The sequence below is a fragment of the Niveispirillum irakense DSM 11586 genome (genome assembly GCF_000429645.1).
Lineage (GTDB): Bacteria > Pseudomonadota > Alphaproteobacteria > Azospirillales > Azospirillaceae > Niveispirillum > Niveispirillum irakense.
The window spans coordinates 509,125-565,010 of record NZ_AUCG01000016.1 but is presented as its reverse complement, the minus strand read 5'-3'; the positions used below and the strand labels follow the sequence as shown (position 1 = coordinate 565,010).

The 55,886-nt window shown below is 64.4% G+C and carries 56 protein-coding genes (2 of these 56 only partly in view); 30 read left to right on the top strand and 26 right to left on the bottom strand.

Annotation, left to right across the window (positions count from 1 at the left end):
- From G473_RS25375 to G473_RS0106130, 6 genes are all read right to left on the bottom strand, one after another.
- A protein-coding gene (locus G473_RS25375) for a YcbK family protein (RefSeq protein WP_051329936.1) crosses the window boundary here: on the bottom strand, positions 1-417 show its 5' portion. The gene continues 168 nt to the left of window position 1, outside the view; the window shows 417 of its 585 coding nt (coding positions 1-417); its start codon is at positions 415-417; the stop codon falls past the left edge of the window.
- Positions 418-499: 82 nt separating this feature from the next.
- Entirely contained in the window at positions 500-1,174 is a 675-nt protein-coding gene (locus G473_RS0106150) for a response regulator transcription factor (RefSeq protein ID WP_029012382.1), read from the bottom strand.
- Positions 1,175-1,206: 32 nt separating this feature from the next.
- A complete protein-coding gene (locus G473_RS0106145; RefSeq protein ID WP_029012381.1) occupies positions 1,207-2,079 on the bottom strand; it encodes a hypothetical protein in 873 nt (290 codons plus the stop codon).
- A complete protein-coding gene (locus tag G473_RS25370) occupies positions 2,076-3,167 on the bottom strand; it encodes a glycosyltransferase family 4 protein (RefSeq protein WP_035705460.1) in 1,092 nt (363 codons plus the stop codon). The genes G473_RS0106145 and G473_RS25370 overlap by 4 nt, the downstream gene beginning before the upstream one ends.
- A complete protein-coding gene (locus G473_RS0106135) occupies positions 3,164-3,577 on the bottom strand; it encodes a 6-pyruvoyl trahydropterin synthase family protein (RefSeq protein WP_029012380.1) in 414 nt (137 codons plus the stop codon). The genes G473_RS25370 and G473_RS0106135 overlap by 4 nt, the downstream gene beginning before the upstream one ends.
- A 31-nt stretch (positions 3,578-3,608) precedes the next feature.
- Complete coding sequence (locus tag G473_RS0106130) at positions 3,609-4,604, bottom strand: zinc-dependent alcohol dehydrogenase (protein WP_029012379.1); 996 nt, start codon at positions 4,602-4,604, stop codon at positions 3,609-3,611.
- Between the two features lie 198 nt (positions 4,605-4,802).
- On the opposite strand from G473_RS0106130, the gene G473_RS25365 reads away from it, so the two are divergent.
- From G473_RS25365 to G473_RS29055, 3 genes are all read left to right on the top strand, one after another.
- The gene (locus G473_RS25365) at positions 4,803-5,561 is read left to right on the top strand and encodes a CDP-alcohol phosphatidyltransferase family protein (RefSeq protein ID WP_161630949.1); all 759 of its coding nucleotides are present in this window, start codon (positions 4,803-4,805) and stop codon (positions 5,559-5,561) included.
- A gap of 1 nt (position 5,562) precedes the next feature.
- A complete protein-coding gene (ribA, locus tag G473_RS0106120) occupies positions 5,563-6,717 on the top strand; it encodes a GTP cyclohydrolase II (protein ID WP_084437720.1) in 1,155 nt (384 codons plus the stop codon).
- 166 nt (positions 6,718-6,883) lie between these two features.
- Positions 6,884-8,074 (top strand): hypothetical protein, encoded by a 1,191-nt coding sequence (locus G473_RS29055; protein ID WP_029012377.1) that lies wholly within the window; start codon positions 6,884-6,886, stop codon positions 8,072-8,074.
- A 237-nt stretch (positions 8,075-8,311) separates the two neighbouring features.
- On the opposite strand, the gene G473_RS25355 is transcribed toward G473_RS29055, so the two are convergent.
- The gene (locus G473_RS25355; protein WP_051329934.1) at positions 8,312-8,998 is read right to left on the bottom strand and encodes a sugar transferase; all 687 of its coding nucleotides are present in this window, start codon (positions 8,996-8,998) and stop codon (positions 8,312-8,314) included.
- A 757-nt stretch (positions 8,999-9,755) separates the two neighbouring features.
- Entirely contained in the window at positions 9,756-10,373 is a 618-nt protein-coding gene (locus tag G473_RS0106105; RefSeq protein WP_029012376.1) for an outer membrane protein, read from the bottom strand.
- 392 nt (positions 10,374-10,765) lie between these two features.
- Here G473_RS0106105 and G473_RS0106100 point away from each other — a divergent pair, with 392 nt between their 5' ends.
- Positions 10,766-12,844, top strand: coding sequence for a S9 family peptidase (locus G473_RS0106100; RefSeq protein WP_051329933.1), 2,079 nt, complete (start codon positions 10,766-10,768; stop codon positions 12,842-12,844).
- Between the two features lie 56 nt (positions 12,845-12,900).
- On the opposite strand, the gene G473_RS0106095 is transcribed toward G473_RS0106100, so the two are convergent.
- Complete coding sequence (locus G473_RS0106095) at positions 12,901-13,281, bottom strand: helix-turn-helix domain-containing protein (RefSeq protein WP_029012374.1); 381 nt, start codon at positions 13,279-13,281, stop codon at positions 12,901-12,903.
- Positions 13,282-13,456: 175 nt separating this feature from the next.
- On the bottom strand, positions 13,457-13,753 hold the full coding sequence (locus G473_RS0106090; protein ID WP_029012373.1) for a type II toxin-antitoxin system HigB family toxin: 297 nt from the start codon (positions 13,751-13,753) through the stop codon (positions 13,457-13,459).
- 97 nt (positions 13,754-13,850) lie between these two features.
- Here G473_RS0106090 and G473_RS0106085 point away from each other — a divergent pair, with 97 nt between their 5' ends.
- The 4 genes from G473_RS0106085 (at position 13,851) to G473_RS0106075 (ending at position 15,357) form a co-directional block, all read left to right on the top strand.
- On the top strand, positions 13,851-14,237 hold the full coding sequence (locus tag G473_RS0106085; RefSeq protein ID WP_154667274.1) for a hypothetical protein: 387 nt from the start codon (positions 13,851-13,853) through the stop codon (positions 14,235-14,237).
- A gap of 125 nt (positions 14,238-14,362) precedes the next feature.
- Positions 14,363-14,605, top strand: a complete 243-nt coding sequence (locus tag G473_RS0106080) for a hypothetical protein (protein WP_029012371.1) — start codon at positions 14,363-14,365, stop codon at positions 14,603-14,605.
- 39 nt (positions 14,606-14,644) lie between these two features.
- Positions 14,645-14,815 (top strand): hypothetical protein, encoded by a 171-nt coding sequence (locus tag G473_RS30215; protein WP_154667273.1) that lies wholly within the window; start codon positions 14,645-14,647, stop codon positions 14,813-14,815.
- A 149-nt stretch (positions 14,816-14,964) separates the two neighbouring features.
- Positions 14,965-15,357 carry a MarR family winged helix-turn-helix transcriptional regulator gene (locus tag G473_RS0106075; RefSeq protein ID WP_035705453.1) on the top strand — a complete coding sequence of 131 codons (393 nt, stop codon included), beginning with the start codon at positions 14,965-14,967 and terminating at the stop codon, positions 15,355-15,357.
- A gap of 73 nt (positions 15,358-15,430) precedes the next feature.
- Here G473_RS0106075 and G473_RS0106070 read toward each other — a convergent pair whose 3' ends face one another.
- Genes G473_RS0106070 through G473_RS25350 form a run of 3 tightly spaced genes read right to left on the bottom strand, consistent with a single transcriptional unit; the run spans position 15,431 to position 18,746 of the window.
- Positions 15,431-16,063 carry a TetR/AcrR family transcriptional regulator gene (locus tag G473_RS0106070; protein ID WP_035705450.1) on the bottom strand — a complete coding sequence of 211 codons (633 nt, stop codon included), beginning with the start codon at positions 16,061-16,063 and terminating at the stop codon, positions 15,431-15,433.
- A gap of 1 nt (position 16,064) precedes the next feature.
- A complete protein-coding gene (locus tag G473_RS0106065; RefSeq protein ID WP_051329932.1) occupies positions 16,065-17,654 on the bottom strand; it encodes a DHA2 family efflux MFS transporter permease subunit in 1,590 nt (529 codons plus the stop codon).
- Between the two features lie 3 nt (positions 17,655-17,657).
- Entirely contained in the window at positions 17,658-18,746 is a 1,089-nt protein-coding gene (locus G473_RS25350; protein ID WP_051329931.1) for an HlyD family secretion protein, read from the bottom strand.
- Positions 18,747-18,979: 233 nt separating this feature from the next.
- Between G473_RS25350 and G473_RS0106055 the strand changes: the two genes are divergently transcribed.
- Positions 18,980-19,432, top strand: coding sequence for a flagellar basal body-associated FliL family protein (locus tag G473_RS0106055; protein ID WP_029012367.1), 453 nt, complete (start codon positions 18,980-18,982; stop codon positions 19,430-19,432).
- A gap of 68 nt (positions 19,433-19,500) precedes the next feature.
- Here G473_RS0106055 and ispG read toward each other — a convergent pair whose 3' ends face one another.
- Both ispG and G473_RS25345 read right to left on the bottom strand, forming a co-directional pair.
- The gene (gene ispG, locus G473_RS0106050) at positions 19,501-20,634 is read right to left on the bottom strand and encodes a flavodoxin-dependent (E)-4-hydroxy-3-methylbut-2-enyl-diphosphate synthase (protein ID WP_029012366.1); all 1,134 of its coding nucleotides are present in this window, start codon (positions 20,632-20,634) and stop codon (positions 19,501-19,503) included.
- A gap of 141 nt (positions 20,635-20,775) precedes the next feature.
- Positions 20,776-21,963 (bottom strand): helix-turn-helix domain-containing protein, encoded by a 1,188-nt coding sequence (locus G473_RS25345; RefSeq protein ID WP_084437657.1) that lies wholly within the window; start codon positions 21,961-21,963, stop codon positions 20,776-20,778.
- A 315-nt stretch (positions 21,964-22,278) separates the two neighbouring features.
- Between G473_RS25345 and G473_RS25340 the strand changes: the two genes are divergently transcribed.
- From G473_RS25340 to G473_RS0106030, 3 genes are all read left to right on the top strand, one after another.
- A complete protein-coding gene (locus G473_RS25340) occupies positions 22,279-22,587 on the top strand; it encodes a hypothetical protein (RefSeq protein ID WP_154667272.1) in 309 nt (102 codons plus the stop codon).
- A 179-nt stretch (positions 22,588-22,766) separates the two neighbouring features.
- Positions 22,767-23,069, top strand: coding sequence for a flagellar motor switch protein FliN (gene fliN / locus G473_RS29045; RefSeq protein ID WP_161630948.1), 303 nt, complete (start codon positions 22,767-22,769; stop codon positions 23,067-23,069).
- 132 nt (positions 23,070-23,201) lie between these two features.
- Positions 23,202-24,935, top strand: coding sequence for an ABC transporter permease (locus G473_RS0106030; protein ID WP_051329927.1), 1,734 nt, complete (start codon positions 23,202-23,204; stop codon positions 24,933-24,935).
- A gap of 265 nt (positions 24,936-25,200) precedes the next feature.
- Here the strand turns inward: G473_RS0106030 and G473_RS0106020 are convergent, their stop codons facing one another.
- The 3 genes from G473_RS0106020 to G473_RS0106010 form a co-directional block, all read right to left on the bottom strand.
- Positions 25,201-25,638, bottom strand: coding sequence for a flagellar basal body rod protein FlgC (locus G473_RS0106020; RefSeq protein WP_029012364.1), 438 nt, complete (start codon positions 25,636-25,638; stop codon positions 25,201-25,203).
- A gap of 186 nt (positions 25,639-25,824) precedes the next feature.
- Positions 25,825-26,523: a TorF family putative porin gene (locus G473_RS25330; RefSeq protein WP_051329926.1), complete on the bottom strand. Its 699-nt coding sequence runs from the start codon at positions 26,521-26,523 to the stop codon at positions 25,825-25,827.
- A 279-nt stretch (positions 26,524-26,802) separates the two neighbouring features.
- Positions 26,803-27,930 carry a type III PLP-dependent enzyme gene (locus G473_RS0106010; RefSeq protein WP_029012363.1) on the bottom strand — a complete coding sequence of 376 codons (1,128 nt, stop codon included), beginning with the start codon at positions 27,928-27,930 and terminating at the stop codon, positions 26,803-26,805.
- Positions 27,931-28,746: 816 nt separating this feature from the next.
- Here G473_RS0106010 and ccmA point away from each other — a divergent pair.
- The 4 genes from ccmA (at position 28,747) to G473_RS29035 (ending at position 32,530) form a co-directional block, all read left to right on the top strand.
- Positions 28,747-29,499, top strand: a complete 753-nt coding sequence (gene ccmA / locus G473_RS0106005) for a heme ABC exporter ATP-binding protein CcmA (RefSeq protein ID WP_342665647.1) — start codon at positions 28,747-28,749, stop codon at positions 29,497-29,499.
- Positions 29,496-30,161, top strand: a complete 666-nt coding sequence (gene ccmB, locus G473_RS0106000; RefSeq protein ID WP_029012361.1) for a heme exporter protein CcmB — start codon at positions 29,496-29,498, stop codon at positions 30,159-30,161. Before ccmA ends, ccmB begins: the two co-directional genes overlap by 4 nt.
- Before the next feature lie 253 nt (positions 30,162-30,414).
- Entirely contained in the window at positions 30,415-31,851 is a 1,437-nt protein-coding gene (locus G473_RS29040) for a peptidoglycan DD-metalloendopeptidase family protein (RefSeq protein ID WP_051329925.1), read from the top strand.
- On the top strand, positions 31,835-32,530 hold the full coding sequence (locus tag G473_RS29035) for a bactofilin family protein (protein WP_051329924.1): 696 nt from the start codon (positions 31,835-31,837) through the stop codon (positions 32,528-32,530). Before G473_RS29040 ends, G473_RS29035 begins: the two co-directional genes overlap by 17 nt.
- 57 nt (positions 32,531-32,587) lie before the next feature.
- On the opposite strand, the gene G473_RS0105985 is transcribed toward G473_RS29035, so the two are convergent.
- From G473_RS0105985 to G473_RS0105970, 4 genes are all read right to left on the bottom strand, one after another.
- Positions 32,588-33,205, bottom strand: coding sequence for a periplasmic heavy metal sensor (locus G473_RS0105985; RefSeq protein WP_029012360.1), 618 nt, complete (start codon positions 33,203-33,205; stop codon positions 32,588-32,590).
- Positions 33,202-33,705, bottom strand: coding sequence for a hypothetical protein (locus G473_RS25310; protein ID WP_035705446.1), 504 nt, complete (start codon positions 33,703-33,705; stop codon positions 33,202-33,204). Before G473_RS25310 ends, G473_RS0105985 begins: the two co-directional genes overlap by 4 nt.
- A 26-nt stretch (positions 33,706-33,731) precedes the next feature.
- Complete coding sequence (locus G473_RS0105975) at positions 33,732-34,325, bottom strand: RNA polymerase sigma factor (protein ID WP_245579998.1); 594 nt, start codon at positions 34,323-34,325, stop codon at positions 33,732-33,734.
- A gap of 484 nt (positions 34,326-34,809) precedes the next feature.
- Positions 34,810-36,207: an NAD(P)H-dependent flavin oxidoreductase gene (locus G473_RS0105970; protein ID WP_029012358.1), complete on the bottom strand. Its 1,398-nt coding sequence runs from the start codon at positions 36,205-36,207 to the stop codon at positions 34,810-34,812.
- Positions 36,208-36,380: 173 nt separating this feature from the next.
- Here G473_RS0105970 and G473_RS0105965 point away from each other — a divergent pair, with 173 nt between their 5' ends.
- Together G473_RS0105965 and purB are read left to right on the top strand one after the other, a co-directional pair.
- Positions 36,381-36,818: a VOC family protein gene (locus tag G473_RS0105965; RefSeq protein WP_035705443.1), complete on the top strand. Its 438-nt coding sequence runs from the start codon at positions 36,381-36,383 to the stop codon at positions 36,816-36,818.
- A 114-nt stretch (positions 36,819-36,932) separates the two neighbouring features.
- Positions 36,933-38,228 (top strand): adenylosuccinate lyase, encoded by a 1,296-nt coding sequence (gene purB / locus G473_RS0105960; protein ID WP_029012356.1) that lies wholly within the window; start codon positions 36,933-36,935, stop codon positions 38,226-38,228.
- A gap of 169 nt (positions 38,229-38,397) precedes the next feature.
- Here the strand turns inward: purB and G473_RS25305 are convergent, their stop codons facing one another.
- Entirely contained in the window at positions 38,398-38,982 is a 585-nt protein-coding gene (locus G473_RS25305) for a TlpA family protein disulfide reductase (RefSeq protein WP_051329922.1), read from the bottom strand.
- 105 nt (positions 38,983-39,087) lie between these two features.
- On the opposite strand from G473_RS25305, the gene argH reads away from it, so the two are divergent.
- The 5 genes from argH (at position 39,088) to G473_RS0105930 (ending at position 45,339) form a co-directional block, all read left to right on the top strand.
- Positions 39,088-40,506, top strand: coding sequence for an argininosuccinate lyase (argH, locus tag G473_RS0105950; RefSeq protein WP_029012355.1), 1,419 nt, complete (start codon positions 39,088-39,090; stop codon positions 40,504-40,506).
- A gap of 189 nt (positions 40,507-40,695) precedes the next feature.
- Complete coding sequence (locus G473_RS25300) at positions 40,696-40,878, top strand: hypothetical protein (RefSeq protein ID WP_035705441.1); 183 nt, start codon at positions 40,696-40,698, stop codon at positions 40,876-40,878.
- Positions 40,875-42,164: a diaminopimelate decarboxylase gene (gene lysA / locus G473_RS0105940; RefSeq protein WP_029012354.1), complete on the top strand. Its 1,290-nt coding sequence runs from the start codon at positions 40,875-40,877 to the stop codon at positions 42,162-42,164. Before G473_RS25300 ends, lysA begins: the two co-directional genes overlap by 4 nt.
- 54 nt (positions 42,165-42,218) lie before the next feature.
- Complete coding sequence (locus G473_RS25295; protein ID WP_084437654.1) at positions 42,219-44,894, top strand: TIGR02302 family protein; 2,676 nt, start codon at positions 42,219-42,221, stop codon at positions 44,892-44,894.
- Between the two features lie 37 nt (positions 44,895-44,931).
- On the top strand, positions 44,932-45,339 hold the full coding sequence (locus G473_RS0105930; protein ID WP_029012353.1) for a VOC family protein: 408 nt from the start codon (positions 44,932-44,934) through the stop codon (positions 45,337-45,339).
- Positions 45,340-45,354: 15 nt separating this feature from the next.
- Here the strand turns inward: G473_RS0105930 and G473_RS0105925 are convergent, their stop codons facing one another.
- Complete coding sequence (locus G473_RS0105925) at positions 45,355-46,569, bottom strand: glycosyltransferase family 4 protein (protein ID WP_029012352.1); 1,215 nt, start codon at positions 46,567-46,569, stop codon at positions 45,355-45,357.
- A gap of 128 nt (positions 46,570-46,697) precedes the next feature.
- Between G473_RS0105925 and G473_RS0105920 the strand changes: the two genes are divergently transcribed.
- From G473_RS0105920 to G473_RS0105905, 4 genes are all read left to right on the top strand, one after another.
- Positions 46,698-47,333 (top strand): alpha/beta hydrolase, encoded by a 636-nt coding sequence (locus G473_RS0105920; protein WP_245579997.1) that lies wholly within the window; start codon positions 46,698-46,700, stop codon positions 47,331-47,333.
- 90 nt (positions 47,334-47,423) lie between these two features.
- A complete protein-coding gene (locus G473_RS29030; protein ID WP_051329921.1) occupies positions 47,424-49,121 on the top strand; it encodes a sensor histidine kinase in 1,698 nt (565 codons plus the stop codon).
- Positions 49,122-49,223: 102 nt separating this feature from the next.
- Positions 49,224-49,466, top strand: a complete 243-nt coding sequence (locus G473_RS0105910; RefSeq protein WP_154667271.1) for a hypothetical protein — start codon at positions 49,224-49,226, stop codon at positions 49,464-49,466.
- A gap of 23 nt (positions 49,467-49,489) precedes the next feature.
- Positions 49,490-50,902, top strand: a complete 1,413-nt coding sequence (locus tag G473_RS0105905; protein WP_029012349.1) for a DegQ family serine endoprotease — start codon at positions 49,490-49,492, stop codon at positions 50,900-50,902.
- 80 nt (positions 50,903-50,982) lie between these two features.
- Here G473_RS0105905 and G473_RS0105900 read toward each other — a convergent pair whose 3' ends face one another.
- The gene (locus G473_RS0105900) at positions 50,983-52,059 is read right to left on the bottom strand and encodes a Fe(3+) ABC transporter substrate-binding protein (protein ID WP_245579996.1); all 1,077 of its coding nucleotides are present in this window, start codon (positions 52,057-52,059) and stop codon (positions 50,983-50,985) included.
- A 222-nt stretch (positions 52,060-52,281) separates the two neighbouring features.
- Here G473_RS0105900 and G473_RS29025 point away from each other — a divergent pair, with 222 nt between their 5' ends.
- The 3 genes from G473_RS29025 (at position 52,282) to G473_RS0105885 (ending at position 55,392) form a co-directional block, all read left to right on the top strand.
- Entirely contained in the window at positions 52,282-53,556 is a 1,275-nt protein-coding gene (locus G473_RS29025; protein WP_161630947.1) for a DUF898 family protein, read from the top strand.
- Between the two features lie 3 nt (positions 53,557-53,559).
- The gene (locus G473_RS0105890; protein WP_029012347.1) at positions 53,560-54,687 is read left to right on the top strand and encodes a M48 family metallopeptidase; all 1,128 of its coding nucleotides are present in this window, start codon (positions 53,560-53,562) and stop codon (positions 54,685-54,687) included.
- A 108-nt stretch (positions 54,688-54,795) separates the two neighbouring features.
- A complete protein-coding gene (locus G473_RS0105885; RefSeq protein WP_029012346.1) occupies positions 54,796-55,392 on the top strand; it encodes a hypothetical protein in 597 nt (198 codons plus the stop codon).
- Positions 55,393-55,410: 18 nt separating this feature from the next.
- Here the strand turns inward: G473_RS0105885 and G473_RS25280 are convergent, their stop codons facing one another.
- On the bottom strand, positions 55,411-55,886 hold the 3' portion of the coding sequence (locus G473_RS25280; protein ID WP_210163228.1) for a RibD family protein. It continues 196 nt past the right edge of the window; only the last 476 of its 672 coding nucleotides appear in the window; its start codon lies beyond the right edge, outside the window; its stop codon occupies positions 55,411-55,413.

Sequence of the window (55,886 nt, the reverse complement as noted above, 5' to 3'; positions counted from 1 at the left end):
TTCCCGCGCCGCATTGCTGTTGACCTTGACCAGATCGGCATTGGTGCCGGCGGACCGGAAGCCATCCGTCACCTCCACCACCGTCGTGGGGGGCAGGCCGGTGCGCAGCAGCAGATCGAACATGAAATCCATCAGCAGCGGGTCGATCCTGCCCACCTCGCCGGTGCGCCGGTCGCGCAGCAGGTGGTTGATCTTGGCCATGGCGTCCTTGTCGTAACCGCCATTGTGGAAATAGATCACGTCCACCAGCTCCTTGCTGCGCGGGTGGGACAGCACGATGCGGCGGATGTCCGGCAGGGGCGGAAGCGGCGGCATCTCCTCTTCCACCGGGGCTTTCGGCGGGCGGGTGGAACAGGCGGTCAACAGGGCGGGGGCAGCCAGCAGCAGGCCGGCAAAGGTACGGCGTGACAGGGACAAGGGGTGGGCTCCGGCGGGCAGCGGGCGCGAAAGTCGGGTGACGGGTACAGGGTGACAAAAAAGGGGCTGTCGGGACAACCCGTCAAACAACCAGCCGATAGCCTCCAGGTTCCGTCACCAGCAGGCTGGCCTGTGCGGGGTCGGGTTCAATCTTGCGGCGCAGGCGGTAAATATGGGTTTCCAGCGTATGGGTGGTGATGCCGTCCGCATAGCCCCAGACGGCATCCAGCAGCGCATCGCGCGGCACGCATTGCCCGCCGGCACCGTGCAGATGGCGCAGGATCTGGGTTTCCTTTTCCGTCAGGCGGATTTTTTGTGTCCCGGCCAGAAGCTGCTTGGCACCGGGATGGAAGCGGTAGGGCCCTAGATCCAGCCCCTGGTCTGTTGCCGCCTGCCCCTGACGCAGATGATCACGCAGCCGTGCCAGCAGCATCGCCAGCCGGAACGGCTTGGCGATATGGCCGGTTGCGCCACTTTCCGCCAGGGCGGGGGCGGGGCCGCCGGGGGCGGTCAGCAGGATGATGGGGCAGGTGATGCCCTGAGCCCGCAGATGCCGGCACAGGTGCCCGCCATCGCCATCCGGCAGATCGCTATTCAGCAGCATGGCATCGAACGGGCCCTGGTGCAGCCCCTTCTCCAGCCCTTCGGCCATGGAGGCGGCTTCTGTCACCTGCATGCCAGCGGCTGTAAGCTGCTCGGCGATCAGCGGGCGCAGGGCCGCATCATCATCGACCAGAAGGATATGCTTTGCGGTCATGGTGCCATGGCACTCCCCAACCTGCCCCCGCTTCAGCCCTGGCGCCAGGCCAGAAGATCGACATGGCCCACCATCAACCCGCTGTCTTGGCGTCCCGCAAGCGCCCGCCGGCGCTGTCCCCAGGCGGCGATCTGTGCCGCTGCCGCTGGTTCCTGCTCCCGCGCCGCCTGTTCATACCCGTCCAGCAGGGCCAGATAGGCGCCGGGATGTTCCGGGCCGATCTGCCAGTCTGATGAAGCCGTTTCCACCTTATAACCGTTCCGCGCCAGAATGTCCGGCATCGCGGTGGCAATCGCCGGCCCCAGCGCAGGGCCAAGCCCCTTATCGCGCGTCATATGGGCATGGAAAAGGCCAAGCACGAAATCATCATCCGGATCGGGCAGGCTGAAGGCCACCCTGCCATCGACATTCAGGCTGGCATAAAGGGGCGGATGGCCGGCTGCCGTAAGCGCAGTGGCAAAAGCGGCCATCCAGTCGGCGGATACAAGGTCGAACAGGGCCTTGGCCGTGATGCCGTCGCAGCGGGACAGATCCAGCCCCTCCAGCCCTGCCGCCAGATCAAGGGTGCGCAGGGTGACGCCGATTTCCAGGCCAGGCGCCTGGATATGGCAGGCGCCGGTTTCCCATGTCGTGCCCCAGCCCTGTTCCCCGGCCCAGCCCGCCAGTTCCGCCGGTGCCACCGCCAGCAGGCGGGGATCATGGTCCACAAGCGTCCAATCCTGACGCGGCTGGCCCAGGTCGCGGCAGAGCAGGCGGACATGGCTGCCCGTGCCGGCGCCCAGATCCATCAGTTTCGGCGCCGGTGGCAGCAGCCGGGCGAACTGCCGGGCCAGGGGCCTGTCCAATGCCGCCGCATCCAGCGGTTCCCGCAGGCGCAGCCAGCCGGCGTCAAATCCCTCGCTCATGCGATGCGCTCGATCTCGGGCAGGGGGGAGACACTGGCGGCCAGCGCGGACCGGATGATGCCGACCGTATCGTCCCAGCTTGGCAGACTGGCCCCTGCCGTTCGTGCCGCTTGCTCCGCGGCCTTGCGGGCGGCGGGGTCGGTCAGCAGCGGTTCCAATGCGGCGGCCAGTGCCACCGGATCGCCGGGCGGGACCAGGGCACCGGCGGCGGGCGGCACGAACTCGCCCAAAGCACCGGCATCGCTGGTCACCACCGGCAGGCCGCGCGCCAGGGCATCGGCCGCCACCATCCCATAGCCTTCATGCAGGGAGGGCAGCACGAACAGGTCTGCCCCCTGCCATTCCGTCTCCAGCGCCGGGCCGGACAATTCCCCCGTCAGGCGCACGCGGTCAGCCAACCCGGCCTCTGCTATGGCGGTGCGCAATGCGGCGGCATGGCCGGGATGGCGATCATCACTGCCGACCAGCACCAGGGACCAGGGCAGGTGGTGCAGCCGGGCCAGGGCTTCCACCAGCACCAGATGGCCCTTGCGCGGGGTCAATGTCGCCACGGTCAGCAGCACGGGGGCGGTTCCGCCGCTGCCCGGGGCGGGGGCCTGGCGGTCGGTGCCGGGATTGGCGATGGTGATGCGACCGGCGGGCACATCCAGATCCATCACCCCGGCCCGGGTGGCGCGGCTGGGCACGATCACCCGGCGCACCTGGGCCAGACTGTCCCGTTCCAGCCGGCGCAGGATGGTCGCCTGTTCCGCCGTCAATCCATGTTCAAGATGCAGCGGGTGATGGACCAGCGCCACCTGCCGCAACCGGTAGCGCTCCACCCACAGGGCATGGCCGGCAGCCGGTAAAGCCAGCCCGTCGACCAGAACCACATCGCCATCGGGAATGGTGGCCAGCACCGCATCGGCGGCCAGCCGCGCCTCTTCTTCCACGAAAGGATGGGGGCCCGGCACCTCATGCACCGTGACCTTTTCCCCCCGCGCCAGCAGCCCGTCGCGCAGGCGGCGCAGATAGCCATAGCCGCCGGTCAACTGGTCGATGCTGCCGGGGGAGATGATATGGACAGGCCGGTTGATGCGCCGGTTCATGCCGTCCCTCCGGTCAGCGGGGCGTCATAGCTGGCCCAGGCAGTGTGCGATTCGTGCAGCGACACTTTCAGCGATGCCAATGCTGCGCCATCGGCCCCCAGGGCGCCGCCGGCAATGGCTTTATCCAGCCGGCGATGGATCTCGCCGGCCAGGAATTCGGTGGTGGTGTTGCGGCCGGCCAGTTCCGGGACTTCGTCCAGATTGGTGTAATTCAGCGGCGCCAGCACCTGCTTCAGCATTTCCGCCGCGGCCCCGATATCCACCACCAGCCCGTCGGTGGACAGGCTGGTGCGGCGGAACTCGGCATCGACCACGAAGGTGGCGCCGTGCAGCTTCTGCGCCGGGCCGAAGATGGCGCCGGTGAAACTATGGGCGATCATGATGTGGTCGCGAACGGTCAGGGCGTACATGGCGTCTCCCGAAGGCGGAACGGTTTTCAGATCAGGGATTGTTGATAGCCTCATAGCGGATGACAGGACAACCAAATGGCAGCCGGTCCAGGCTGATCATGGCGTCGGGCACCTCGTCCAGTGTCAGGCGTGGCCCCAGCAGACTGTCCAGGACCGGATCGGCCAGCAGGGACAGGGCCTTATCCAGCCGTCTTGCGTGGGTCCAGCGTGGGCGGAAGCCCGGCGACACCATGCCAACCTGGGAAGAAACAAGGCGCAGGCGCCTGGGGTGGAACCCCGCCCCCAGCGGGGCCGCCACCGGCCTTGTGCCATACCAGGAACCTTCCACCAGGGTAGCCTCCGTCCCGGCAAGGGACAGGGCGGTGGCAAGGCCGGTCTCGCTGGCGCTGCAATGGATCACCAGATCGCAAGTCCCTGCCAGGGACTGCGCCGCCGCCGCCGGCAGGGCGAAGCCGGCCCCCAGTGTCCGGGCGATGTCCGCCCGCTCTGGTGCCAGATCGACCAGTGTCACCTCCGCGCCGGGCAGGCGGGCGGCCAGATAGGCTGCAAGGCAGCCGACAATGCCGCCGCCGACAATGGCGATGCGCTGACCGGGGGCAGCACCGCCATCCCATAACAGGTTCAGCGCTGTCTCCATATTCGCGGCCAGCACGGCGCGTTCATCCGGCACGCTGTTTGGGATCAGCCGGCACGCATCGGCGGGCACAAAGGCCCAGTCCTGATGCGGGTGCAGGACGAAGACCCGGCGACCTGCCAGGCCTTCCGGCCCCCGCTCCACCCGCGCCACCAGGGAATAGCCATATTTCACCGGGCCGGGAAAGGCCCCCTCCTGCATCGGGCAGGCCATGATATCAGCCAGTTCACCCGGTACCTGTCCATGGAAAACCAGCGATTCGGTGCCCCGGCTGATACCGCTGGCCAGGGCCCGTACCAGCACGGCATCGGGACCGGGATCGGTCAGCGCCTGCTGGCAGACGGCACCGCGTCCGGGGGCGAGTGTCCAGAAGGACCGGGCAATAAGAGACATGGGGTGGCTGATATCCGTGGGGCAGGGAAGGCGGCGGGATGCCGGAATGGCGGCGGGAAACGGAAGACTTGTCCCGCAATGCTGCCCGCAGGCACTGTGGCATGGCAACCGGACGGATGCCATAGGTCCTCCGGCGCCTTCTCTTCTGTCTGTTGCATACCCTTGCCAAACCGGCAGAACGACCAATCTTTCCAGATCATGACCGCTGCCCCCATCACTCTTTCCCGCCTGCGTCTTGAGGTTTCCGCCCATCTGCTGGTCGCAGCCCCCCTGGTTGTGGCCAGTGCGCTGGTCCTGGCCGGGATGATGGAACTGCCCGCCTGGTATGCGGCGGCGGCGCTGGGCGCCTTCTGTGTGGTCGCAGGCCTGGCCTGGATGGGATTGCCGGGGCATCTCAACCATGGCGGCTGGGGTACGGCCAACCGGATCACCCTGTTGCGTGGCGGCCTGATCGCCCTGGTGGGCGGTGCCCTGCCGCTGGCCCCCGGCATGGCGGCGGAACAGGCGTGGATGCTGGCCGTTATCGCGCTGGTGGCCCTGGCATTGGATGGGGTGGATGGCTGGATCGCGCGGCGGCAGGGCATGTGCAGCCCCTATGGTGCGCGCTTCGACATGGAACTGGATGCGCTGCTGATCCTGCTTCTCTCGCTGCTGCTCTATCTGTGGGGCGAAGCGGGGGTTTGGGTGCTGGGCTTGGGCCTCATGCGGCACCTGTTCATCCTGGCCGGGATGGTCTGGCCGGTGCTGGCCGGCCCCTTGCCCTTCAGCCAGCGGCGCCGGGCCATCTGCGTTGTGCAGGTCGCCGTGCTGGCGGCCGGCGCCAGCCCCTGGATGGAACCACCGCTGACCGGCGTTGCGGCAGGTGCAGCCCTTGCGCTTTTGCTTTTCTCCTTTACCACCGATACCGTCTGGCTGATACGCCATGGCGGCCGCGCCAACGGAACGGAACATGGATAATATGGCACTGGATTACGCCTCCGCTGATATCGATGCCCTGCCGGATCAGGCGGCCCAACGTGCCGTAGACCGTGCCTTGGCCGATCTGCGCCGGGGTGAGGCCGTTCTGGTCACGGCGGTGGAAGGCACATTGCTGGTCCTGGCGGCGGAGGCGGTGACGGCGGCATCGCTGGACCATCTGACCGTGCTGGGCGGGGCAACCCCGTCTTTGATCGTGACCGGGCAGCGGGCGGTAGCGCTGGGCCTGGATATGCCGGTCGATCAGCCGGTGCGCCTGTCCCCACCCAAGGGCCTGGGGCTGGAACTGGTGCGGGAACTGGCAGACCCGACCCGACCGCTGAAATCCCTGACCGGTGCCGATCTGGCAGAGCGGCTGGGGGCGGTTTCCCTGCCCGGTGACGTGACAGCGGAAGGGGCGGCCACGATCCTGGCCAAGATCGCCCGCCTGCTGCCGGCAGCCCTGGTGGTGCCGCTGCCGGCGGATCGGGAAGTGCGGGTCTTCGCCCGCCGCCATGACCTGCTGATGGTGGCTGCCGCCGATATTGTGGATTATCGCCGCCGCTCTGCCCGGTCGCTGACACGGGTGGCAGAGGCCGCTGTGCCGCTGGAGGATGCGGAGCGCACGCGCATCGTCGCTTTCCGCCCCAGTGATGGCGGGCCGGAGCATCTGGCCATCATCATTGGCGATCCGGTGCCGGGGCAGCCGGTGCTGGCCCGCCTGCACTCGGAATGTTTCACCGGTGATCTGCTGGGCTCGCTCCGCTGTGATTGCGGCCCCCAGCTTCGCGGCGCCATCCGGGAGGTTTCCACCGCCGGCAGCGGCATCGTGCTGTATCTGGCCCAGGAAGGGCGCGGCATTGGCCTGATGAACAAGCTGCGCGCCTATAAGCTGCAGGATGGCGGGCTGGATACGGTGGATGCCAACACCGTTCTGGGCTTCGATGCTGACGAGCGTGTCTATCTGCCGGCTGCCCATATGCTGAAGCAGCTTGGCTTCTCCCAGGTCCGGCTGATGACCAACAACCCGGACAAGATGGAACAGCTTGCCCGGTGCGGGGTGGAAGTGGTGGAGCGGGTGCCGCACATCTTCCCCGCCAATGGCCATAACGAGGCCTATCTGCGCACCAAGGCGGAACGGTCCGGCCATTTGTTCTGACCCGGCAGGATGGGCCGCGCGCCCGGCAAATTCCGCCGCTTGCCGGATCAGCAGGGGCGGCGGATATGTCCTGTCGGGCTATAAATAGTTGATTCTGTATCATTATTAATGGACCCGTATCTGGCATGGGTTCTGCATGGTGCATCCCGTCACAAGGGAGCCCACCATGCCGCCGAGCAGCATCCATATGGATCATGTCCGCGCCACGCATCATATGATGCGGGAGGAGCGCGCCTCGGCGACCCCGGCTTCCCTGTCCACGAACGGAACGGTCCCGCAGGATGGCGGTGCTGAGGGCAAGGCTGAGGGGGAAGGCGGCATGTCCTTCTGGGATGTGCTGGATGTGGTTAACCCGCTGCAGCACATTCCCGTCGTCAACAAGATCTACCAGGCCATTACCGGCGATACCATCAAAACACCGGCGAAGGTGGCGGGCAGTGCCCTGTTCTTCGGGCCGATCGGCATGGCCATCGCCGCCGCTGATGCGGTGGTGGAGCATGAGACGGGCAAGGACATCGCCGATAATGTCGTGAGTCTGTTCACCGGCAACGGCGAGGGTAAGAATGTCATCCCGCCCGCGGAGGATGATCCCTTCACCGTGACGGCGCCGCGTCCTCGCCATGCCCAGGCAGCCCCGCTTCCCGATGGGGCGCCTTCTTCCACAGGGCATAAGTCTGCGGTGGAGAACAGGGAGGTTCCCGAACTTTCCACCGGACAGGCGGCACTGTTGGAAAGCCTGATGCAGCAGGGTGGCGCCATGCCGGCACCGGGTGCGGTGCCCGCCGCCGCTGGCTCCACTTCTGCGGCGGCATTGGGCGGTATTGGTAATGCCCAGCAGTTGAAGTCCTGGCAGGCGGTGCCGGGCGCTTCCGCCGCAAAGATGGCCGCTGCGGGGTTGGGGGCGGGGGCCTCTGTCGCCAGCCTGCCGGCACCCGGGGAGGGGGGCGGAAGCGATATGGTGGCCGCCCTGGCCCAGGATCAGGCATCAACCGGTCACCGCAATGCCGGCACCGGCCGCACCCTGGCTGATTATCGCAGCAACGCCATTGTCCGGGGCAGCATGGCGCCTAAGCCGCTTCTGCCGAATGCGGCTGTACAGATGGTGCAACAGCAGGCCGAGGCCATGCCGACCGTGGCACGGGTGCCGACTGCTTCTGGTAAGCCGGTCGGCGAAGAGGCTGGAGCCGCCCCGGCCCCGGCTTCTGTTGTCCCGCTTCCCCCCCAGCCGGTGGCGCAGGATAAATTTGCCGACATGATGATGGCAGGGCTGAGCAAGTATCAGGCGCAGCAGCGGCGGAGCGACAATGGAACAGCCGCCACTCCCGCCATGCCAGCTATCGCTCCTGGCGCATTCTAATCCAAAGATCCATGAATCTTAACCTTGGGATCCGCACCGACTGACACGGGATAAGGCGGCATATCAAGGGCAGGTCGTCGACTCGGACCCTATAAGAAGATGCTTTGCCCTGACGGAGCCAAACAAAAAGGCCCAGGATCCACTAATGGTATCCTGGGCCTTTCTCCCACCTGCACATCACGCGCCGTATAACCCAACGGCTCAATAAAGGTGTCTAAACATCAGCGCTGCTAAGATTCAGCGCGCGCCTTCGCGCTTCAGGACGACCTTTACAGTCTTCAGCAAGATCTGGATATCGCCTAAAACGGAGACGTTATTCACATAATTTGTGTCGAGCTCGACACGATGAGAATAGCTCGTGTTGCTGCGCCCGGAAACCTGCCACAGACCAGTCAGACCTGGGCGAACCGATTTATAATGCGCAAAATAGCAACCATAGCGGATGATCTCATCCCGGATAATCGGACGCGGCCCGACCAAGCTCATGTCACCCTTCAGCACATTCCAGAGCTGGGGCAACTCATCCAGCGAGGTTGCGCGGATGAACTTACCGATCCGCGTGATTCGCGGGTCGTTGCTCAGTTTCTGGGTTTCGCGCCATTCCTGGAGTGCTTCGGGATTCGACTTCAGCAGATTATCCAGAACTTCCTGAGAATTCAGAATCATCGACCTGAATTTCAGACAATCGAACATCTTGCCATTCAGGCCAACCCGACGCTGGCGGTAAATGGGGCTGCCCCCGTCGCGGCTGATCAAAAAAGCCACGATAAACATCACGGGCAACAACAAGATGATCAAGGTTGCGGAGCCAACAATATCAAGAAGCCGCTTCGCGCTGCTCGTCCGCATGGCGGGACTGGCAATATCTTCTGAAATTATAATATCGTCGGCACCAAGCACCATATTGCTTTCTTGCTGACTCATAATTACTCCTGTTGAACTTGCTGTCTAAATTTCGAAGTTAGAAAAATTACTTACAAGTTCAGGCCATGCGCGTTTGAACAGCCATCGCATGGGACGTTTTTTTCGCTGTTGCATCATAAACTGTCAAGCCATTTTGGGATCATGACACGCGCGCGCATTGCAGAGATCTGGTCTGCTCCCTGCTCAACATGGTGACTGGTCCTGCTCCGGATAGGGAATGCTGCCGGCTCCGGACGGTGTGCCAGCGATAAATTATGAATTTCGTTCCATCGGAAACGCTGTGATCTCCGTGGGTTAGCGCCAGTTCATGGTGCTGAAAATATTAACAAATTTGATTTGAAATTTTTCTAAGACTCTCATCGCCTGTGCAACAGAAGCGATCGCCCCTTTTGATCCCGTCCCCGTCCGATTCACCTCGTTAGTGTTTGTGCGATGCAGCAGAGTTATTGGAGATGCAGGCGCGTTACCCCGTTCAAATGTTCGCGTGGTAACTAAAATGCCTCACCCTAAAGGTTAGGTTGGGCATCAAACTTATTTCGTACATGTAATACTAAAGGCATGAATCGTAGAAAGACAAACCCCCGGCATTCGCGAGAATGCCGGGGGTTGGGCCGGATGGCTGTGGGAGGGATTCGGCCGAAGGGGAGAGGGGAGGCCGAGGGCGCCATCCGGTCGTCATGCCGATCATGGGAAGGCTTCGGGCAAGGGCGGGGGCGCCACTTGCCATCCTCCGCGTGACCAGCAATAGGCGTCAGGATCAGAAGCGGTAGCCAACACCCAGGCGGAGCTGGCCGCCATCCGGCTGCACGCTGTAGTTCGCGGTGCCGACATTGTAGTTCAGCTTGTCATAGTCGGTGTAATTGTACTCCAGGCGGGCCACGACATTCTCGGTCATCGCCACCTCGACACCGCCGCCGAAGCGCACACCGTCAAGGTCGGTATGGCGCGACAGGCTGCCGGAGTTGATCTCGTAATTGGTCCGCTGCCAGCCCACGCGGCCATAGACCAGGGCATTGTCGGTCACGAGATAACCGGCGCGGACGGACAGGCCATAGGTTTCATTGGCATCCAGGCTGGTGACGCGGCCGGCCAGGGTCTTGGAACCCTTCAGATCATTGCCGCCGATTTCACCTTCCGCGCCAACATAGATGCGGTCGAAGGTCTGGCCGTAGCCGAGATAACCACCATAGCTCCAGCCATCCTGGTTCAGATCCTGGCTGAGACCCGTGGTCTTGGTTTCCGCGTCAGAGAAGTTATAGCCGGTGTAAAGGCCGACATACGGGCCATTGAAAGCGGTGGACTGTGCCAGTGACGGCGCGGCAGCGGCACCAACCAGGGCGACACCAGCGAGCAGAGCATAAGCAAAGCGCGACATTTTAGACTCCTGTGGCTTCCCTTCAGGTTGTAAAAACCTGTGGCGCAAAATTATTTGCGCGTTATGGGACTAGGTTTGTTTCTGTTTCTATTTACGGATGCGGCCCGATCATTTGATCGATCGCCGTCGTTCCGTGGTGCGATTTGGGTATAGACCAGATTGAACGCTGTTCCATGTGCGGTTCATCACACAAGTCATGCGCCCGTGCGATGAGGCCATTGCGCCTTTCAGGCAGGGAGCCTCTTGAATAGCCACAATTGATTTCCAATACGCGCGGGCCAAGATCGGGTGTGCGGCTTGCCGTCGCCCTATTTCCATTGCGATAGTGGCGCCGGGCTTCCCGGCACATGCCGGGAGGGACCCACGCCCCAGATGAAGGATGACCATCTCCAATGAAGAAGAAGCTGTCGCCGCTGCTCGGCTCCACGATTTTGGCGCTGGGTTTCGCAACCGCCTTGTCGGCCTGCGGCAAGGAAGAGCCGGCACAGCCCCAGGCACGCCCTGAAGCGGCGGCCCCGGTAGCCCCGGAACTGATTGCCCGCAAGGATCTGTTCGGCAATCCCAGCCGCAGCGCTGCCACCATCAGCCCGGATGGCCAGTCGGTCGCCTTTCTCGCGCCGCGTGACGGGGTGATGAATATCTGGGTGGCGCCTATTGGCGATATCGAGGCGGCCAAGCCGCTGACGGCCGAAACGGACCGCCCCATCCGCCGCTTCTTCTGGACCCCGACGGGGGATCAGATCCTGTATCTGCAGGATAAGGGTGGGAATGAGGATTTCCTGCTTTATGGTGTGGATGTTGCCAGCGCTGAAACCAAGCCGCTGACCCCGTTCGAGAAGACGACGGTCCAGATCGTTGCCGTATCGCGCCAGGTGCCGGATGCCATCCTGGTCGGGCTGAATAACCGCGATCCGCGCTGGCATGATGTTCATCGTCTGGACCTGAAGACCGGCAAGCTGGAACTGGTGTTCAAGAATGATGGCTATGCCGGCTTCAATGCTGACAAGGACCTGAAGCTGCGTCTGGCCGCCAAGCCGCTGCCCGATGGCGGCATGGAATTGCAGTCCTTCGGCGCCGACGGCAAGCTTGGCAAGCCGATCCTGACCATCGGCGCGGATGATGCCCTTTCCACCGAGATTGAGGGCATCCCGGCGGAAGGCAATGTCGCCTACCTGCTCTCCACTGCTGACCGCGACAAGGCCGCGCTTTATACAATGGACCTGACCAGCGGGGAGAAGGTGCTGCTGGCGGAAAGTGATCAGGCCGATATTGGCGGCATCCTGGCCAACCCGGAGACGGGCGCGGTTGAAGCCTTCAATGTCGATTATCTGAAGGATGAATGGACGCCGGTGGGCGACGCCGTGGCGGCCGACATCAGCTTCCTGAACGAGCAGGCCAAGGGCCAGTGGAGCGTCACCAGCCGGTCCAAGGATGATAATCTCTGGACCATCGTGATCGACCGGGTGACGGAGCCGGCGGCCTATTATCTTTATGACCGCAAGGCCAAGAAGCTGACCATCCTGTTCACCGTGCGCCCGAACCTGGAAGGCAAGCCGCTGGCCCCCATGCAGGCGCTGGAGATCCCGTCCCGCGATGGCAAGACGCTGGTCAGCTATCTGACCCTGCCGCCCGGCGCCGATCAGGATGGCGATGGCAAGCCTGACCAGCCGCTGCCCATGGTGCTGAATGTCCATGGCGGGCCCTGGGCGCGCGATAGTTTCGGTTATGATGGCGAGCATCAATGGCTGGCCAACCGCGGCTATGCCGTGCTGTCGGTCAATTTCCGCGGCTCTACGGGATTCGGCAAGGGCTTCACCAATGCCGGCGACAAGCAATGGGGCCGGACCATGCATGACGACCTGATTGATGCCGTCGATTGGGCGATCAATAAGGGCATCACGCCCAAGGATAAGGTGGCGATCTATGGCGGCTCCTATGGTGGTTACGCCACGCTGTGGGGCATGACCAACACGCCGGACCGGTTCGCTTGCGGCGTGGATATTGTCGGCCCGTCCAGCCTGAATACGCTGCTGGCCAGCGTACCGGAATATTGGGCCGCCTTCTTCGAGCAGTTGGCCCGCCGCGTCGGTGACCCGCGGACTGAGGAAGGCAAGGCGCTGCTGACCGAGCGGTCGCCCCTGACCCATGTGGACAAGATCACTAAGCCGTTGCTGATCGCCCAGGGCGCCAATGACCCGCGTGTGAAGCAGGCTGAATCGGACCAGATTGTCGAGGCGATGAAGGCCAAGAACATCCCGGTCACCTATGTGCTGTATCCGGATGAAGGCCATGGTTTCGCCCGCCCGGCCAACCGCACCAGCTTCTATGCCGTGGCGGAAGGTTTCCTGTCGCATTGCCTGGGCGGCCGGCAGGAGCCGGTGGGCAGCGATTTCACCGGTGCCACCATCCAGGTGCCGGCGGGGGCCGATTTCGTCCCCGGCCTGACGGAAGCGCTGGCCGCCAAGCCGTAAGCGGGCCGTATAGGTTCTGGTAGAGGAAAGGGTCGTCCATCCGGGCGGCCCTTTCTTCATTCGGCCAGATGATAGGGACGGATCAGCAACTCAGCCGGTATTTTCCATTCCTGATGCAGGCGCCATATCATATCGGTGGTCAGCGCGCGTTTGCGGTTCAGGATTTCACTGGCCCGGGATCGGGAGCCCAAAAGCTGGGCCAGATCGGCCTGACGATAGCCGCCTTGCGCCATGACGGCGGTGATGGCGGCGATGGGATCAGGTGCATCAATCGCCCAGTGCCGCGCCTCATAGGCGGCAATCAGATCCGCCAGAACCAGGAACCGGTTTGATTCCGGGCTGCCAAGGGCGGGCTCTTCATCGAAATATGGCTCGATCTCACCCAGGGCCCATTCGTAATCCGCTTCGGTGCGCAGGGGGCGGATATCCATATCCATGATCATCGCTTTCCAAAGGCCCCGCCCTTCAGGTGGGGATGGAAGCCTTGGCTTCAATGAGGCCCCGGCCTTTCGACCGGAGAGAAGTCCTGGCTTCAATGAGGCTCCGGCCTTTCGACCGGAGAGAGAAGTCTTTGCTTCAGTAAGCCCTGAGTGCTTAAGCGGGGAATGTCTCCTAAATTGTCGCCGGGTCCACGCGATCATATTCGGCATGGGTGCCGATGAATTTCACCATCACTTGACGGTGCCGGTAGGCCACCCTGACGATCAGCCGGAACTTGTTGCCACCAATGTCGAAGATCAGCCGGTTATCGGCCACGAAATCCACGTTGGCACCAAAGGCTGCCTTCACATCCCCCGGCCCATCCCATTGGGCGCGGGAAACGGCGGCAAACCAGACCATCAAGGGCGCTTCCGCCTGGGGGTGTTTCTCCCAGAACTGCTTGAGCGTTCGCTTCGCGATGATATTCATTCGGAACCAGTGGTGTTCCCGTTATGGGAATATGATGCTTTCAAAGGCTCATGACAAGCATGATTTCGCTGCGGCCTCCGGCTATGATACAGCCATCATGACAGTTCCTTCTTTTTATCCCACCCACCCCGACCCGCTCCCTGAAAAGCTGCGCAAGGCGGCGGGGGGGGGCGAGATGCCCGCCCCCGCCCGATTGCGGCGGGTCTTGGGGCAGGTAGCCTCCCTGCTGCTGGCCGATGATGCGGCGGCACTGGATTTCCGTATGCGGCTGATGGATGGGCGTGATCCGGTGACCATTGCGTTGCGTGATCTGCTGGCCGATCTGCACCGCGACGGGGTGGAGGCCGGGCTTTTCCGCCCCCATGACAGCCTGATTGTGGCTGATCTCTGCCTCGCCCCCTTCCGCCATCGCCCGGACCCGCACCTGATCCGCACCCATCTTGATATTCTGCTGCGCGGTCTGGCGACTGAACAGGAATGGTGATGCGGGGTCACGCGCCTGCGCCCGGCTCATGATGGCCCTTCGATCAGTGGGAAGGTTGCCCGCTTGACGTAAATAATCCGATATCGGATATATCTCGACAATGCATTAATCTGTGGATCGAGATCATGACCATCACATACATCCTGTCGCGGCTGGTGGCGGGGCTGTTGCCCCAGCCCCGGCTGCATGACCTGCCCGTGGCGGTGTTGCGGGAGTTTGATGCCGAGGGGCGTCACTTTACCGAGCAGGGGGCGGGAACCGGCCGGGCGCCTTTGTCGTTCCGTATTCATCCGATATCGGAACTCACGGAATATCGGGACAGATTGTTTATTGCAACCTTCCCGCAGATCGGCGATAGGTTCGGTTGAACCCTTCCCCGAAACCCCAAACACAAGGAGGCATTTTCCATGGATAAGTCATTTACCAATACCGGTACCACCGGCGCGGCGCGCCGTATGGCCGGAAACCGACAAATCGGACCGCAGCAAACAATCAATCAAGAAACAATCTTCCGAACATTCGAGGACTGTCATGAGTCTCTTCATGTCGTTGGGCAGGGGCCCCAAATTATTCATTGAACTGGCGCGTTGGGCCGATCAAAGCAGCCGGGACGGGCGCGCCTGTGATGTGCGCCGCGAGAATGGCGAGCTGCTGATCTGGCTTGGTCGCGTCCACCTGATTTATACGCCGGCGCAATGGCGCCCGGTAGCCAGGGGGCCCACATCCAATGACCGTCAATCCCCCACAGATTGCCGACTGGCATCCTGACGCGCTGGACCCGCTGGTCCGCGTCCTGGAAGCCCTGCGCCGTCTGGACCCGGATCTGCCCATCCAATATGCGCTGTCTTTTCTGACCATCGCGCAGAACGAGGGCTTGTCGATCCGTGACCTGTCGGAACGCCTGGGCATCGCCCAATCATCGGCGTCGCGCAATGTGGCCGCCTTGTCGAAGTGGCACAGCTTCGGCAAGGCCGGCCATGATCTGGTGCAGGCGGAAGAAGACCCGCGCGAACGCCGCCGCAAGATCATCACCCTGACCGATAAGGGCCGGGCGCTGGCAACCGAGCTGTCCGCCCTGATCCAGACGGAGCAGCGCCCCCCCTTGCGGCGCAGCGCTTGAGGCTTGACCCAATAAATTCAGGCTGGAATTTCTGAAATTCAGCCTGAATTGGCCAAATAATTTGACTCTATTGTCAATTTTCCGGGCCGTAAGCAGCCATGAACACCCGGACGGCAGCGGTGGCGCGTGCTTCCATCTCGTCCGGGGAGAGTTCCAGCGGGCCGCTCAACAGGCTGCGCATCTGCAAATGCCCGTTCAGCAGGCCGAAAAAATGTTCAGCCGCCAGCAAGGGGTCCGGCACCCGCAGCCTGCCCCGCTCATGCTGACGGGACAGGTAGTCGGCCAGCCGACGCAGCGAGGTGCGGGGGCCTTCCTCATAGAAATGCCGGCCGATATCGGTGCCGCCCTGCACGGTCATGACCACCCGCAGCAGGCAGGAATAGCGCGGCCGGATCACCATCTCCAGGAACCGTTCCCCCTGTGCGCGCAGCACCATCTCCGGCGGGGTATCCGGGGGCACGGCGGTAATGGGCTGTGTAACCAGATCCACCCGTCGCCGGATGGTGGCGTCGAACAACGCTTCCTTCGATTCGAAATGCTTGTAGATGGTCTGCTTGGATACGCCGGCCACCTCGGCCACCCGGTCCATGCTGACGCCATAGCCTTCATCCATGAAGACAGTCTCGGCGGCGGACAGGATGGCCTCGCGCTTGGCCAGATCCAGCGGCCTGCCGGCGCGACGGGGGGCGGCGATGGTATCCGTCATCTCAATGTGCCCCGGTATCAGCGGCGGCCCCCCGCAAGACGGGGCGCTGGACGAAGGGCAGGGTCAGAAGCGCGATCGTGAACAGCACGGCCATCACCAGGAACAGGTCGGAGAATGTCATTACAGTCGCCTGTTTCTGCACCATGCGGGACAGAATGGCCAGACTGCCTGCATCCGATCCCACGCTGTCCGTCAGGCGGGCGCCCATTCCGTCCAGCCAGCTTTGCACCGCCGGCCGGGTCGGGTCGATCCAGTCGTACAGGCTGCGGCTGTGATGGGCCAGCCTTTCTGTGATCACGGTATTGATCCCCGCCAGACCAAAGGCGCCGCCCAGATTGCGCATTAGGTTGAACAGGCCGGACGCATTCTTCACCTCCTGCGGCGGCAGGGTGCCGAGCGCCAGATTGGTGATGGGGATGATGCAGAACATCAGCCCGGCCCCGCGCAGCATCTGCGGTATCAGCAACTGATCGAACTGCCAGTCCGCCGTGACCGGTACGGAGAGATAGAAGCTGGTGGCCAGCAGGGCAAAGCCGATGGCCAGCACCTTGCGCACATCGATCTTGGCCGACAGCCGCCCGGCAAAGGGCGAGGAGAGGAACTGGCACAGGCCAGTGACGATCATGGTGGCGCCGATCTGCTGCGCGTTCAGTCCCCGGACCTGTCCCAGATAGAGGGGCAGCATATAGACCGACCCGTAAAGCCCGATGCCGATGATAAAGCCGTAGAGGCTGCCAATGGCAAAGTTACGGTCGCGCAGTGCCCGCAGATCGACGATGGGCTGGGCATAGGTGAACATCCGCCAGAAGAACATCAGCCCGGCCACCCCGGCCAGGATGCTGAAACGGACGATCTCTTCATCCTCGAACCACTGGTTCCGCGCCCCTTCCTCGATCACATATTCCAGGCTGCCCAGGAAGATGGCCATCAGGACGATGCCGATCAGGTCAACGCCCTTCAGCAGGCTACGGTCACCCTTGTCGATATCGATGCAGTTCCAGACCACCGATGCCACGACCAGGCCGGGCACCAGATTGATCAGGAACAGCCAGTGCCAACTGAACTGCTCGGTCAGATAGCCGCCCAGGGTGGGGCCGATGGTGGGTCCCAGCGTGGCGACCAGCCCGACCACCACGGTCACCACCGCACGCCGGGCGGGCGAGAAGGCGGTGAAGCTGGTGGCGAATACGGTGGGGATCATGCCGCCGCCGATGAAGCCCTGCAGCGTGCGCCACAACACCAGTTCCTCGATGCTGTTCGACTGGGCGCACAGGAAGCTCATGAAGGTGAAGCCCAGTGCGGACAGGGTGAACAGCACACGGGTGGATAAAAGCCGGGACAGGAAGCCCGAAAGCGGGATCATCACCACTTCGGCGATGAGATAGCTGGTCTGGACCCAGACGATCTCATCCGCGCTGGCCGCCACCCCGGCCTGGATCTGCGACAGGGAGGAGGCGACGATCTGGATATCCAGGATCGCCATGAACATGCCGAACACCATGGCCACGAAGCCGATCACCGTGCGGCGGTCGGTGGCCGGGGCAGGCAGGGGCGTGGCAGGGGCGTCCAGGGTCGGGGCGGCGGTGGACATGGATCAGCGCTCCGCGACCTGCGGGTCGTTGGCGCCGGGGCCGGCAATGCCGATCAGATCCTGGCCGTCATGGCGTGTATCGACACGGGCTTCCACCGACAGGCCCGGCCGCAGCCGACCGGCCATCGGGCCCTTGGCGGGCAGGGCGATGCGCACGGGCACGCGCTGCACGATCTTGGTGAAATTGCCGGTCGCGTTTTCCGGTGGCAGCAGGCTGAACTGGGCGCCCGATGCCGGCGAGAGGCTGGCCACCCGACCTGTGACTTCCAGGCCGGGATAGGCATCGACATGGATGGTCACCGGCTGGCCGATGCGCAGCCGGTTGATCTGGGTTTCCTTGAAATTGGCGGTGATATAGGCGTCCTGTACCGGGACCAGCGCCATCAATTGCGTGCCGGCGCGGACATACTGGCCGACGCGGGCATTGTTACGGCCGATCACCCCGGCCCGGGGGGCCCGCAGCACGGTCTTTTCCAACTCGTTCTCCGCCAAAGCCAGGGCGGCTTCAGCTTCGGCCAGATTGGCCTGGGCGCTGACCCGTTCGGTGCGCAGCACATCCACCTGTTCGCGTTCTGCCGTCAGCGCGGCCTGGGCCGCCCTTAACGCGGCACCGGCCTTGGCGGCATCAGCCTTCGTGGTGGACAGTTTCTGCTGGCTGGCGAAATCACGGTCGGCCAGGGCCACATAGCGTTTGGCATCAGCCCCGGCGCGCTGCTGTTCGGCTTCTGCCGAGGCGACGTTGGCGGCGGCACGGGCGATCAGCGTTTCTTCCAGCGCCAGCCGGCTGTCGATATTGGCAATGGCGGCGCTGGCAGCATCACGACGGGCATAAGCCTGATCGCGCTTGGCCTTGTAGTCGGTGTCATCCAGCCGGGCGACCACATCACCCTCCGCCACCACTTGGTTTTCCACCGCCAGCAACTGGGCGATATGCCCATCAACGCGCGGGCTCAACAGGATGATGTCGGCCTCGACATAGGCATTGTCCGTGCTCTCGATGAAGCGTCCGACCTGCCACCAGTTCCACCCGCCATAGGCGGCCCCGGCCAGCAGGGGAATGGCCAGCAGAAGCCCCAGCCTTTTCTTGGTCATGACACACCCCAGAATGATATTACGGAACTGGACGGTCCAGTTTTGTGGCAAAACTGCGCCGGGTACGCGAACCCGTCAATGGGAATAACTGGACTGATCCGTATGGAAATGCCCTGGGCTGCCATGCCGCTATTGCATGGAAAAAAGTGGGGAGCTGATCGGTTCAGCAACCAATCATTAGGATTGTCTGGTACATAAAACAGGCTGCGTCATACAGATGTGGGAAGCAGGCCATGAGCGACAGTTGGGAAATGCCGGTTGGCGGAGAGAATCGCCGCGGCTTTCTGCGCCTGCTGACTGGCGGCCTGACGCTGGCTGCGCTGGGTCATGCTCTCCCGTCCCGCGCTGCGGGCGGTGGCAATCCAGAAGATCCGAAAATCCGTTTCGTTAAGTTACCCGTGATGACCCTGCCGGGGCGGCGCCCCTATTCCTATGTCAGGCTGCAGGTCGATCTGGTGGTCCGCGCGTCGGAAAAGGTGGTGGCGGAGGTCGAGTCGGTAAACGCTTACCGCCCGCGTATCGTCGGCTTGGTGACAGAGATGCTGCCCCAGGAAGATCTGGTCAATTACCGGTCAGGCCCGGAGCAGGTGGAAAATCTGAAGCAACGGCTGGTCGAGATTGCCAATGTCGCGATTGGGGAGCCGCTGGTGGAGGAGGCGTTGATCCTCTCCCTGCTGGTGAGCTGACAGGCGGCGACGCTTCACCACCGCCTGCACATCCCCAGGCCCCACAGGTCCCCCCGGGGGGACCAATATCATTCAGCCGCGGTCGCAGCCTTGGCCGATTCGATTTCCGCCACCTTGGCTTCCACCAGTTCCACCAGATGATCGACGATACCCTGGTCTTTCAGGCGATGGGCTGAAACACCCCCCAGGTAAATCTGATGGGTATTTTTGCCGCCACCGGTCAGGCCGATATCGGTCATGGTGGCTTCCCCCGGCCCGTTCACCACACAGCCGATGACCGATACGGTCAGCGGCGTGGTGATATGGGCCAGCCGCTCCTCCAGCACTTCCACTGTCTTGATGACATCGAACTGCTGGCGCGCGCAGGAGGGGCAGGAGATGACGGTGACACCCCGGCGGCGCATGCCCAGGCTTTTCAGCATCTCGTACCCGACCTTCACCTCTTCCACCGGATCGGCAGAAAGCGAGACGCGGATCGTGTCGCCGATCCCGGACCAGAGCAGCATGCCCAGCCCGATGGAGCTTTTCACCGTGCCGGCGCGCAGGCCGCCCGCTTCGGTGATGCCGATATGCAAAGGATAGTCGCAGGCCTCTGCCAGCCCCTGATAGGCGGCGACCGCCATGAAGACTTCCGATGCTTTCACGGAAATCTTGAACTCCCGGAAATCATGATCTTCCAGGATTTTGGCGTGGGTCAGGGCGCTTTCCACCAGCGCGTCGGGGCAGGGCTCGCCATAGCGTTCCAGCAATTCCCGCTCCAGGCTGCCGGCATTGACGCCGATGCGCATGGAGCAGCCATGGTCCTTGGCGGCCTGGACAACCTCGCGCACCCGCTCATGGCTGCCGATATTGCCGGGATTGATGCGCAGGCAGGCGGCACCCGCCTCCGCCGCCTCGATGGCGCGGCGGTAATGGAAATGGATATCGGCCACGATGGGCACGCGGGCAGCAGCGACAATCTCCTTCAGCGCCGCCGTGCTTTCCTCATCCGGGCAGGAGACGCGGACAATATCGGCCCCGGCTTCTTCCGCCCGGCGAATCTGTTCGATCGTGGCCTTGGCATCGGCGGTGACCGTATTGGTCATGGTCTGCACGGTGATCGGCGCATCGCCACCCACCAGCACCGATCCAACCCGGATCTGACGGGAGGGGCGGCGCAGAATCTGGCGCCAGGGGCGATGGGCGGCGGGGTCGGCAGTCATGATGGCAAGCCTGTACGGGATGGTTCAGTGACCAGATCGGTTATCGGCGCCGATAAGGCAAGAGGCAGGCCGCGCAGGCCCGCCCCCCTTCTATAGCACAAGGCAGGTTTTACGGGGCCGCCCTTATCGGATCAGGGCGTCTCAGCGCGCAGCCAGGGCATCGGGCGTGATGTCGATACTGCGCAGCACCTGGGATTTTGCCCCCAGCGGTGCCATGTCGCGCCCATCCAGGGTCACCAGCAGACCGCCGGCATTGCCTGTATTCAGCACCAGCCCCGGCACGTCGGGCGCGCGGAACAGATCACCCCGGCGCAGGACGCGCGATGCCCACAGCGTACCCTTGCCATCCCTCACCTCCACCCAGCTATCTTCCGAGGCGCGCAAGGTTACCCGCACCGGTCCTTCGGCGACACCAAACACCCGCCCGCTGGGGGGGATGTCGGCGGATCGCAGGGGCGGGGGCGCATCTTCACCGGAGGGTGGCGGCGGGGGTGGTGTGCCTTCCGGACGCACCACGGGTTCGGCTTCCGGTGTCGCGGGCTCAGCCACCGGTGCCGCCCCCTGGCCCAGATCGGGCAGTTGCGGCACTTCGCTTTCTTCTTCCCCGTTGGGACGGGATGTGTCGGTGGCGGGCGGCGGCGCATCGCTTGGTGCCGTATCGGCCGCGATGGCGGCTTTATCGACCGCCTTGTCAACCGTATCGGGCGGTGGCGGGGCCGGGGTTGCCGTCTGCGGGGTGGAGAGGGCCTCCACCTGTGCCGGGTCCAGCACGCGGATGGGCGGCGGTTCCGGCTCGGTGATCTGGTCGCCATAAATCAGCTTGGACAGCCGGTCCGGCAGATCGGCCACCGTGTCGCCCACTGACCGGTCGGACGCGGACAGAACATACCAGCCGCCATAGACCAGCACAGCCAGCAGGCCGGCGATCAGCAGGATAGCCCCGCCCGGCACCCGGCTTTCATTCACCGGTTCGGGGAAGTAAAGCTCGGGGTCCGCCTTGTAACCGGCCGATTCCAGCTTGTAGCGGGCAAGCACGTCGGACGGGTCCAGCCCCACGATCTGCGCATAGGACCGCAAAAAGCCGGTGCTGTAGGCAGCACCCGGCAGATCGGTCCAGCGGCCCTGTTCAATCGCTTCAAGATAGGATTGGCGGATGCGCAGGTTGGTTGCCAGGGCTGGCAGTGGATAGCCCAGCGCCTCGCGCTGCTGGCGCAGCAATTCGCCGACATGGCGGGGCCCGTCGGGTGTTACCTGCGGAGGGTGATCTCCGCCGCCCGCCTTTGCGATCCTGTCGCGCATATCGTGATGGTGCCCGTGATGATCTGCCATGGTCCCCCGCCGGCTGAGCCAAGCCTGTTCCCGACCCCAGTCTTAACAACCCCGCCGGGCCGGTGCAACCAGCCCGCCTCTGCATTGGTAGGCAGAAAAACAGACCAGATTAATGTCAAATACGATGGATAGGTGAAGAGGTCCGGTGTGATCGGCGCATTAGCGGTAGGTTTGCCCGTCTGGAGGAATGCCCGCTTTTCCATGGTGTTAAGCACGATGACACGGCGTTGTCCCCGTCCGATCACAGGTCCTGCGCGTTATCCTGTGGCACCTTTCGGGATCAAAGGCCGACATTCACATCGGATGGGGAATATCATGCGCCGTTCCGTTTCTGCCGCTTTGGCGGTCATGCTCGCCGCCGGCACTGCGCTGCCGGCTTTTGCGCAACAAGGGGCGACACAGCCCCCGGATGCCGCGCCGCAGCCCACCGTGACGGGCGGTGCGGCGGGCGGTGGCGCCGTTGGTGCTGCGGCCGGGTCGTTGGTGCCCTTGGCCGCCGTCGGTGTGGTTGCGGCAGCCGGGATCATCGCCGTCGCCGCTGCCGGCGGGGATGATGAGGAAGGCGGCGGCCCGCCCACCACCTCTACCTCCACATCCACTTCCACCGCGACCGCAACGCAGTAAGCCCATCGCGATGGCTTGAATAAAGGCTTGGCCTGCGGATGCGGGCCAAGCCTTTTTCATATCCGGTTTGGCTTTGCCGCCACGCTTTCCCTGGCCGGGCGGATGCCGCTATAATGGATGGATGGCAGGGGCCTCGCGCCCGGCTTGATCGTATTTTCCAGCGCGGATGGTTCGGCCCGATGACAGACCTGCTTGCCGGCGATGATCTTGATCGCACCAGCGTGCTGCAGGTGCCGGTGCAGGTGTCGGTGCGTCTCGGCCGACGCCGGCTGCGGATCAGCCAGCTTCTGCGGTTGGGCCCCGGTGATATTGTGGACCTGGAGCGCGCGGTCGGCGAGCCGGTGGACGTGTTCGTTAATGACCGTATGGTGGCGCGGGGGGAACTCGTGGTCGTGGATGGAAGGCTGGGTCTCACCATCGTGGAACTGATGCCCCAGGCCACACGGGGGCGTGAGCCGCTGGGCCCTGGTCCTGGGGAATGATGGCGCGGCCTGTGGGACGATCCCGCGTTTCTTTCAAGATGGATGATCATGCGGGCCGGTACGGGCAGCCCAAAGAAGCCTTGTGGCTGAATTCGATTGCGAGCGGTTCGCAAGGGTGGGACAAGTCTGGTCATGACCGACCAACCGCTGCATAGCCCCGTTCCGCCCGTGGCCACGCCATTACCTTCGCCTGTCGGTCCCGCTCTGGGCGCGCGATGGCGGTCGGCTCTGCCCTCCGGCTGGACCCTGTTGCTGTTGGCCATTGCGCTGATGGTGGCCCTTCCGGTTTTGATCGTGGCCAGCCGCGTCCTGGTGCCCAGCAATGGGGTCTGGGATCATCTGGCGGCAACGGTCCTGCCGACCTACATCACCAACACCCTGATGCTGGCCGGTGGGGTTGCTATGGGGGTGCTGGTTGTCGGGGTGGGCACGGCGTGGCTGGTGACCATGTGCCGTTTTCCCGGCCAGCGCTGGCTGGAATGGGCGCTTTTGCTGCCCATGGCGATGCCAGCCTATGTGATGGCCTATACCTATACCGATCTGCTGCAATATGTCGGCCCGCTGCAAAGCGGGTTGCGCGCCTTTTTCGGCTGGACGAGGGATGATTACTGGTTCCCGAATATCCGGTCGCTGGGAGGTGCGGTGGCGGTGCTGACCTTCGTGCTGTACCCCTACGTCTATCTGCTCGCGCGGGCGGCCTTTCTGGAACAGTCGGTCTGTGCGCTGGAAGTGGCCCGCACCTTGGGGGCGGGCGCTTGGCGCAGCTTCATCCGTGTCGCCCTGCCGCTGGCCCGCCCCGCCATTGCTGCCGGTCTGGCGCTGGCGATGATGGAGGTGCTGGCCGATTTCGGCACCGTGCAATATTTCGCCGTCGATACGTTCACGACCGGTATCTACCGCACGTGGTTTGCCCTGGGGGAACCGGTGGCGGCGGCGCAACTTGCCTCGGTTCTATTGCTGTTCGTCACCGGGTTGGTGGTGATGGAGCGCTATAGCCGCGGGCGTGCGCGCTATTTCCATGCTACCGGTCGCTACCGCGTCCTACCCTCCTATCGCTTGACGGGCTTCAGGGCTTTTTCAGCCCTGGTGGCCTGCCTGCTGCCGCTGGCGCTGGGCTTTCTGATCCCGCTGGCCATCCTGTTCCACCTGGCATGGGGCGGCGGTGATGCGCTGTTTGGTGACACATTCCTGCGTCTGGCCCGCAACAGCTTCACCCTGGCGGGCATCACCGCGCTGCTGGCGGTGGGGCTTGCCTGTCTGGTCGCCTATGGGCTGCGCCTGCGCCCGACCCCGCTTCTACGCGGCGCGGCGCGTGTGGCGGCCATGGGCTATGCCGTGCCGGGCAGCGTCATTGCGGTGGGCATCCTGATCCCGGCCGCCCGCTTCGATAATGCGGTGGATGGTTTCATGCGGGCGCAGTTCGGTGTCTCCACCGGTTTGCTGCTGTCCGGCACCATCGCCGCCATTGTCTATGCCTATCTGGTGCGTTTCCTGGCCGTCTCCTTCAACACGGTGGAGGCCAGCCTGTCCAAGATCAGGCCAACCATGGACCATGCCGCCCGTATCCTGGGCCAGACGGCGGGGCGCACCCTGGCAAAGGTGCATGTGCCGATCATGAAAGGCAGCCTGCTGACGGCGGGCCTGCTGGTTTTTGTTGATGTGATGAAAGAACTGCCGGCGACCATGATTGTCCGGCCGTTCAATTTCGACACGCTGGCCGTGCGCGTCTATACGCTGGCCAGTGATGAAAGACTGACAGAGGCCAGCACCTCGGCGATTGCCATTGTGCTGGTCGGGATCATCCCCGTGGTGATGCTGTCGCGCGCCATCACCAAAAGCCGGCCCGGCAGCAGCAATGACCAATAAGGCCAGAGCCGGGCGCGTTTAACCGGAAACGCACCCGGCTTTAGAGTTCGTCAGGTTTAAATGGAATCAGACATGATTCTTACCACCGTCACCCCGGCGAAGGCCGGGGTCCAGAATCAGGGGCTCCTCGCTCTACGAAACTGGACCCCGGCCTTCGCCGGGGTGACGGTGGAGGTTGATCCAACCTAAATCTGGCAAACTCTAAGTCCTTGTTCAGCGATCTGGATTCACGCTCCAAAGCGATTCGGCTTTTGCGCGATCCGCTCTAGGCCAGGCTGTTGATGGCGCTGCGCTGCATCTCATCTTCAGTGCGCAGAACGGCGAGATTGGCCTGATAGGCGCGGAGCTGCCCGATCTGGTCCACCCGTTCTGCTGCCAGATCGACATTGGGCCGGGCGACCATGCCATCGGCATCGGCCTGGGCGCTGTCGGGCTGGTATTCCGGCAGATAGGCCGGGGTCTTGGGGCGGAAAACCGCCTGTGTGCCCTGGCCCTGGCCATTGGCACCGGCCACACTCGTCTGGCTGGAACTGGTGGGGGCATAGGCGGGGCTTTGTCCGGCGGCCACGGCACCATCAGCACCGGGAATGGCACCGATGCTGCCGGCATTGGCGACATTATTCGCCGATGCGGCCAAGCGCTGCGTCTGGGCAAGCGCGCCGGACAGGGCGATGCTGGTGGTGCCGGTGGTGATCGCGGACATGGCGGACCGTTCCTTTTCTCATCCCGATTATCCGCCGCAGGCGGGTCCGGGGCAACTATGCAAAGGGTCCGGTATTCAAGAAGCCGGGTGGCAAAAGCCGGTCGGAAAGCAAACGGCCGGCCCTCGAGGAGGCCGGCCGTTGCCGAACGATGAGGCAGGCCGGGGGGCATCCCCCGGCGCAACCGATCAGAACGCGTAGGTCAGGGAAGCGACGAAGCGCGAATCGGCTTCCTTCACGCCCGACACGTCGGTATCGTAATATTTCAGGTCGACAACAAACGGCTCGAATTTCAATGCCACGCCGGCATTCCAGTCCTTGTAGTCGGCGCCATTTTCCAGCTCGTTGAAGCCGACAGCGTAATTGATGGTGATCATGTCGGTCAGGGCGTAGCTGAAGCCCGGCGACAGGTACCAGGCGTCGCCGCCGGCGGTGCCGAAGAATTTCGGCGAGTAGTAGACCTTACCGGAAATCGAGACATCGCCGATGGAATAGACCAGATCCAGACCGGCTTCGAAATAATCATACTCCAAATCGCTGGAGGCACCGGGATAGGTGTAGTAGAGCGCCGTGACCGTATAGGTCAGGTCGTTGACGGTGTTGGTGTAACCGGCGAACAGGTCCACTTCCACATCGGCGTCGCTGCCGGTGCCGAAATCGACGTTGGAACCCCAGACGCCGGCGAAGAAGCCGCTTTCATGGCTGGCGGTCAGGCCGGCCTGGAAGGCAGGGTCTTCACCGGTCTGGCTGTAGCCGCGGAAGACATAATCCGAGGTGATGGCGGCCGTGCCGGAGAAAGAGAACGGCGATTCGGCCTGAGCGGCGGAGGCGCCGGCGAGCATCAGGCCAGCGATGGCCGTGGAGGCGAGCAACCGGGAGAAACGCATGAACCACTCCTTATGAGGCATTTATGGTTTAGGGTCCGCGACTGAATTAGCAAAAGCGATGCCAACCTGTCGGGCGGATACACACAGTCAAGGATTATGCGGTTTTCTATAGTTTGCGCCTAGAACGAGCATTGTTGCTGTGCAACATTCCGCCGCACTGTTGCAAAATAAATACGCAGTTGCTGTTGGGTTGCCTAAAATTTGACCAAAAATGGTCATAAAAAAGGCCGCCCGGTGAGGGGCGGCCTTGATGCGACGCGAAAGACGCCGCCGACTAGATCAGATGTAATAGGCCTTCAGCGGGGAGAACCCGTTGAAATTGACGGCGGAATAGGTGGTCGTATAGGCGCCCGTCGCCATGATCGTCACCTTGTCACCGATGCGCAGGGAATTGGGCAGGCGGTAATCAGCCTTTTCATACAGCACATCGGCGCTGTCGCAGGTCGGGCCGGCCAGGATCACCGGTTCAGCCGGGCCGTCACGCTCGGTCTGGATCGGGTATTGGATGGCTTCGTCCATGGTTTCAGCCAGACCGCCGAACTTGCCGATATCCAGATAGACCCAGCGCTTGTCATCATTGGCCGACTTGCGGGAGATCAGCACCACTTCCGACTGGATGATGCCGGCATTGCCCACCATGCCGCGGCCCGGCTCGATGATGGTTTCCGGGATGCGGTTGCCGAAATGGCGGCGCAGGCTCTCGTTGATCGCCTCGCCATAGGCCTGGCTGGTCGGGACATCCTTCAGGTAACGGGTGGGGAAGCCGCCGCCCATATTGACCATCTTCAGCAGAACGCCCTTTTCCTCGCAGGTGCGGAAAATGTCGCCGCAGGTCGCCAGCGCGATATCCCACTGGGTCAGGTCGCGCTGCTGGCTGCCGACATGGAAGGACACGCCATAGGGCACCACATTCATGCTGGCGGCCTTGATCAGCAGTTCCTTGGCCATGGCGGGCTCGCAGCCGAACTTGCGGGACAGCGGCCAGTCGGCGCCTTCACCGGAGGTCAGGATACGGCAGAAGACACGCGCGCCGGGGGCGTTCTCGGCGATCTTTTCCAGCTCTTCGATGCTGTCGAAGGCGAACAGATCCACACCCAGCTTGTGGGCCGTGCGGATGTCAGCGGCCTTCTTGATCGTGTTGCCGAAGCTGATCCGGTCGGTGGTGGCACCGGCTTCCAGGCAATATTCGATTTCCGGCACCGATGCGGTGTCGAAGCAGGAACCGGCCTGAACCAGCAGGCGCAGGATTTCCGGCGCGGGATTGGCCTTCACCGCATAGAAAATGCGGGCATCGGGCATGGCGCCGTTCAGCTTGGCATAGTTTTCAGCAACGACGTCGAGATCGACCACCAGGCAGGGCGTGGCGGGCGTCTGTTCGGCAAAAAAACGGGCGATCTTCTCGGTCATTGCGAAAGACTCCGAGGCAACAAGGTCAGCGATGTCAGGTGAAGGCAATAGTAATATGCCGGGCCCCCTCAGGGCCCGGTTCCGCTCAGGCGTGCCGACGCAGCAGCCGGCCCAAGCGGGTCAGATACTGGACATGCGTCCAGCAGCATCGCTCCCATAGGCGGGGAGCTGCGAGAAAAGTCGGAGAAGGGCAGGCACGGCGGGCCCACCAACAACAACAAGTACCATCGTAGCCTCCAATTCGCCGCCTTGCTTAAGGGACGGACGAGGATACGCGTTACGTCGTTGCATAACCCCACCGGGTCGACGGCTCTGTCCGGGGCGGAAAATGCCGGGGGGACAGGTGTGGGGGCCATAGGCACGTGCGCTGCGAATGAGCGCTATATAGGGCCGAAGCCCCATCCGTGAAAGAGATTTTTTGTATCCGTTTGATGAAACTTTGCGCATCTGCCACGCGCCCGGATCAAATCAAATTTTTGCCACTTTCCAGGCCCAAATTATCAATCACGGGCGTGACAGAATCGGGTTTGGATCGCCGGGTGCGGATTGAGACACCCTTGCCCCGGCACTGATGGTCCTTGTGGAGCCCGATCCTCTGATCGTCCTCTGTCAGCCGGTCCGCGCCCCGGATCGGTACAATTTTACGGCCACCGCACTTTGCCCCCCGCGGTGGCCGTTTTCTTTGGTGCTATGCGCCTTTACGCCCCTCCTGTTTTTTGCCCCTCTGCCGGGTGATTTCTGGCATCGTGCCGGCCCTGCCAGTCCCTGGTGGCGGCAGGCCTGACGATTTTCTGCCTTTCGGAGTGGGCTTCCATCTTGTTTCCCGACGGTTCCGGCATATCCGCAGCACCTGCCCCGGCCAGCGCCGGCCTTGCTGCGCGCGATCTTGTCTGTCTGCGCGGGCCGCGTCTGGTGTTTGCCGGTTTGCATTTCCATCTGCCGCCCGGCGGGGCGCTGGTGCTGGTCGGCCATAATGGCAGCGGTAAATCCAGCCTGCTGCGCCTGCTTGCCGGTCTCTCGCGCCCCTTTTCCGGCCTGCTGTCCTGGGACGGCGTCCCGCTTGCCGATGATCCTGATGCCCACCGCATCCGGCTGCGCTATGTCGGCCATCAGGATGCGGTCAAACCGGCGCTGACGGCGGTGGAGAACCTGTCCGTCTGGGCCGGGTTGGACGGATTGCCCGATCCGGAACCGCGCGCGCGCGGGGCCCTGGCGGCGGTGGACCTGTCCCATGTCGCCGATCTGCCCGGCCGGTATCTTTCCGCCGGACAGAAAAAACGGGTCAATCTGGCGCGTCTGGCGCTTGTGCCGGCGGTGGCGGCGCCCCTCTGGCTGCTGGATGAACCGGCGACGGCGCTGGATCGCGACTCGGTGGCCCGTCTGGCGCTGCTGATCGCCCGCCACCGGGCGGAGGGCGGCATGGTCGTGCTGTCCACCCACAGCGCGCTGGATCTGCCGGGGGCGCAGACGCTGGACGTGTCCCGCTTCAGCGTGGTGGCGGATGAGGATGAAACCGACGGGCTGGACGAGGATGAAGGCGCCCCCGGCGCCGGGGATGTGACACCATGACCCGCTGGCTGCGACTGCTGCGCCGGGAATTGCGGCTGGCCCTGCGCCAGGGGGCGGATGCCGCCATGGCCGTGCTGTTCTTCGTGCTGTGCGTTGTGATGTTCCCCTTCGGCATCGGGCCGGAACCCAATGTGCTGGCGCGTATCGCGCCGGGCGTAATCCTGGTCGCGGCGCTTCTGGCCTCGCTTCTGTCGCTGGACCGGCTGTTCCAGGCCGATTACGAGGATGGCAGCCTGGAACTGCTGTCCCTGTCCCCCCTGGGGCTGGAGGCGGTGGCCGCCGCCAAGCTGGTGGCCCATTGGCTGGTCACCGGCCTGCCGCTGATCCTGGCCGCGCCGTTGCTGGCCCTGTTCCTCAATCTGCCGGCGGATGGTTTTCCCATCCTGCTGCTCACGCTCGCCCTCACCACCCCCCTCCTGTCCCTGATCGGTGGGGTGGGGTCGGCGCTGACCCTGGGGGCGCGGCGGGGTGGGGTATTATTGCCGCTGCTAGTCATGCCTTTGTATGTGCCGGCCCTGATTTTTGCCGCCGCTGCCATCGATTCGGCCCTGATGGGACATAGTGCCCGGCCGCATCTGCTGTTACTGGGCGGGCTTCTGGCGGGGGCGGCGACGCTGGCACCGCTGGGGACGGCCGCAGCCCTGCGGGCGGCCCTTGATTGAAGCACACCTACCGAAGGTGGCGGCCCATACGGTCGATCCTGGCCATTAGTGGTAGACAAAGGGCGAATCGCGCCTTGCCCCACCCCCCTTCTTCCATTTAAGGTCGATTTTCTGACGGGTTACTCCGTCGGCAAGGCCGAAGGGCTGGACAGTATAAGCGGATCCCGCCGCCCCCTCGTTTGTCGCACGTCCGGGCGTCCTGGACATGCGATATCCGGCGGCGTGGTATCGGTGCTGATGGGGAGGGGGAAAGTTGCGCGGTTTCTTCACGCGAAGCGAACGGGTCATCATTGTTGATGATGATTGTGTCCGTGCCGTCACGATCGGTCCGGGTGAGCGTTTGCGCCCCAAACTTTATGTCGGCCTTGCCCTGTGCGGTATGGTTCTGGCCTGTGTCGGCTGGGCTGTGACCGCAGTCAACCTGTCGGATAAAAGCCAGTCCATCGCTGCTGTTGAACAGGGGACCCAGCCGCTGGCCCAGCAACTGGACGAAAGCCGGGAGCAGCTTTCCCGCGTCGCCGCAGAGTTGGAGCAGGCGCGCAGCACGCTGGCCACCGCCCTGGCGGAGGAGGAGGAAACCCAGGCCCGCCTGGATGCCGCCCTGGCCGTGCTGGCGGAGGCGGAGAAGCCCGGCGCCAAGCCCTTGCGCCAAATTCTGGCCGCCGCGCGGACGGAATTGCTGCCGCTGAAGATCGGTATGGATGAAGGGGGCAGCCATCTGCGTGCCGCCGAACAGTCCCTGGTGTCCGTGACGGAAATGAGCCAGGAGTTCGCCGCCCGCCGCGCCCAGGCTGCCGCCGCTGCCCTGGCGATGGTCGCGACCGAACTGGATAGTGACACCGACCCCGCCTCCCTGCCCAGGCTGATGCTGGCCACCGATGGGCTGGGTCAGGCCCTGGCCGAGGCGCAGGCTGAGGCCGCGCGGAAGGCCGCGCTGGCCGATGCGGCCCAGCGTGAACGGGATGATTATGCCGCGCGCATGGCCGCCGCCGAACAGCGCATGACGGATGTTGCCGCTGGTCAGGTGGCGCTGCTCAGCCGCCTGTCCCAGCATGCGGGCCTGCGCATCGGCGCCATTGAGGATGAGTTGAAAAGCACCGGCATTGATCTGGACAAGGCCCTGCGTCAGGTGGCGGATGCCCGCCGGAGCGTGGGCGGGCCGCTGGTCGATCTGCCGGAACTGCCCCAGGGGGGCCTGCCGCCGGAAGCCGTGGCGGCGCTGACGCAACTGGAGTCGCTGCTGGAGCGTCAGGCCCGGCTGCGTGCCTTGAACAATTACCTGCCGCTGACCCCGCCGGTGGATAATTTCTATGTATCCAGCGGCTTCGGCAGCCGGCGCGATCCGTTCACCAATGGCTGGGCCAGCCATACCGGGCTGGATCTGGTGGCGCGGGAAGGATCACCCATTACCCTTCCCGCGGCTGGAACGGTGGTGGATGTCACCTATGATGAGGGGTATGGTCGGATGGTGGAGGTGGATCACGGTTTCGGCATCCGCACCCGCTATGCCCATCTGGCCAAGGCCATGGTGAAGCCGGGCGAGAAGCTGGAACCGGGCAACACGATCGGCCTGTTGGGCAATAGCGGTCGCAGCTCCGGTCCGCACCTGCATTACGAAGTCCTGTTGGAGGGCCGGCCCGTCGACCCCCTGCGCTTCATGGAGAAAAGCCGTCATGTTTGCGAAGGTTAAAGAGCGTAAGGACAGTGCCTCCCGGTCCGGCGGCAGCCATGCCGGCGGCGGCGCTTCGGCGGCGGGGGCTGCGGACCGCACCATGCCTTCCATCATCAGCCGGGACATGGTGGTCACCGGTGATCTCGCCACGCCGGGGGAGGTGCATGTGGAAGGCACCATCCATGGGGATGTGCGCTGTGCCAAGCTGATCATCGGCGCGACCGGTGCCGTCCATGGTCTGGTGGAGGCCGGCACGGTCCGGGTCCATGGCCGGGTGGAAGGGGAGATTGACGCGGATGAGGTCTATCTGCTGAACGGGTCGACCGTGCAGGGTGACATTGTGCAGATGGTGTTGGAAGTCGCGCCCGGCGCCGCTTTTGAAGGGGCTGTGCGCCGCCGCGTGGCCGGGGCCGAGCGCCCGCCAAAGCCCGCCAGCCGGCCCGCCATGCTGGCGCCCCCGGTGCCGGAGGCGGAGAAGGCTGAACCCGCCGGATCTGCGGAACCGGCCAAGGAAGCGTCGGTGCCTGCTGCGGAAACCGTCAGTTCGGACGCGGTGACGGTAAAATCTGTGCCCGACGCGGCCCCCGATATTGCGAACGACGCGCCGGACGCGACCGCCGATGAGGCAAAGGCGGAAGAGGAGGCGAAAGCCGCGGTGGAAGAGGAAAAGCCGGCCCGCACTGCCAAGGCAGGGTGAGAAAACAGTAGCCGTAAATGCAAACGGGACCGGCAGGGCCGATCCCGTTTTTTGCTGTCAGTTGGCATCCGGCCCTGGACCGGGCCCTTTTTCCGGTGGCGGCCCGGCTGGCGGCGGTCCGGCCATCGGCCCCCGTTCCCGATCAAAGGGGATTGCGCCGCGCCGGGCTTCACTCCGCAGGGGCGGCATGCGGATTTCCGCCAGGATGCGCCGGCCTTCCGGGGACATTTGGGCCATAATGGCGGACAGGCCGGCCATCTGTTCCTTATCCTCGGCGGCCCGCCAATCGGCCATTTCCGTCAGGGCGGCCGTCAGCGCGTCGGCATCAAACGGGTCGGCCTGCATCAACTGGCGGACCTTCTCGATATGGCTGCCCATCTGGTCGATGCGCTCACGCATCTGATCGGGGACCTTTTCCAGATGATCGCGCAGCAGCGCGGCATCGGCCGGGGGCAGTCGCTCAGCCGCCTGATGAAACAGCATGAAGGCAGATCCCATCGGCCCCGGTCCAGGACCCGGCATGCCGCCATGGACAGGGCCGCCAGGGCCATTCCGGTCCATTGGCGGCGGTCCGCCACGATGACCCAGCCAGCCGGGCACCATGACGCCCAGAAGAAACAGGTTCAGCCCGACCGAGGCCAGAAGGACTGTCTGCAGAATGCGGCTATTGCTCATTGGAACAGGCTCTCCACAGCAGAGTGGGAGACGAAGGCGGTTGCCAGATCGGTACCCGCCCCCTCAGCGGTCTCGACTTTTGTCCCTTCGCTGCCGGTTTGATCGGGCAGGGGGGACACCAGCCCGACCAGGATGCCGGCGGCCGTGCAGGCGGCCAGCCCGCTGGCACGGGCCCATGCCGCCGGCATGCCCCGCGACCAATGCTGTCGCTCCAGCGCCGCAAAAGGGCGGAAGGAACGCCGGGCCGGCGCGGGCGTACCGGCGGGAAGGGCGGCCAGAGCCCCGGCAATGACAGCGCCCAGCCGGGCGTCATCAATCACCGGTGCCGGGTCGGCCGCATCCAGGGCGGCATCCAGCAATGCCGCCTCGCGCAACATATCCCGTGCTTGTGGAGAATGGGCGAGCAGGGCTTGCGCCGCTGCCCGCCGGTCGGGCGGCCATCGGCGCATGGCAGCGCCGTAGGTGCCCAGCATCGCCTCGAAGGCGGCCAGTTTCATCATCTTACTCGGCTCCGAACTTTCTTTTTTCATTCCGTACCATCCCCGACGCTTTTGATGCCCAGGGCTGTCAACCGGGTCCGCAACGTACGGCGGGCCCGTGCCAACAGGGATTCCACCGCCGGGACGGATAATTCCATCACCCGTCCCGCTTCGGCGGCACTCATTTCCTCATAGTAACAAAGCGCGACGGCGGCCTTCTGCCGTTCCGGCAGTTCGGCCATGACTGTCGCCATGGTTTCCGCCATCTGCCGCCGCGCGATCAGCACGCCGGCTTCCGGGGACGGATCGACCATTTCCGGTGCTTCTTCCATGGGCGCGAAACCCGGTCGCCGCCGCCGGTCGATGCACAGATTGACCACAACCCGGTGCAGCCAGGTGGAAAAGCGCGCGCTGCCGCCCGCATCCCATTGCCCGGCGCGGGTCCAGACCCGCACCCAGGCCTCCTGCACCACCTCATCCGCCTCTCCGGCACTGCCCAATATGCGCTGGGCCACGGACAGCGCACGCGCGCTGTGCCGGTTTGCCAGGATGGCAAAGGCGCCACGGTCCCCACGGGCGACACGCGCCAGCAGGGTATCGTCGTCGGCCAAGGATTCCACCTCGTCCATACGGCTTGCCACGGCTAGTTCCATTCCCCTGCCTTCGGTCCGTTCTGTCACCATCCGGTGTCCCTGTCGGTCTGTTGCCGACGGTTGGGAAGGCCGGATGTCCCCTTGCACGGACCATCCCGGTCCCGGCTGTCGCGGAATGCTATCGTGTCGATGGGCCGAAAAAAAGTCGGCAAAGGGCGAAGGTTTCTTTTGCCTGTTGCGTATAAGCCATATCAGACCCCGATATGCCGGCCCAGGCCGGACGGGATCTGACGGTGACCCGCCCCCCTCCCCTTGTGGCGGTCACCACGGGTGCCGGCCGGGACCGTGCCGCCGCCATGATGGTCTGGATGGGATCGCCCCTTCCATCCGGCTGTCGGCGGTGCGGTCCCCGTCTCCACCCTGCATCACCCCCTTTCCCTGAAAGGGTGTTTTCCTTCTCGTAACTAAAAAGGCCCCACCGGTTGGACCGGCGGGGCCTTTCTTTTCGGGTACGGAATGATGTGCCGGGTTGTTACTGCCCGCTGGCGATCCGTTCTACCAACTGCTTGACCGTGGGCACGAAGCCGCCCTGGTACCAGGGGTCGTTGGCGAAGCGATAGGCATTGTGGCCCGCGAACATCAACTGGTTCTCCACATCCTCGGAATGGGAGATGTTCTGCAAGGTCTTCTGAATGCAGAAGGAGCGCGGGTCGGCGCGGCGGCCGGTGGTGCCTTCCTCATTCTGCGACCAGTTGGAGAAGGCGCAGGCCGACAGGCAGCCCATGCAATCCACCTGATCCTTCAGGATGGTGCGGCTATCTTCCGGCGTCACGAAGATCAGGGTCGTGTCCGGGGTCTTCAGCGCGGTGGTGAAGCCCTGCGACAGCCAGCCCTGGGCATGGTCCTTGTCGGCCTTGGTCAGATAGACCGGGCGGCCGCGCGGACCGATGGCGAATTCTTCCGTCAGTTCGCCCACCGGCTCGGTGGCGAACGCCACCTGCCGTTCCGACCGCAGGCGCAGATCCTCCAGGAAGGGGTTGCGCACGGCGGACGAATAGAAGCCGGTGGGGGAGAACTTGTTCAGATAGACATCGCCTTCTTTCAGTGTCAGCAGGCGCTGCTTCCAGGCGTCGGAGATCGGGCTTTCCTTGGTCAGCAGCGGGCGGGTGCCGAACTGGAAGGCAACCGGGCCGATTTCCGGATTGTCCAGCCAGTGTTCCCATTCCGACAGCCACCAGACGCCGCCGGCCATGACGACCGGGACATTCTGCAGGCCGAAGCTGTTCATCATCTGGCGCAGGGCCGCGACGCGCGGATAGGGATCTTCCGGCACCTGCGGGTCTTCGCTGTTGGACAGGCCATTGTGGCCGCCGGCCCGCCACGGGTCCTCATAGACCACGCCGCCCAGCAGGTTGGGGAACTTGTGATAGGCGCGCAGCCACAAAGCGCGGAAGGCGCGGGCAGAACTGACGATCGGGTAGTAATGGATATTGTGCTTGGCGGCGATCTCCGCCACCCGATAAGGCATGCCAGCACCACAGGTCACGCCATGCACCAGGCCGGGGGCCCCTTCCAGGATGCCTTCCAGGATACGTTCTGCCGCACCCATTTCCCACAGCACATTGACATGCAGACGGCCCTGGCCGTTGGACATTTCATGCGCGATGCGGGCCTGGGTGATGCCGCCGCTGATGCCATAGGCCACCAGCTCCTCATGCCGTTCCCGGCGGGTCTTGCCGCGATAGACCTGGGGAAGGACATTGCCATCCGCATCATAGCTATCGGCGTTCACGCCGGAAAAGGTGCCGATCCCACCGGCCGCCGCCCAGGCGCCCGAGCTTTGACCATTGGAAACGGCGATGCCCTTGCCACCCTCGATCACGGGCAGAACTTCCTTGCCGGACATCACCAGAGGCTGAAGCGCCTTCACCTTATCCTCCAAACCCACCTATGCGCGCACCGGCCCGCCGGCCGCCGCTTAATCCATGAGCGTGCATATAGGAAAAGATATCGGAGCGAAAGAGGGGGTGGCCCGCTTGGTCACAATATGATGACGTAACGGAAGGTGCATATTTCGGCGTGCGAACATCTGGGGGAAAGCCAATGACGGAAATCCAACCGGGGACTGGTGCCGGGGAAGGCAAGGTCTGCCCCTGTCTGCGTTATAGCGATGCGGTCGCCGCGATTGACTGGCTGTGCCGGGTTGTCGGCTTTGAACAGCAGCTTGTGGTGCCGGATGGCCAAGGCGGCATCGCCCATGCCCAACTGACGCTGGGGGCCGGCCTGGTGATGCTCTCCTCCGACCGGGAAGATCAGTATGGCTTCCGTGCCCCCCATCCGGATGGGACCGGCGCCGCGATGTGCTGTTTCCTGATCAGCCGGATTGACGATCTTTACGCAAAGGTCATGGCGGCGGGCGTAGCGGCGCTGGAGGGCGGGGTGATTGAGACCGATTACGGCTCTCGCTGCTTCACCATCAAGGACCCGGAAGGCCATCTCTGGCATTTCGGCACTTATGATCCCTGGCAGGCTCCGGCCTGATCCGGGAAAGCAGGGCATGGCACCCCGTCCGGTCCCGCACTGGTCAGGGCGGGGACTTGCCCTTATGGTCCGCCCCGCCTTTCCCGCCACATCCTTTGCGCAGGGCCGACGACCATGATCCCCCGCTATTCCCGCCCCGAAATGACCCGTATCTGGGAACCGGAAAACCGGTTCCGCATCTGGTTCGAGATCGAGGCCCATGCCTGCGATGCGCAGGCCAAGCTGGGGGTGATCCCCGCCGAGGCCGCCAAGGCCGTGTGGGAGCGCGGGGCCTGGGAGATCGACCGGATCGACGAGATCGAGCGGGAGACCAAGCACGACGTCATCGCGTTTTTGACTAATCTGGCCGAACATGTCGGGCCGGAAGCGCGCTTCGTCCATCAGGGCATGACCAGCTCTGACGTGCTGGATACCTGTCTGGCCGTGCAGTTGACCCAGGCCGCGGACCTGCTGCTGGCCGATCTGGACAAGCTGCTGGACGCGCTGAAGCGCCGGTCGCTGGAACATAAATACACGCCCACCATCGGCCGCAGCCACGGCATCCATGCCGAGCCGACGACCTTTGGCGTGAAGCTGGCCGGCCATTACGCGGCCTTTGCCCGTAACCGCAAGCGCCTGGAAGCCGCCCGCGCCGAAATCGCCACCTGCGCCATTTCCGGCGCCGTCGGCACCTTTGCCAATATCGACCCGTTCGTGGAAGAATATGTGGCGGAAAAGCTGGGGCTGGCGGTGGAACCGCATTCCACCCAGGTGATCCCGCGCGATCGCCACGCCATGTTCTTCGCCACGCTGGGCGTTATCGCCGCGTCGCTGGACAATCTGGCCACCGAAGTCCGCCATTTGCAGCGGTCCGAAGTGCGCGAGGCGGAGGAATATTTCTCCCCCGGCCAGAAGGGCTCCAGCGCCATGCCGCATAAGCGCAACCCGGTTCTGTCGGAAAACCTGTCCGGCCTGAGCCGCATTGTGCGCGGCTATGTCACCCCGGCTTTGGAGAATGTGACCCTGTGGCATGAGCGGGATATCTCCCACTCCTCCGTCGAACGTATGATCGGCCCCGACGCCACCGTGACGCTGGATTTCGCGCTCGCCCGCGCCACCGGTCTGGTGGAAAAGCTGGTGGTGTACCCGGAGAATCTCCAGAAGAACCTGGATATGCTGGGCGGCCTGCACAATTCCCAGCGCGTGCTGCTGGCTTTGACCCAGGCGGGGATGAGCCGCGAGGACGCCTATCGCGCCGTGCAGCGCAACGCCATGCCGGTCTGGCTGGAAGGCAAGGATTTCCGCACCATGCTGAAATCCGACGCCGATGTGGTGCAGCATCTGGGCGAAGCGCAGATCGATGATGTGTTCGATCTGGGCTATCACACCAAGCATGCCGACACGATTTTCCGCCGCGTCTTTGGCGAGTGATCGGGGCTGAGTGATAGAGGTTGCCAGGTTTAAGTCGGATCGGATGGTTCTCACGACCGTCACCCCGGCGTAGGCCGGGGTGACGGTGCAGGTTTATCGAACCTAAACCGGATAAGCCCTAACGACAAAAACCCCCGCCGGCGCAATCCGGTGGGGGTTTTTTATGCTCTCACTTTTCTGCCATCACATGGCGGATCAGGGCCTTGGCCTCTTCCCCATCCCAATGGGCGGCACCGGCAAGCCGGCCAACTTCACGCCCCTGCGCATCCACCAGGATCGACAAGGGCAGGCCTTCCTTCAGCGGGAAGGCCTTCATGGAGGCCATTTTCTGGTCCAGATAGATCGGCAGATGCTGTACGCCGGCCTTTTCAAAGAAGGGCTGCACCTCGTTCAGCCCGCCGCGATCCACGGAAATGGCCACGACCTGGAATTTGTCGCCGCCCAGATCGGCCTGCAGCCGGTCCAGGGCCGGCATCTCCCGCACGCAAGGCGCGCACCAGGTGGCCCAGAGATTGATCAGCAGCACCTTGCCCTTCAGATCGGCCAGCGCCACCGGCTGGCCATCGCGATCCTTCACCGCCAGGTCGGGCAGGGCGGGGCGTGACGGGTCGGGCACGAAGGGCCGGCTTTCGCCCTGGAAAGCCGGCATCGGGCCGGTCGCCGCGCCATTTTCTGTCTTCTCGCCGCAGCCACCCGCAAAAAGAATTGCTGTACCCACGGCCACGATTGTTGCGATACGCCCGAAAATAGCCATTCTGCCCTCTGTTGTCTTATACCCGTTACCGGGTTGCCATAGCCGACAAACAGTTCGTACCCCAGGCGACCGCCGTCAACCCTGACAAACCGACGCAAGCTGAAGATGACCGAGCCCAAAGCAACCACCGCCCCGTCTGCCGCCGATGCCAACGCGCTGTGGGGCGGGCGTTTCGCCAGCGGCCCCGCCGCCATCATGCAGCAGATCAACGCCTCCATCGGCTTTGACCAGAAGCTGTGGGCGCAGGATATTGCCGGGTCCAAGGCCCATGCCACCATGCTGGCCGCGCGCGGCATCATCAGCGGGGCCGACCGCGATGCCATCCTGGCCGGGCTGGATCAGGTGGCGGGCGAGATCGAAGCCGGCACCTTCACCTTCACGGTGGAGCATGAGGATATCCACATGAATGTGGAATCCCGCCTGAAGGAGATCATTGGCGAACCGGCGGGCCGGCTGCATACGGCGCGTTCGCGCAATGATCAGGTGGCGACCGATTTCAAGCTGTGGGTGCGCGACGCGCTGGACCGGCTGGATGGCGACCTGAAGGCGCTGCAGGAAGCGCTGATCGATCGGGCCGAACAGTATGTCGACACGATCATGCCCGGCTTCACCCATTTGCAGACGGCCCAGCCGGTGACCTTCGGCCACCATCTGCTGGCCTATGTGGAAATGCTGGGCCGTGACCGGTCCCGTGCCCGCGATGCCCGCGCCCGCCTGAATGAATGCCCGCTCGGCAGTGCGGCGCTCGCCGGCACCCCCTATCCGATTGACCGGGAGATGACGGCGGGGCTGCTGGGCTTCACCGGCCCGACCGCCAATTCGCTGGATGCCGTGTCCGACCGTGATTTCGCGCTGGAATATCTGTCCATCGCGTCCATCGCCGGCACGCATCTGTCGCGCTTGGCGGAAGAGATTGTCATCTGGTGTACGACGCAGTTCCGCTTCATCCGCCTGTCCGATGCGTTCACCACCGGCAGCTCCATCATGCCGCAGAAGCGCAACCCGGATGCGGCGGAACTGGTGCGCGCCAAGGTGGGCCGTGTCATCGGTGCGCTGAACGGGTTGCTGATCGTGATGAAGGGCCTGCCGCTGGCCTATTCCAAGGACATGCAGGAAGACAAGGAACCGGTCTTCATGGCCGATGAGACCCTGGCTTTGTGTCTGGCCGCCACCACCGGCATGATCCGCGACATGGTGGCGGACCCTGCCTCCATGCGCCGCGCGGTGGAGGCGGGCTTCCCCACCGCGACCGATCTGGCCGACTGGCTGGTGCGCAGCCTCGGCATTCCCTTCCGTGATGCCCACCATGTCACTGGCCGCATCGTGAAGCTGGCGGAGGAGGCCGGCTGCGGTCTGGCCGATCTGCCCTTGGACAAGATGCAGGCGGTGCATCCGGACATCAATGAGGGCGTTTACGCCGTGCTGACCCTGGAAGCCTCGGTCAATAGCCGCACCAGCTTTGGCGGCACCGCGCCGGAACGGGTGAAGGCCGCCGTGGCGATGGCGCGGGCGCGGTTTTTGTGAGGGGGTGGGCGGGTTTCGTCTCCGCCCCTCCGCCTTCATCTCTCTCTGCCTCCCCCGCGAAAGCGGGGGTCCAGGGGCCAAGGGCACTGAAGCGTTGTTCCTGTGACCCTGGACCCCCGCTTTCGCGGGGGAGGCAAAGATGGGTTCTGTTTTAGCCAAAAGACACCCCCCCAACCAGGACACCCGCCCATGCGCACCACCCTTATCCTCGTCGCCCTGCTGGCGCTGGCCGGTTGCGGCATGAAACCCACCTTCCCGAAAGCCCCGGCCGGCAGCCCGCCGCCGCGCACCTACCCTGATCCGGCCACCGACCCCAAGCCGGCCCAAAGCCCGACCAACCCGTCCAAGCCGACCGAGACCCAACCGCAATGACCTGCTTTCCTACCCCCGGCTTCCATTATGTCGACGGTGTCCTGCATGCGGAGGGCGTGGCCCTTTCCCGCATCGCGGCGGAGATCGGCACGCCCACCTATGTCTATACGACCGAAGGGTTGAAAGCGGCGTGGCGCGCCTATGCCGATGCCTTTGCCGGGCAGGATGTGGATATCTGCTACGCGCTGAAAGCCAATTCCAACCTCGCCGTCGTGCGCACCCTGGCCCAGTTGGGGGCCGGCGGTGATGTGGTGTCGGTGGGGGAGATGCGCCGCGCGCTGGCCGCCGGCATCCCGGCGGACAAGATCGTCTTTTCCGGCGTCGGCAAGACGCGGGATGAGTTGGCCGACGCGCTGAAGGCCGGCATCCACCAGATCAATGTGGAAAGCCTGCCCGAGTTGGACATGCTGTCCTCCGTGGCGGTGGAACTGGGGATTGATGCCCCCATCGCCATCCGCATCAACCCGGATGTGGATGCCGAAACCCATGGCAAGATCGCCACGGGCCGCAAGGAAGACAAGTTCGGCATCGACTACGGCCATGCGTCGGCTGCCTATGCCAAGGCCATGGCCCTGCCGGGGCTGAAGCCGGTGGGCATTGCCGTGCATATCGGCTCCCAATTGCTGAAGACCACGCCGTTCCGCAAGGCGTTCGGCAAGCTGGCCGGGCTGGTGCGGGAGCTGCAGGCCCAGGGCGTGCCGCTGTCCCGCATTGATCTGGGTGGCGGCCTGGGCGTGCCCTACAAGCCCGAAGATGCCACGCCGGATTACCCGGCCTATGCCCAGGCCATCGCCGATACGGTGGGCGATCTGGGCTGCCGGGTGACGCTGGAACCGGGCCGGTCCCTGGTGGCCGCTGCCGGGCTGCTGCTGGTCCGCACCATCCATGTCAAGGAAGGGCTGCATCGCCGCTTCCTGGTGGTGGACGGTGCCATGAACGACCTGATCCGCCCGGCCATGTATGAGGCATGGCATACGGTGGTGCCGGTGGCCCAGCCCGCCGCTGATGCCGCCCTGAATGAGGTGGATATTGTCGGCCCGATCTGCGAGACGGGTGACACGTTCGCCCGCCAGCGGCCGATGCCGCCGGTGGCACCGGGCGACTTACTGGCATTTTTAACTGCCGGGGCCTATGGCGCTGCCATGTCTTCGACATATAATTCCCGTCCACTGGTGGCCGAAGTGCTGGTCTCCGGCGGGGATTATGCGGTGGTGCGCCGCCGTCCCAGCTTTGAGGAAAGCCTGGCATTGGAGGCCATGCCGCAATGGTTCTCGCCTGCCGGGTGACCGATGCACTAGGCTGTTAAGGTCTTTATTTCGGGAAAGCATAACCGGAGCCCCATGGATCAACGCCCCGCCGCCCCGCCGCGTGAACAGCCCCCCGCCGGGGGTCGCCGCCGCGCGCCCCTTCGCCGGCCCCGCTGGGGGGTAACGGGGGAGGCGGTGAAGCTGCGGCTGGCGCGGCTGGTGCTGGATTTTGAGGGGCTGTGGCGGGCGCTGTGGCAGCCGGCGGCGCTGGTGCTGCTGTTCCTGGCACTGGCCTGGATCGGGCTGTTCGCCCTGCTGTCGCCCTGGCTGCATGTGCCGCTGCTGCTGGGCTTTCTCGGCGGCGTTGGTTACACGGCTTGGCGGGGCCTGCGTACTTTCCGTCCGGCCACGGTGGAAGCCGCGCGCCGCCGGCTGGAAACCGATAGCCGTCTGGCCCACCGGCCCTTGTCCCAGCTTCAGGATGGTATTGCCGGCGGTGCTGGCGACCCGCTGGCCCATGCCTTGTGGCGGGAGGCGCAGGCCCGTGCCCGCCGGCAACTGGGCCATCTGCGCCTGGACGGGCCGCAGCCCGGCATTGCCGCCCGCGACCCCTGGGCCCTGCGCTCCATCGCCGTGCTGCTGCTGGCGGTGGGCGTCACGGTCGGCTGGGGTGATCTGGGCGGGCGGCTGGGGGCGGCCTTGTTCCCGTCCCTGGGCATGGGGGGCGTGGTGGCCCCTTCCAGCGTGGAAGCCTGGGTGACGCCGCCGGATTATACCGGTCAGGCACCGATTTTCCTGACAAGGCTGCCGGCCCCGGCAGAGGGCGCGGAGCCGGCACGTGTTGCCATCCCCCATGGCAGCACCCTGACCGCGCGGCTGAATGGCGGCTATGGCACGCCCAAGCTGATCGCCAATGACGGGGAGCAGCCGTTCCAGCCCGTCGATGGCGGCGGCTGGCAGATGGAACTGGCCTTGCGGGAAGGCGACCGGGTGGCGATTCGCCAGGGCGGGCGGGAACTGGCCGGCTGGGAGGTGCAGATCGTGCCGGACGTGCCGCCGGGCATCGCCTTCCGCACGGCGCCCAGCGCCACGGAACGCCAAGCCCTGCGCATTGATTACACCGCCGGCGATGATTACGGCATCAAGTCCGCCAAGGCGATCCTGACACTGGGGATCGAGGTGCCGGAGACGATTGATACGACGCCGGTGGAACTGGACCTGCCCGTGCCGGGGCGGGGCGCGCGCCAGACGGTCAATGGCACCGGCTTCCATGATCTGACCCCCCATCCCTGGGCCGGCCTGCCGGTCAAGATCCGCCTGATCGCAGAGGATGGGGCCGGCCAGAAGGGGGAAAGCGGGGAGCGTGGTTTCACCCTGCCGGAGCGGGAATTTCACCATCCGGTGGCCCGCGCCATCATCGCCCAACGCAAGGCGCTGCTGCTGATCGGGGAACCGGCGCGTGAGCCGGCCGCCCGTGAACTGAACGAGATTTCCGCCCGGCCCGGCAGCTATAATGGTGACCCTGCCGCCTTCCTGGCGCTGCGCAGTGCCGTGGGCCGGCTGGCACTGAACCGGGAGCCGGACAGCATCCCCAGCACGGTGGCGATGCTGTGGGATGTGGCGCTGCGGATTGAGGATGGCGGCCTGTCTTTGGCAGAGCGTGACCTGCGCACCGCGCAGCAGGAACTGATGGACGCGCTGGACCGCGACGCCCCCGATGCGGAGGTGGAGCAGGCCATGCAGCGTCTGGAACAGGCGATGCAGCAATTCATGGATGCGCTGGAGCGGCAGGCCATGGAGCAGGGGCAGCAGGGCGCGCCGCCGGAAGGCCCCGCCGATCCCAACACCCAGGTGATGAGCCGGGAGGATGTGGAGCGGATGGTGCAGCAGATGCGGGAAATGGCCCAGGCCGGTGGCCGGGACGCCGCGCGCCAGATGCTGTCCCAGCTTCAGCAGATGATGGAAAACCTGCAGAATGGCGCTCCCCCGCCGCCGCAGACGGCGGAGGATGCCGCCCGCCAGGAAGCAATGCGCCAGTTGGGTCAGCAGCTTCAGGACGTGCAGCGCCAGCAGCAGCAATTGATGGATGAGACATTCCAGCAGTCCCACCGCGATAACCCGTCGCTGGAGGAGTTGCTGGAGAATAACCAGATGCCCGGCTTCGGCCTGCCCAACCGGCAGAACCGCCGGCCCGATGGCCAGCAGCAGGGCCAGGGCCAGCAGGGGCAGCCGCAGCCCGGCCAGCAATCCCAGCCCGGTCAGGGCCAGGGGGATGACCCCAACGGCATGGCGGCCACGGCGGAGCGGCAGGATGCGCTGCGCCGCCAGTTGGGCGACCTGATGCGCCAGTTGGGGGAGTTGGGCGGCGATATCCCCCGCCCCCTGGGCAATGCCGAACGCGCCATGCGTGACGCGCAGCAGGCGCTGGAACAGGGTTCTTCCCGTCAGGCGCTGGCGGCGCAGGGGGAGGCTTTGGAACAGTTGCAGCAGAGCCTGCAGAACATGCAGCAGCAGATGGCCCGTCAGCAGGGGCAGGCTGGTGGCCAGCGCAGTCAGGCGGGTCGCCAGCCCGGTCGTGACCCGCTGGGCCGCCCCCTGCCGGGCAATGGCAGCCTGAATGGGGAGGAAGTGAAAATCCCTGCTGAAGGCGAGATGCAGCGTGCCCGCGAAATCCTGGAAGAATTGCGCCGCCGCGCCGGGGAACCGGGCCGACCCAAGCTGGAACGCGATTATATCGACCGGCTGCTGGACCGGTTCCACCGGCCCTGACCGCCCATTTTCTTTTTTCTCTTACGGAGTTCCCGCCATGGCCGCGCATCTGGGCGCATTGTCCCTGCTGGTCCGCGATTATGACGAGGCTATCGGCTGGTATCGCGACAAGCTGGGTTTCATCCTGCTGGAAGATACCGATCTGGGCGGGGGCAAACGCTGGGTGCTTATGGCACCGCCCGGTAGCGATCCGGCAAGGGGGCAGACCTGCCTGCTGCTGGCCCGTGCGGTGGGGCCGGAACAGGAGGCCGCCATCGGCCAGCAGGCCGGGGGCCGTGTCTTCCTGTTTCTGCATACAGATGATTTTGCCCGCGACCATGCCGCCATGCAGACAGCCGGTGTGCGCTTCCTGGAAGCGCCCCGGCATGAAGCCTATGGCAGTGTCGCCGTGTTTGCCGACCTGTATGGCAACAAGTGGGATTTGCTGGAACTGAAGCGCCGCTGACGCTCCAGCCCTGATTTATCCCTTCGCCAGCAATTCCACATAAACCGACAAGGTGGCGTGGCACATGCCGGCCTTGGTGAAATTGGCGCGGACATGCTGCATCCCGTCCATGCCCACCGCCTGACGCTGCAGCGGGTCCAGGTCCAGCACCACCTGGATGGCCTTGGCCAGCGCGTCGGGATCATTGGGGGGGACGACCAGACCGGTGGTGCCGTCGATCACTGTCTCCTTCACCGCACCCAGATTGGACACGATGACGGGGCGGCCCATGGCCTGGGCCTCCGCGATGATGCGCCCGAAGGCTTCCGGTTCAATCGACGCGCTGACCACAACATCGGACAGCATATAGGCGGCGGCCATGTCGTTGCAGTGGCCGACGATGCTGACCTGACCTTCCAGCCCGGACAGCCTTATCTGGTTTTCCAGCTCGGCCCGGTAATCGGTTCGGCCCTGGTCGCCGCCCACCAGCACGGCGCGCACATCCTTGCGGCCCAGCCGGGCGATGGCATCAATCACCACCGTCTGGCCCTTCCAGCGGGTCAGGCGGCCCGGCAGCAGCACGATGCGTTGATCCTCCGGCAAACGCCATTGCTGGATCAGTTGCGCCATGCGGGCCTGGGTCACCTTGTCCGGGGCCATGTTTTCCACATCCACCCCGCGGTGGATCAGGCGCAGCCGGTCGGGCCCGACCCCATAGGTGCTGGCGACATGGTCATAGACGAAGCCGGAAACGCAGATGATCCGGTCGCCCTGGGCCATGACTGAATTGTACCAGCGCTTCAGCCGCGACTTGAAATTATAGGGCGCGTGGAAGGTGGTGACGAAGGGGATGCCCGTGCGCCGCGCCGCCCACATCGCGCTCCAGGCCGGGGCGCGGGACCGGGCATGGATAAGGTTCACCCGATATTCCCGGATGATCTCGACCAGCCGGTTGGCGTTGCGGCGGATGGTAATCGGGTTTTTGGACTGGACGGGCAGGGTGATGTGCCGTGCGCCATACCGTTCCAGTTCCCGCGCCATGGGGCCGCCGGCGGACACGACTATGGCGGTGCCGCCGGCGCGCTGGATGGCCGCGGCCATATCAATGCAGCCACGTTCCGCCCCGCCGGTGACCAGCGTGGGGATCACTTGCAGGATGACGGGCTTGCCATTGCCGAAAAAGGCTTCCGGTTCCGGGTTTACCGGTTGGTCGGGGCTGGCTAGGCTGCCGGCGCTGTCATGGTTCGGCATGGGACAGGAAAGCAATGGATAACGAATCGCCGATACATAGCCTTAAACGGGATGGTACGGCCATAGCTTATCGGCGCAGTGCAGGGGGCGGCCCGGGGCTGGTCTTCCTGGGCGGGTTCCGGTCCGATATGACCGGCATCAAGGCCACCAGCCTGGAGCGCTGGGCGCGGGACCAGGGGCGGGCCTTTATCCGCTTTGATTATCAAGGACATGGCGCGTCGGGCGGGGAGTGGGCGGACGGGTCGATCGGCCGCTGGCGCGATGATGCGCTGGCTGTGCTGGATCAGTTGACGGAAGGGCCGCAGGTGCTGGTCGGCTCCTCCATGGGGGGCTGGATCGCGCTGCTGGCGGCGCTGGCCCGGCCCGATCGGGTGGCGGGGCTGCTGGGGATTGCGCCCGCGCCGGATTTCACCGAACGGATGATCCGCCCCCGGCTGAGCCCGCGGGAGATCGACGCCTTGGCCCGCGAGGGCCGTTTCATCGCGCCGTCGGCCTATGACCCGGAAGGCTACCCGATCACCCGGCACCTGCTGGAGGAGGCGCGTGACCATCTGCTACTGCCAGGGCCGATCCCGCTGCATTGTCCCGTGCGGCTGCTGCATGGTCAGCGCGATGCCGACATCCCCTGGCGGACCAGCCTGGATCTGGCTGAGGCGCTTTCGGCGGATGATGTGCGTATCACCCTGGTGAAGGATGGCGACCATCGCCTGTCCCGCCCGCAGGATATCGCCTTGATGCTCCAACTGGCGGAGAGTTTGGTCTGAGGCCTGTCATACGCCATAGAGCGCGGTGACGCTGGCGTGCGGGCATGATAGATGTGGGATGCCTGCCTTCCACAACCCGGCACCTGTCCCATGCCTTTGCGAAATCCCCTGCTGCTGCTTGGCCGTAGCGGGATCAACATCTTATCGGCCATGGTGCTGCTTGGCCTGTGGCTGCTGATCGGCTGGCAGATCCAGACCTCTTACCGGGATGCCCAGGCGGATGCCGGTCGTGATACCGGCAATCTGACCCGTGCCTTCGCCCAGCATGTCAGCCGCACCCTGAGCCAGGTGCAGCAATTACTGCTGGAAGTGTCCGACCGGGTGGAGGCTGGATATCCGGTTGATCTGGACCTGATGCGCCGGCGGGTGCCGGGCCTGGACCGGGTGTCGAAATTCCTTGGCATCCTGGATGCCGATGGCCGGGTGATCTATTCCACCCGGCCCGGCGCGCTGGGGGAAGATTTCGCCGACAGTGATTATTACCGCCGTGCCACGGCGCCGGGGGCGCCCCCCTATGGGTTTGGCAAGCCGATCATCGGCCGCACGCCGTTGATGTCCTCCATCCCTTTCTGGGTGCGGGTGCAGGATGGGCAGGGGCGCCTGAAGGCCGTGGTGGTCGGGGACGTGCTGTCTGAATATTTTGCCGGCCTGTTCGGGGTGATGGATCTGGATGTCGGCGGGGTGGCCACGTTGGTCGATACCGATGGCACCATCTATGCCCGCAGCGGCGAAAACCCCAGCGTTGTCGGCCAGACCTTCCGCAATCTGGGTGTGGTCGATGCCGCCCGGAAAGAGCCCCGCGGCGTCGTGGTCGGCTATAGCGGCGTGGATGGGGTGCGCCGCATCTCCAGCTATGAGAAGCTGGAAGGTGCCAACCTGATCGTGGCCATCGGCCAGGATATGGAAACGGTGCTGCGCAGCCATCGCCAGATGCGCAACCAGATGCTGTTGCAGGGGGCTGCCGGCACGGTCCTGGTTCTGTCCCTGGGCCTGCTGGTGAATGTCTATGTTCTGCGGCTGCAATCCAGCGAGGCAGCGGCCCGGGCCGCCCGGATCGAGGCTGAACATGCCTCTGCAGTGAAATCGCAGTTCCTGGCCGTGGCCAGCCATGAGTTGCGCACACCGCTGAACGCGATTATCGGCTTTGCCGAGGTGATGGAGGTGCAGATCCACGGCCCGCTCGGCAGTCCCAAATATATGGAATATGCTGGGGATATCCGAAGCAGCGGCCTGCATCTGCTGGCCTTGATCAACGATATCCTGGACCTGTCCAAGATTGAGGCCGGGCGGATGGATCTGATGGTGGAGCCGGTCGATCTGGCTGCCCTGGTGAATGATTGTGTCCGCATGCTGCAGGGGCGGGCCGGCAAGGGCCGGGTTGCCCTTGCCGGGGATGTGTCCCGCCCGTCCCCGGCCTTGAAGGCCGATCCGCTGAAGTTGAAACAGGTGCTGCTGAACCTGATGAACAATGCCGTGGCACACACCCCGGCAGGTGGGCAGGTGCATGTTTCTGCCCGTGCGATCGATGGTGGCTGGCTGGAAATCCAGGTTTCAGATACGGGCCGCGGCATGAATGCGACGGAGATCGCGACGGCGCTGGAGCCTTTCCGTCAGGTCCATAGCCATCTGAGCCGCAACCGGGAAGGGACCGGCCTGGGCCTGCCCGTGGCCCGGGGGCTGGTGGAACTGCATGGGGGCAAATTGCTGATCGACAGCACGCCGGGCCAGGGCACCATTGTCACATTGCGCCTGCCGGTGGCGGGGCCGATGCTGCTGACGCGGCGCTGATCCGGCCCTTCTGCGGGATCGGGTATGCGAAGCCCGTTGCGCTTGGCGACCAAGGGCATAGGATGCGGGATGTTTTTCATCCCCTGCCTGGAACCGACCGTCATGACGAAGTCCCTTTCGCGAACCGCTGGCTTTATGGCCCTGCTGATGCTGGCCGGCTGCATGGCGGCCCCCGCGCAGCGCGAAGCCAGTGGCGGCATGGACCCGCGCCGGGCCTGCATGGCCCAGTGCAATCGCGATAATAATGTCTGCATGGACCAGCAATCGGCCCAGGGCGGCAACAGCACCTATGGCATGGGCGCCACCTGCCGGATCGAGCTGGAAAGCTGCCTCGCCCGCTGCTGATCCCCTGTCATGGACTTTTGGCAATGAAGAAAAACCGTTTCACCCTGCCGGCCCTGCTGGCGGCTGCTTTGTTGTCCCTGCCCGTTGCCGCCCCGGCCCAGGAGCGGGCGGTGCCGGCTGACCGGGGCGCCATCACCCTGTCCTTCGCGCCCCTGGTGCGCCAGGCCGGGCCGGCGGTCGTCAATATCTATACCAAGCGGCGGGTGCAGACCCAGGTGTCGCCCTTGTTGCAGGACCCCCTATTCCAGCGCTTCTTCGGGGAGGCGTTTCGCGGCATCCCGCGTGAGCGGGTGGAAAGCTCCCTGGGGTCGGGCGTGATTCTGGAGGCCGATGGCCTGATCGTCACCAATGCCCATGTCATCCAGGGCAGCGACGAGATCACCGTGGTGCTGGCCGACCGGCGGGAATTCCCGGCCAAGCTGGTCACGGCTGACGAACAGGTCGATCTGGCCGTGCTGCGCATTGATCCTGGCACGGAGAAACTGCCCGTCCTGGCCATGCATGACAGTGACGATCTGGAGGTCGGCGATCTGGTCCTGGCCATCGGCAATCCGTTCGGCGTCGGCCAGACAGTGACCAGTGGCATTGTCTCCGCAGTGGCGCGCACGGCGGTCGGCATTTCCGACTATAATTTTTTCATCCAGACCGATGCGGCCATCAATCCGGGTAATTCCGGCGGCGCCCTGATTTCCATGGATGGCAAGCTGGTCGGGATCAACACGGCCATCTTCAGCCGCTCCGGCGGGTCGATTGGTATCGGCTTCGCCATCCCGGCCAATATGGTGCGCACGGTGGTGGATGCGGTGCGCACGGGCGGCAAGCTGGTGCGGCCCTGGATCGGGGCTGGTGGACAGGCGGTGACGGCGGATATCGCTGCCAGCCTGGGCCTGCCCCGGCCCGCCGGCGTGCTGATCAATCAGGTGCGCAAAGGCGGGCCGGCGGAACAGGCAGGCCTGCGCGTGGGCGATGTGGTTGTCGCCGTGAATGGCCGTGCCGTGGACGATCCCGACTCGATGCGCTTCCGCGTGGCAACCCTGGCCGTCGGCGGCTCAACCAGCCTGAAGGTGCTGCGCCAGGGGCGGGAACAGGAATTGCGGCTGAAGCTGATCGGCGCGCCGGAAGACCCGCCCCGGGAGGAGACTGTTCTGTCCGGTCGCCATCCGCTGGTCGGGGCCAAGGTTGCCAACCTGTCGCCGGCCCTGGCGGAGGAAATCCGCTTTGACGGTGCGGCGGAAGGGGTTGTCGTGCTGGAAGTGACGCGCGGCTCCGCGGCGGCTGCGCTGGGCCTGCGTCCCGGCGATCTGGTGCTGCGGGTCAATGACCGGGCCATTGCCAGCGTGCGGGAGCTTGCCGCTGCCGTGAAGGATCAGGCCCGCCGCTGGACCATCAGCGTTCGCCGGGGTGATCAGACGCTGACCACAACGGTCGGCGGCTGAGGCCGCAGCCGGAAAGCGGACAAACAGAAGGGGCGGCACCGTGCGGGGCCGCCCCTTTTTAATTCTCCGCCCGGTACGGCTTATTTCCAGCCGGCGCGGTCCATGATCTTCAGCGCTTCGGCATTATTGCGGCCATAGACGGCGGCATTCAGGCTGTCGCGCTTGAAGTCACCCCAGGCGGCGACGACGGGATGGGCGGGAATACCGTCCACCACGGGGAATTCGTAATTGGCTTCAGCAAAGATCTGCTGCGCTTCTGCCGTGGTCAGGAATTCCAGGAACTTGATGGCGGCGTCCTTGTGCGGGGCATGTTTGGTGACCCCGGCGCCGGATATATTCACATGCGCGCCCCGGTCGCCCTGGTTGGGGAAGATCACCCCGACCTTTTCGGCCTCGGCCTTTTCCGCGTCGTTGCTGGAATTCAGCAGACGGGCCAGATAATAGGTGTTGGACACGGCGATATCCCCTTCACCGGCGGCCACCGCCTTGATCTGGTCGATATCGCCGCCCTGCGGCGGGCGGGCGAAATTCTTCACCACGCCCTGCGCCCAGGCTTCCGCCTGTTCCGGACCGTCGGCCGCGACGATGGAGCCGACCAGCGACTGGTTATAGATATTGGTGGAGCTGCGGATCAGCAGCCGGCCCTGCCATTTCGGATCGGCCAGATCCTCGTACCGGGCCAGATCCGTCGGCTGCACCTTCTCCTTATTATAGATGATGATGCGGGCGCGGGCCGACAGGCCGAACCAATGGCCTTCCGGCTCCCGATATGCCGCCGGTACCTTTTTCTCCAGCACGTCGCTGCGCACCGGCTGCAGCACGCCGGCATCCTGGGCGCGCCACAGGCGGCCGGCATCCACGGCCAGCAGCAGGTCGGCCGGGCTGTTCTGCCCTTCCGCGCGCAGCCGCTCGATCAATTCGTCATCCTTGCCTTCAATGACATTGACCAGGATGCCGGTCTTTTCCTCAAACGCGGCGAACAGCAGCTTGTCCGCATCATAATGGCGGGAGGAATAGATGTTCACCTCTTGGGGTGCCGGGGCGGCGGCCTGTTCTTCCTTTTTCTCGCCACACGCGGCCAGGGTCAGAAGGGCCGTGCCCATCATCATCCCGCCGACCAGTTTGGTAAATGCGCGCCGCGTGGGGAAAACCATCATCCAACTCCTGCCATTGATTTATGAGGGTTGCCGTTATGTCGGGGTCCGGGGGGGCTTATGTCAACCCCTCCGGTGCGAGCGATTCGCAAATACTTTTTGCCTGCCTACCTCACATGGATGTATGTCTTTGAAAAAATTAAGATTGTCTGCCTGTGTGGCTGGACAGGGCCCCTTTAAGCCATTCATAGTGCCCTACATCAAAAAGATGAAATGGGGGGTCGAATGACCAGTGAGTTAGCAATGTCAGGGGAAATACCGGTTCCGGCGCAGGGCGGGCCGGGTGACGGCACAAGGGTAGAGGTCAATGTGGCACGCGGTGCCCTGATCGGCCTGCTGCTGAAAAATCTGGTGCTGACCATCCTGACGCTGGGCATTTACCGTTTCTGGGCGCGGACCAATGTCCGTCGCCGCCTCTGGTCTTCTGTGTCGATCCAGGGGGAACCGCTGGCCTATACCGGTCGGGCCAAGGAGCTGCTGATCGGCTTTCTGCTGGCGCTGATCATTCTGGTTCCGGTCATGGGTGTGTTCGGTGTCATCTCCGCCATGACCCCGCCCAATACGCTGACGCATCTGATCGTCAATCTCGGAACGCTGGTTTTCTTCTCCTTCCTGGGGTTGATGGCCATCTATTTCGCCCGGCGCTATCTGTTGAGCCGGACGGCATGGCGCGGCATCCATGCCGGCCAGACGGGCAGCTTTACCCAGTTTATCGGGACGCATCTGAAATTCTATCTGCCCAGCGTGCTGACCCTGGGTCTGATGCTGCCCTGGTCGCAGGCGAAGGTTCACAATTACCGCGCCGGCATCACCTATTTCGGGACGGAGCAGTTCAGCGCCGACGCCAAGCCGGCAGGGCTGTGGGGCCCTTATCTGCTGGCCTGGGGGCTGGTGGCTGCGGCCTATATCGGGTTCGTCTCCTCCTTCTGGCCGCTTTTTATCTATTCCATGCAGATGCAGGCGGCGCAGGAAGCGGGGGACCCGTTGCCTCCGCTGCCCGATGACATCATGCCGGCGATGGGCGGTATGGGGGCTTTTGGCTACTTCGCCCTGCTGGTACCGGCGGCGTTGGTCTTTTTCCATTATAATTGCCGGATGTGGAGCCAGTTCATCACCAGCAGCCGGCTGGGGGCGATCAGCTTCCGGCTGTCGCTGCCGACGGCCCGCCTTCTCTACATTCCCATTGTCACGCTGGTGGTGTTGGCCGTCCTGATCGGCATTATGGTGGCGGCTTTTGCCGGGTTCACTGCCGGTGTTGATTCGGGCGATCCGGCGCAGGGGTTCACGGCCTTCCTTGTTATTGTGGCCGTGACCTTCATGTTGTTTGTCGGTCTCAACTTGGTCTCCGTCGCCTGGGTGATGGTGGAGATGATGAAGGCGGTGGGGCGCTATCTGCGGATCGACAATATCGATGCCGTGTCCGATATCTTCAATCGCGGCCGACCCGCCCCGCGCCGGGGTGAGGGGATGGCCGATGCCCTGGGCGATATCGGTATCTGATCCATGAAAATTGACGCCATTTATGAGGACAAGCCACGGGGCGTGCGCGTGCCCGTGCGCCTGTCCAGCCAGGGCGACCAGTTGGTCATCACCCGTGCCGATGGGCGGGAGTTGGACCGCTGGCCGTGGCGGGCTGTGGCGCAGGTGGAGGGCGATTTCCCCGACGGGGCCGCGCGGTATGGCCTGGCGGCTGATGCCCATGCGGCGCTTGTCGTGCAGGATGTCGCCCTTTTCCATGCCATGGCGCCGCAGGGCACCGCCCGGAAGCGCCATGGCAAGATTTTCGAGTTGCCCCTGCTGGTCTGGATCGGCGGGGCGACGGTTTCTGTTCTGCTGCTGCTGTTCGTCATCATGCCGATGCTGGCTACCATTCTGGCGCCCATGGTGCCGGATCGCTGGCAGCGCCGGATCGGTGATCAGGTTTCCAGCCTTCTGGTCACGATCCTGACAGACGAAGGTGGGGACGCAAATTGCCAGGCCCCTGCCGGGCAGGCTGCGCTGGACCGGCTTGTGGGGCGCCTGCCCCGGGCGGAGGTGCCACCCTTCCGCCTGCGCGTCATCCAGTCCAAAATCCCCAATGCCTTTGCCCTGCCGGGGCATGTGGTGGTGACGGACAGCATCCTGCGCCTTTCTCCCACGCCGGAAGCGGCCCTGGGCGTCATCGCGCATGAGGTGGGGCACATCGTCCATGGCCATTCGATGGAGCGGGTGATTCGTTACAGCCTGGCCTCCACCCTGGTCTCCATGCTGGTGGGGGATGTCGGGGGTGGCGTTCTGGCCGTCGGCGTCACACAGATGAGCGAATCCGGCTTCAGCCAGGATGAGGAGCGGGAGGCCGACGCCTATGCCGCCGATCGCCTGCTGGATGGCGGCTATTCACCGGCGGCGCTGGGCGGTTTGTTCGATGCGCTGAAGCAGGAATTGAAGCTCAAGGAAGGCCGGCTTGAAAAATGGCTGGGCTCCCATCCGCAAATCTCCGAACGGGTAGCCACCCTTGCCGCCTATCCCGCGCCGGCAAACCCGACCCCGGCTTTGACTGAGACGGAATGGAAAGCGTTACAGGCGATCTGCAAGCCGCCGGCATCGGATGCCCCGTCACCGGAAAAGACGCCGGAGCCGGCCGGGGAATAGCCCGACCGGCTTCAAGAAACACTCCCGTCTCCCATTTGTCCCATTGTAATTAAGAATGATTCGCAATATTCTCTCCCTATCAACCCGATGGATAGGGAGATGGCGAGGATGAGTGAACACGCGCCCTGGTGGCCCGATCTGGTTGCGACCGCGCCGACCGTCGGCAGCAACCCTCGCCCCGGGGAAGGGGACAGGGCCAGCCATGAAGCGCGCGCCCGCGCCCTGGCCGGGGAGATGGACGGGATGACGGTCTTCACCTTGTCCCGGCCCGAACAATTACTGCTCTGGTCCGCCCGGCGCTGGCGCCATGGCCGGTATCGCTGGGATCAGGTGGAGGCGGAATATCGCCGCCTGCTGCCAGAGGGTTGGGCCGATATTCTGCTGGCCTGGGAAGAGGCGCTGGAAGTGCTGCACGCCTATCCCACCACACGTCCCGATATCGGGAATGGCTGCATGACGGCGCTTTCCGGTGATGAACGGGCCCTGTTGACGGTGCTGGCCACCTTGCAGCATCCCCGTGCCGCGTCCGGTGATTTGCTGTTGGCACGCCTGACCACCCCGGCCATCCGCCGGGATCTGCGCCCCGCCTTGCTGGCGGTGGCCACGGGGCTGGCCCTGGGCGGGTGCAGCTTGCCCTTGCGCAGCAAGGCGCCAAACCTGTCCCCCTGGCAGCCGGCCGGCTGTTTCCGTCTGGCGGCGGGGTAAGGTCTCCCCACAGGGCCGTCAATCCGGGGCGAAGCGCGGCGTTTCATTCTCCATATCGATCACGGCGACATTGCCCAGGGTGCGTGTGCCCAGGATGCGCAGGCGCCGGTCCGGCCCGTGCAGAAAATCGGCGGGCCCTGTGATACGGGGGGCTTGCGGTTGCCCCAGCAGGAAGGGGGCCACGGCCAGCCGCAGCCGATGGAAAGCCCCGGCAGCCAGGAATTGGGTCAGGATCTGGCAGCCGCCCTCCACCATCAGGCGCCGGACACCCAGCCGGGAAAGCGCCTCCAGGATGCCGGTCGGGCCCGGGGATGACAGGGCCGCCAGATGGGCCACCCCACCCAGTTGCTGCCGCAACTCTGGCAACAGTGCTTCTTCGCACAGCACGATCCGGTCGCCCCCCTGGGCAAAAAAGCCGGACGTCGGGTCCAGAAGGCCGGATCGCGTCAGGGTCACCTTGGTCGGCTGGTCGGGCTGGCCCCGCGCACGCCGGG

Coding starts and splice junctions, on each gene's coding strand:
- G473_RS0106150 (WP_029012382.1), bottom strand. CDS start 1,174: ATGACCGCAAAGCATATCCTTCTGGTCGATGATGATGCGGCCCTGCGC.
- G473_RS0106145 (WP_029012381.1), bottom strand. CDS start 2,079: ATGAGCGAGGGATTTGACGCCGGCTGGCTGCGCCTGCGGGAACCGCTG.
- G473_RS25370 (WP_035705460.1), bottom strand. CDS start 3,167: ATGAACCGGCGCATCAACCGGCCTGTCCATATCATCTCCCCCGGCAGC.
- G473_RS0106135 (WP_029012380.1), bottom strand. CDS start 3,577: ATGTACGCCCTGACCGTTCGCGACCACATCATGATCGCCCATAGTTTC.
- G473_RS0106130 (WP_029012379.1), bottom strand. CDS start 4,604: ATGTCTCTTATTGCCCGGTCCTTCTGGACACTCGCCCCCGGACGCGGT.
- G473_RS25365 (WP_161630949.1), top strand. CDS start 4,803: ATGACCGCTGCCCCCATCACTCTTTCCCGCCTGCGTCTTGAGGTTTCC.
- ribA (WP_084437720.1), top strand. CDS start 5,563: ATGGCACTGGATTACGCCTCCGCTGATATCGATGCCCTGCCGGATCAG.
- G473_RS29055 (WP_029012377.1), top strand. CDS start 6,884: ATGCCGCCGAGCAGCATCCATATGGATCATGTCCGCGCCACGCATCAT.
- G473_RS25355 (WP_051329934.1), bottom strand. CDS start 8,998: ATGAGTCAGCAAGAAAGCAATATGGTGCTTGGTGCCGACGATATTATA.
- G473_RS0106105 (WP_029012376.1), bottom strand. CDS start 10,373: ATGTCGCGCTTTGCTTATGCTCTGCTCGCTGGTGTCGCCCTGGTTGGT.
- G473_RS0106100 (WP_051329933.1), top strand. CDS start 10,766: ATGAAGAAGAAGCTGTCGCCGCTGCTCGGCTCCACGATTTTGGCGCTG.
- G473_RS0106095 (WP_029012374.1), bottom strand. CDS start 13,281: ATGGATATGGATATCCGCCCCCTGCGCACCGAAGCGGATTACGAATGG.
- G473_RS0106090 (WP_029012373.1), bottom strand. CDS start 13,753: ATGAATATCATCGCGAAGCGAACGCTCAAGCAGTTCTGGGAGAAACAC.
- G473_RS0106085 (WP_154667274.1), top strand. CDS start 13,851: ATGACAGTTCCTTCTTTTTATCCCACCCACCCCGACCCGCTCCCTGAA.
- G473_RS0106080 (WP_029012371.1), top strand. CDS start 14,363: ATGACCATCACATACATCCTGTCGCGGCTGGTGGCGGGGCTGTTGCCC.
- G473_RS30215 (WP_154667273.1), top strand. CDS start 14,645: ATGGATAAGTCATTTACCAATACCGGTACCACCGGCGCGGCGCGCCGT.
- G473_RS0106075 (WP_035705453.1), top strand. CDS start 14,965: ATGACCGTCAATCCCCCACAGATTGCCGACTGGCATCCTGACGCGCTG.
- G473_RS0106070 (WP_035705450.1), bottom strand. CDS start 16,063: ATGACGGATACCATCGCCGCCCCCCGTCGCGCCGGCAGGCCGCTGGAT.
- G473_RS0106065 (WP_051329932.1), bottom strand. CDS start 17,654: ATGTCCACCGCCGCCCCGACCCTGGACGCCCCTGCCACGCCCCTGCCT.
- G473_RS25350 (WP_051329931.1), bottom strand. CDS start 18,746: ATGACCAAGAAAAGGCTGGGGCTTCTGCTGGCCATTCCCCTGCTGGCC.
- G473_RS0106055 (WP_029012367.1), top strand. CDS start 18,980: ATGAGCGACAGTTGGGAAATGCCGGTTGGCGGAGAGAATCGCCGCGGC.
- ispG (WP_029012366.1), bottom strand. CDS start 20,634: ATGACTGCCGACCCCGCCGCCCATCGCCCCTGGCGCCAGATTCTGCGC.
- G473_RS25345 (WP_084437657.1), bottom strand. CDS start 21,963: ATGGCAGATCATCACGGGCACCATCACGATATGCGCGACAGGATCGCA.
- G473_RS25340 (WP_154667272.1), top strand. CDS start 22,279: ATGCGCCGTTCCGTTTCTGCCGCTTTGGCGGTCATGCTCGCCGCCGGC.
- fliN (WP_161630948.1), top strand. CDS start 22,767: ATGACAGACCTGCTTGCCGGCGATGATCTTGATCGCACCAGCGTGCTG.
- G473_RS0106030 (WP_051329927.1), top strand. CDS start 23,202: ATGACCGACCAACCGCTGCATAGCCCCGTTCCGCCCGTGGCCACGCCA.
- G473_RS0106020 (WP_029012364.1), bottom strand. CDS start 25,638: ATGTCCGCGATCACCACCGGCACCACCAGCATCGCCCTGTCCGGCGCG.
- G473_RS25330 (WP_051329926.1), bottom strand. CDS start 26,523: ATGCGTTTCTCCCGGTTGCTCGCCTCCACGGCCATCGCTGGCCTGATG.
- G473_RS0106010 (WP_029012363.1), bottom strand. CDS start 27,930: ATGACCGAGAAGATCGCCCGTTTTTTTGCCGAACAGACGCCCGCCACG.
- ccmB (WP_029012361.1), top strand. CDS start 29,496: ATGACCCGCTGGCTGCGACTGCTGCGCCGGGAATTGCGGCTGGCCCTG.
- G473_RS29035 (WP_051329924.1), top strand. CDS start 31,835: ATGTTTGCGAAGGTTAAAGAGCGTAAGGACAGTGCCTCCCGGTCCGGC.
- G473_RS0105985 (WP_029012360.1), bottom strand. CDS start 33,205: ATGAGCAATAGCCGCATTCTGCAGACAGTCCTTCTGGCCTCGGTCGGG.
- G473_RS25310 (WP_035705446.1), bottom strand. CDS start 33,705: ATGATGAAACTGGCCGCCTTCGAGGCGATGCTGGGCACCTACGGCGCT.
- G473_RS0105965 (WP_035705443.1), top strand. CDS start 36,381: ATGACGGAAATCCAACCGGGGACTGGTGCCGGGGAAGGCAAGGTCTGC.
- purB (WP_029012356.1), top strand. CDS start 36,933: ATGATCCCCCGCTATTCCCGCCCCGAAATGACCCGTATCTGGGAACCG.
- G473_RS25305 (WP_051329922.1), bottom strand. CDS start 38,982: ATGGCTATTTTCGGGCGTATCGCAACAATCGTGGCCGTGGGTACAGCA.
- argH (WP_029012355.1), top strand. CDS start 39,088: ATGACCGAGCCCAAAGCAACCACCGCCCCGTCTGCCGCCGATGCCAAC.
- G473_RS25300 (WP_035705441.1), top strand. CDS start 40,696: ATGCGCACCACCCTTATCCTCGTCGCCCTGCTGGCGCTGGCCGGTTGC.
- lysA (WP_029012354.1), top strand. CDS start 40,875: ATGACCTGCTTTCCTACCCCCGGCTTCCATTATGTCGACGGTGTCCTG.
- G473_RS25295 (WP_084437654.1), top strand. CDS start 42,219: ATGGATCAACGCCCCGCCGCCCCGCCGCGTGAACAGCCCCCCGCCGGG.
- G473_RS0105930 (WP_029012353.1), top strand. CDS start 44,932: ATGGCCGCGCATCTGGGCGCATTGTCCCTGCTGGTCCGCGATTATGAC.
- G473_RS0105925 (WP_029012352.1), bottom strand. CDS start 46,569: ATGCCGAACCATGACAGCGCCGGCAGCCTAGCCAGCCCCGACCAACCG.
- G473_RS0105920 (WP_245579997.1), top strand. CDS start 46,698: ATGACCGGCATCAAGGCCACCAGCCTGGAGCGCTGGGCGCGGGACCAG.
- G473_RS29030 (WP_051329921.1), top strand. CDS start 47,424: ATGCCTTTGCGAAATCCCCTGCTGCTGCTTGGCCGTAGCGGGATCAAC.
- G473_RS0105910 (WP_154667271.1), top strand. CDS start 49,224: ATGACGAAGTCCCTTTCGCGAACCGCTGGCTTTATGGCCCTGCTGATG.
- G473_RS0105905 (WP_029012349.1), top strand. CDS start 49,490: ATGAAGAAAAACCGTTTCACCCTGCCGGCCCTGCTGGCGGCTGCTTTG.
- G473_RS0105900 (WP_245579996.1), bottom strand. CDS start 52,059: ATGATGGTTTTCCCCACGCGGCGCGCATTTACCAAACTGGTCGGCGGG.
- G473_RS29025 (WP_161630947.1), top strand. CDS start 52,282: ATGACCAGTGAGTTAGCAATGTCAGGGGAAATACCGGTTCCGGCGCAG.
- G473_RS0105890 (WP_029012347.1), top strand. CDS start 53,560: ATGAAAATTGACGCCATTTATGAGGACAAGCCACGGGGCGTGCGCGTG.
- G473_RS0105885 (WP_029012346.1), top strand. CDS start 54,796: ATGAGTGAACACGCGCCCTGGTGGCCCGATCTGGTTGCGACCGCGCCG.